At 46.4% G+C, this 57,671-nt stretch carries 54 protein-coding genes (2 of these 54 running past the window's edge); 27 read left to right on the top strand and 27 right to left on the bottom strand.

Annotated elements, in window-relative coordinates:
• Positions 1-1,553: the 3' portion of a CHASE domain-containing protein gene (locus tag ICL80_RS12375; protein WP_194212732.1), read on the top strand. It extends 1,084 nt beyond the left edge of the window; the window shows 1,553 of its 2,637 coding nt (coding positions 1,085-2,637); its start codon lies off the left edge, out of view; it ends in the stop codon at positions 1,551-1,553.
• A 107-nt stretch (positions 1,554-1,660) separates the two neighbouring features.
• On the opposite strand, the gene rpmG is transcribed toward ICL80_RS12375, so the two are convergent.
• Positions 1,661-1,828, bottom strand: coding sequence for a 50S ribosomal protein L33 (rpmG, locus tag ICL80_RS12370; protein WP_194212730.1), 168 nt, complete (start codon positions 1,826-1,828; stop codon positions 1,661-1,663).
• Between the two features lie 198 nt (positions 1,829-2,026).
• Here rpmG and ICL80_RS12365 point away from each other — a divergent pair, with 198 nt between their 5' ends.
• Positions 2,027-2,794, top strand: a complete 768-nt coding sequence (locus ICL80_RS12365; RefSeq protein WP_194212729.1) for an Hpt domain-containing protein — start codon at positions 2,027-2,029, stop codon at positions 2,792-2,794.
• An 11-nt stretch (positions 2,795-2,805) separates the two neighbouring features.
• On the opposite strand, the gene rnr is transcribed toward ICL80_RS12365, so the two are convergent.
• From rnr to ICL80_RS12320, 9 genes are all read right to left on the bottom strand, one after another.
• A complete protein-coding gene (gene rnr, locus ICL80_RS12360; protein ID WP_194212727.1) occupies positions 2,806-5,052 on the bottom strand; it encodes a ribonuclease R in 2,247 nt (748 codons plus the stop codon).
• Between the two features lie 44 nt (positions 5,053-5,096).
• Positions 5,097-7,628, bottom strand: a complete 2,532-nt coding sequence (topA, locus tag ICL80_RS12355; RefSeq protein WP_194212725.1) for a type I DNA topoisomerase — start codon at positions 7,626-7,628, stop codon at positions 5,097-5,099.
• A 94-nt stretch (positions 7,629-7,722) separates the two neighbouring features.
• Positions 7,723-8,877: a DNA-processing protein DprA gene (gene dprA, locus ICL80_RS12350; RefSeq protein ID WP_194212722.1), complete on the bottom strand. Its 1,155-nt coding sequence runs from the start codon at positions 8,875-8,877 to the stop codon at positions 7,723-7,725.
• A 69-nt stretch (positions 8,878-8,946) separates the two neighbouring features.
• Positions 8,947-9,546, bottom strand: coding sequence for a glycerol-3-phosphate 1-O-acyltransferase PlsY (gene plsY / locus ICL80_RS12345; RefSeq protein ID WP_194212705.1), 600 nt, complete (start codon positions 9,544-9,546; stop codon positions 8,947-8,949).
• Positions 9,543-10,793, bottom strand: coding sequence for a dihydroorotase (locus ICL80_RS12340; RefSeq protein ID WP_194212703.1), 1,251 nt, complete (start codon positions 10,791-10,793; stop codon positions 9,543-9,545). Before ICL80_RS12340 ends, plsY begins: the two co-directional genes overlap by 4 nt.
• Position 10,794: 1 nt before the next feature.
• The gene (locus ICL80_RS12335; protein WP_194212700.1) at positions 10,795-11,793 is read right to left on the bottom strand and encodes an aspartate carbamoyltransferase catalytic subunit; all 999 of its coding nucleotides are present in this window, start codon (positions 11,791-11,793) and stop codon (positions 10,795-10,797) included.
• Positions 11,794-11,859: 66 nt separating this feature from the next.
• Positions 11,860-12,315: a Holliday junction resolvase RuvX gene (gene ruvX, locus ICL80_RS12330; RefSeq protein WP_228073485.1), complete on the bottom strand. Its 456-nt coding sequence runs from the start codon at positions 12,313-12,315 to the stop codon at positions 11,860-11,862.
• Between the two features lie 3 nt (positions 12,316-12,318).
• Entirely contained in the window at positions 12,319-13,479 is a 1,161-nt protein-coding gene (locus ICL80_RS12325) for a DUF3089 domain-containing protein (protein ID WP_194212699.1), read from the bottom strand.
• Positions 13,480-13,495: 16 nt separating this feature from the next.
• Positions 13,496-14,071, bottom strand: a complete 576-nt coding sequence (locus ICL80_RS12320; RefSeq protein WP_194212698.1) for a GNAT family N-acetyltransferase — start codon at positions 14,069-14,071, stop codon at positions 13,496-13,498.
• A 32-nt stretch (positions 14,072-14,103) separates the two neighbouring features.
• On the opposite strand from ICL80_RS12320, the gene gatC reads away from it, so the two are divergent.
• The 5 genes from gatC to ICL80_RS12295 all read left to right on the top strand — a co-directional run bounded on the left by gatC (position 14,104) and on the right by ICL80_RS12295 (position 19,402).
• Positions 14,104-14,394 carry an Asp-tRNA(Asn)/Glu-tRNA(Gln) amidotransferase subunit GatC gene (gene gatC / locus ICL80_RS12315; protein ID WP_194212696.1) on the top strand — a complete coding sequence of 97 codons (291 nt, stop codon included), beginning with the start codon at positions 14,104-14,106 and terminating at the stop codon, positions 14,392-14,394.
• A 10-nt stretch (positions 14,395-14,404) separates the two neighbouring features.
• Positions 14,405-15,880 (top strand): Asp-tRNA(Asn)/Glu-tRNA(Gln) amidotransferase subunit GatA, encoded by a 1,476-nt coding sequence (gene gatA / locus ICL80_RS12310; RefSeq protein WP_194212695.1) that lies wholly within the window; start codon positions 14,405-14,407, stop codon positions 15,878-15,880.
• 4 nt (positions 15,881-15,884) lie between these two features.
• Positions 15,885-17,372 carry an Asp-tRNA(Asn)/Glu-tRNA(Gln) amidotransferase subunit GatB gene (gene gatB, locus ICL80_RS12305; protein WP_194212694.1) on the top strand — a complete coding sequence of 496 codons (1,488 nt, stop codon included), beginning with the start codon at positions 15,885-15,887 and terminating at the stop codon, positions 17,370-17,372.
• A 107-nt stretch (positions 17,373-17,479) separates the two neighbouring features.
• Positions 17,480-17,947 carry a hypothetical protein gene (locus tag ICL80_RS12300; protein ID WP_194212692.1) on the top strand — a complete coding sequence of 156 codons (468 nt, stop codon included), beginning with the start codon at positions 17,480-17,482 and terminating at the stop codon, positions 17,945-17,947.
• A gap of 78 nt (positions 17,948-18,025) precedes the next feature.
• On the top strand, positions 18,026-19,402 hold the full coding sequence (locus ICL80_RS12295) for a glycine zipper 2TM domain-containing protein (RefSeq protein ID WP_228073484.1): 1,377 nt from the start codon (positions 18,026-18,028) through the stop codon (positions 19,400-19,402).
• A gap of 122 nt (positions 19,403-19,524) precedes the next feature.
• Here the strand turns inward: ICL80_RS12295 and ICL80_RS12290 are convergent, their stop codons facing one another.
• The gene (locus tag ICL80_RS12290) at positions 19,525-20,019 is read right to left on the bottom strand and encodes a glycine zipper 2TM domain-containing protein (protein ID WP_194212691.1); all 495 of its coding nucleotides are present in this window, start codon (positions 20,017-20,019) and stop codon (positions 19,525-19,527) included.
• A 254-nt stretch (positions 20,020-20,273) separates the two neighbouring features.
• On the opposite strand from ICL80_RS12290, the gene ICL80_RS12285 reads away from it, so the two are divergent.
• Positions 20,274-21,449 carry an ATP-binding protein gene (locus ICL80_RS12285; RefSeq protein WP_194212690.1) on the top strand — a complete coding sequence of 392 codons (1,176 nt, stop codon included), beginning with the start codon at positions 20,274-20,276 and terminating at the stop codon, positions 21,447-21,449.
• Between the two features lie 198 nt (positions 21,450-21,647).
• Complete coding sequence (locus tag ICL80_RS12280) at positions 21,648-21,929, top strand: SEL1-like repeat protein (RefSeq protein WP_194212689.1); 282 nt, start codon at positions 21,648-21,650, stop codon at positions 21,927-21,929.
• 54 nt (positions 21,930-21,983) lie between these two features.
• Here ICL80_RS12280 and ICL80_RS12275 read toward each other — a convergent pair whose 3' ends face one another.
• The 5 genes from ICL80_RS12275 to ICL80_RS12255 form a co-directional block, all read right to left on the bottom strand.
• Positions 21,984-24,650 carry a zinc-dependent metalloprotease gene (locus ICL80_RS12275; RefSeq protein ID WP_228073475.1) on the bottom strand — a complete coding sequence of 889 codons (2,667 nt, stop codon included), beginning with the start codon at positions 24,648-24,650 and terminating at the stop codon, positions 21,984-21,986.
• A gap of 74 nt (positions 24,651-24,724) precedes the next feature.
• Positions 24,725-25,090, bottom strand: coding sequence for a hypothetical protein (locus ICL80_RS12270; protein ID WP_194212687.1), 366 nt, complete (start codon positions 25,088-25,090; stop codon positions 24,725-24,727).
• A 99-nt stretch (positions 25,091-25,189) separates the two neighbouring features.
• Positions 25,190-25,705 (bottom strand): DUF6702 family protein, encoded by a 516-nt coding sequence (locus tag ICL80_RS12265; protein ID WP_194212685.1) that lies wholly within the window; start codon positions 25,703-25,705, stop codon positions 25,190-25,192.
• Positions 25,706-26,851 carry a GGDEF domain-containing protein gene (locus ICL80_RS12260; RefSeq protein WP_194212683.1) on the bottom strand — a complete coding sequence of 382 codons (1,146 nt, stop codon included), beginning with the start codon at positions 26,849-26,851 and terminating at the stop codon, positions 25,706-25,708.
• Between the two features lie 165 nt (positions 26,852-27,016).
• Complete coding sequence (locus ICL80_RS12255) at positions 27,017-29,383, bottom strand: M1 family metallopeptidase (RefSeq protein WP_194212681.1); 2,367 nt, start codon at positions 29,381-29,383, stop codon at positions 27,017-27,019.
• A gap of 178 nt (positions 29,384-29,561) precedes the next feature.
• On the opposite strand from ICL80_RS12255, the gene ICL80_RS12250 reads away from it, so the two are divergent.
• The 5 genes from ICL80_RS12250 to ICL80_RS12230 all read left to right on the top strand — a co-directional run bounded on the left by ICL80_RS12250 (position 29,562) and on the right by ICL80_RS12230 (position 33,557).
• Entirely contained in the window at positions 29,562-30,140 is a 579-nt protein-coding gene (locus ICL80_RS12250; protein WP_194212680.1) for an EF-hand domain-containing protein, read from the top strand.
• A 248-nt stretch (positions 30,141-30,388) separates the two neighbouring features.
• Entirely contained in the window at positions 30,389-31,279 is an 891-nt protein-coding gene (gene dapA / locus ICL80_RS12245; RefSeq protein WP_194212679.1) for a 4-hydroxy-tetrahydrodipicolinate synthase, read from the top strand.
• A 7-nt stretch (positions 31,280-31,286) separates the two neighbouring features.
• A complete protein-coding gene (smpB, locus tag ICL80_RS12240; protein ID WP_194212678.1) occupies positions 31,287-31,772 on the top strand; it encodes an SsrA-binding protein SmpB in 486 nt (161 codons plus the stop codon).
• 293 nt (positions 31,773-32,065) lie between these two features.
• Positions 32,066-32,677, top strand: a complete 612-nt coding sequence (locus ICL80_RS12235) for a hypothetical protein (protein ID WP_194212673.1) — start codon at positions 32,066-32,068, stop codon at positions 32,675-32,677.
• 322 nt (positions 32,678-32,999) lie between these two features.
• Complete coding sequence (locus ICL80_RS12230) at positions 33,000-33,557, top strand: hypothetical protein (protein WP_194212671.1); 558 nt, start codon at positions 33,000-33,002, stop codon at positions 33,555-33,557.
• Positions 33,558-33,608: 51 nt separating this feature from the next.
• Here ICL80_RS12230 and ICL80_RS12225 read toward each other — a convergent pair whose 3' ends face one another.
• The 3 genes from ICL80_RS12225 to ICL80_RS12215 form a co-directional block, all read right to left on the bottom strand.
• A complete protein-coding gene (locus ICL80_RS12225; protein WP_194212669.1) occupies positions 33,609-34,397 on the bottom strand; it encodes a cyclic nucleotide-binding domain-containing protein in 789 nt (262 codons plus the stop codon).
• A gap of 122 nt (positions 34,398-34,519) precedes the next feature.
• Positions 34,520-35,158: a uracil-DNA glycosylase gene (locus ICL80_RS12220; RefSeq protein ID WP_194212667.1), complete on the bottom strand. Its 639-nt coding sequence runs from the start codon at positions 35,156-35,158 to the stop codon at positions 34,520-34,522.
• Positions 35,159-35,171: 13 nt separating this feature from the next.
• A complete protein-coding gene (locus tag ICL80_RS12215; RefSeq protein ID WP_194212665.1) occupies positions 35,172-35,759 on the bottom strand; it encodes a LabA-like NYN domain-containing protein in 588 nt (195 codons plus the stop codon).
• A 146-nt stretch (positions 35,760-35,905) separates the two neighbouring features.
• Here ICL80_RS12215 and folK point away from each other — a divergent pair, with 146 nt between their 5' ends.
• The 10 genes from folK (at position 35,906) to parC (ending at position 45,941) form a co-directional block, all read left to right on the top strand.
• Positions 35,906-36,463, top strand: coding sequence for a 2-amino-4-hydroxy-6-hydroxymethyldihydropteridine diphosphokinase (folK, locus tag ICL80_RS12210; protein WP_194212663.1), 558 nt, complete (start codon positions 35,906-35,908; stop codon positions 36,461-36,463).
• A 102-nt stretch (positions 36,464-36,565) separates the two neighbouring features.
• Positions 36,566-36,862, top strand: a complete 297-nt coding sequence (rpoZ, locus tag ICL80_RS12205) for a DNA-directed RNA polymerase subunit omega (RefSeq protein ID WP_194212661.1) — start codon at positions 36,566-36,568, stop codon at positions 36,860-36,862.
• 221 nt (positions 36,863-37,083) lie between these two features.
• Complete coding sequence (locus tag ICL80_RS12200) at positions 37,084-39,225, top strand: RelA/SpoT family protein (protein WP_194212659.1); 2,142 nt, start codon at positions 37,084-37,086, stop codon at positions 39,223-39,225.
• A 91-nt stretch (positions 39,226-39,316) separates the two neighbouring features.
• On the top strand, positions 39,317-39,901 hold the full coding sequence (gene pyrE, locus ICL80_RS12195; protein WP_194212657.1) for an orotate phosphoribosyltransferase: 585 nt from the start codon (positions 39,317-39,319) through the stop codon (positions 39,899-39,901).
• 2 nt (positions 39,902-39,903) lie between these two features.
• A complete protein-coding gene (locus ICL80_RS12190; RefSeq protein WP_228073473.1) occupies positions 39,904-40,488 on the top strand; it encodes a DUF2062 domain-containing protein in 585 nt (194 codons plus the stop codon).
• On the top strand, positions 40,485-41,219 hold the full coding sequence (locus ICL80_RS12185) for a pyridoxine 5'-phosphate synthase (protein ID WP_194212653.1): 735 nt from the start codon (positions 40,485-40,487) through the stop codon (positions 41,217-41,219). The genes ICL80_RS12190 and ICL80_RS12185 overlap by 4 nt, the downstream gene beginning before the upstream one ends.
• A gap of 20 nt (positions 41,220-41,239) precedes the next feature.
• Positions 41,240-41,905: a ribonuclease III gene (rnc, locus tag ICL80_RS12180; RefSeq protein ID WP_194212651.1), complete on the top strand. Its 666-nt coding sequence runs from the start codon at positions 41,240-41,242 to the stop codon at positions 41,903-41,905.
• Positions 41,906-41,925: 20 nt separating this feature from the next.
• A complete protein-coding gene (era, locus tag ICL80_RS12175; protein ID WP_194215850.1) occupies positions 41,926-42,816 on the top strand; it encodes a GTPase Era in 891 nt (296 codons plus the stop codon).
• Positions 42,817-42,833: 17 nt separating this feature from the next.
• Positions 42,834-43,577, top strand: a complete 744-nt coding sequence (gene recO / locus ICL80_RS12170; protein WP_194212649.1) for a DNA repair protein RecO — start codon at positions 42,834-42,836, stop codon at positions 43,575-43,577.
• Positions 43,578-43,661: 84 nt separating this feature from the next.
• Entirely contained in the window at positions 43,662-45,941 is a 2,280-nt protein-coding gene (gene parC / locus ICL80_RS12165; protein WP_194212647.1) for a DNA topoisomerase IV subunit A, read from the top strand.
• Positions 45,942-46,034: 93 nt separating this feature from the next.
• Here parC and ICL80_RS12160 read toward each other — a convergent pair whose 3' ends face one another.
• The 8 genes from ICL80_RS12160 to ICL80_RS12125 all read right to left on the bottom strand — a co-directional run bounded on the left by ICL80_RS12160 (position 46,035) and on the right by ICL80_RS12125 (position 56,092).
• The gene (locus ICL80_RS12160; protein ID WP_194212646.1) at positions 46,035-46,418 is read right to left on the bottom strand and encodes a VOC family protein; all 384 of its coding nucleotides are present in this window, start codon (positions 46,416-46,418) and stop codon (positions 46,035-46,037) included.
• Positions 46,419-46,537: 119 nt separating this feature from the next.
• On the bottom strand, positions 46,538-48,112 hold the full coding sequence (locus ICL80_RS12155; RefSeq protein WP_194212644.1) for a TRAP transporter large permease: 1,575 nt from the start codon (positions 48,110-48,112) through the stop codon (positions 46,538-46,540).
• A gap of 5 nt (positions 48,113-48,117) precedes the next feature.
• Complete coding sequence (locus ICL80_RS12150) at positions 48,118-48,624, bottom strand: TRAP transporter small permease subunit (RefSeq protein WP_194212642.1); 507 nt, start codon at positions 48,622-48,624, stop codon at positions 48,118-48,120.
• A gap of 1 nt (position 48,625) precedes the next feature.
• On the bottom strand, positions 48,626-49,786 hold the full coding sequence (locus tag ICL80_RS12145) for a TRAP transporter substrate-binding protein (RefSeq protein WP_228073469.1): 1,161 nt from the start codon (positions 49,784-49,786) through the stop codon (positions 48,626-48,628).
• Positions 49,787-49,895: 109 nt separating this feature from the next.
• Positions 49,896-50,621, bottom strand: a complete 726-nt coding sequence (locus tag ICL80_RS12140) for an arginyltransferase (RefSeq protein ID WP_194212639.1) — start codon at positions 50,619-50,621, stop codon at positions 49,896-49,898.
• 19 nt (positions 50,622-50,640) lie between these two features.
• Complete coding sequence (locus ICL80_RS12135; protein WP_194212637.1) at positions 50,641-52,482, bottom strand: SLC13 family permease; 1,842 nt, start codon at positions 52,480-52,482, stop codon at positions 50,641-50,643.
• Between the two features lie 143 nt (positions 52,483-52,625).
• Complete coding sequence (locus ICL80_RS12130) at positions 52,626-53,537, bottom strand: flagellar motor protein MotB (protein ID WP_194212635.1); 912 nt, start codon at positions 53,535-53,537, stop codon at positions 52,626-52,628.
• 110 nt (positions 53,538-53,647) lie between these two features.
• Positions 53,648-56,092, bottom strand: coding sequence for a penicillin acylase family protein (locus tag ICL80_RS12125; RefSeq protein WP_194212633.1), 2,445 nt, complete (start codon positions 56,090-56,092; stop codon positions 53,648-53,650).
• Between the two features lie 140 nt (positions 56,093-56,232).
• Here ICL80_RS12125 and ICL80_RS12120 point away from each other — a divergent pair, with 140 nt between their 5' ends.
• The 3 genes from ICL80_RS12120 to ICL80_RS12110 all read left to right on the top strand — a co-directional run.
• Positions 56,233-57,117 (top strand): NAD(P)-dependent oxidoreductase, encoded by an 885-nt coding sequence (locus tag ICL80_RS12120; protein WP_194215848.1) that lies wholly within the window; start codon positions 56,233-56,235, stop codon positions 57,115-57,117.
• A 120-nt stretch (positions 57,118-57,237) separates the two neighbouring features.
• Positions 57,238-57,492: a metal-sensing transcriptional repressor gene (locus tag ICL80_RS12115; RefSeq protein WP_194212631.1), complete on the top strand. Its 255-nt coding sequence runs from the start codon at positions 57,238-57,240 to the stop codon at positions 57,490-57,492.
• 9 nt (positions 57,493-57,501) lie between these two features.
• A protein-coding gene (locus tag ICL80_RS12110) for a rhodanese-like domain-containing protein (protein ID WP_194212620.1) crosses the window boundary here: on the top strand, positions 57,502-57,671 show its 5' end (the start). 373 nt of this gene lie beyond the right edge of the window; the window shows 170 of its 543 coding nt (coding positions 1-170); it begins with the start codon at positions 57,502-57,504; its stop codon lies beyond the right edge, outside the window.

The raw sequence follows: 57,671 nt of genomic DNA, 5'->3' as shown, positions 1-57,671 counted from the left end.
CAGAAGAGGCAAGCCAGGCAAAGTCTCGTTTTTTGTCCTCAATGAGTCATGAACTACGGTCACCGTTAAATTCTATTTTGGGGTACTCACAGTTAGCATTAACAGAAAAAACGACGGCCCCAATTCCTCAAACTACTGTGCAACATATAAAGACGATCTCACGGTCGGGTAAGCATTTGCTAGCTCTAATTGGTGATATTCTAGACTTGTCTAAAGTTGAGGCGGGGCAACTTGTTGTTGAAAGTACTATCTTTAACTTAAACCAGCTGGTGCAAGAAATTGTAAGTATGATGACTGTTCCCGCTAGCGAGCAAAAAACAGTACTTGACCTTAAAATCCCTCAGAATATGCCAGAATGGTTTATCGGAGATTCTGTTAAAATAAAGCAGATTATTTTAAACTTGATGGCGAATGCTGTGAAGTTTACCGAGGAAGGCGTTGTAACCCTTCAAGTAGATATAATTAGGGATGATTCTGATAATACTCAGTTCAAGTTTTCTGTCGTTGATACAGGTATTGGCATCAAACCGGACCGGCAGTTTAACCTGTTTGATGCTTTTACGCAGGCAGATATGTCGACCACACGTCGTTACGGTGGAACAGGCCTTGGACTGGCTATCAGCAAAAGCCTTGTAGAGGCTATGGATGGAAAGATAGGGTTCAGCAGTGAAGAAGGAAGCGGCAGTACATTCTGGTTTGAACTCCAGTTAGATAAAACAGAGGAAGTGCCTGAAAATAATGTGATTGATATAGAAAATATCAAGTCGCTATCAATTCTGTTGGTTGAAGACATTAAGGTTAACCAGATTGTTGCCAAAAAACTGTTGGAAAACCAAGGCCATTTGGTTGAGTGTGTATCCAATGGTGTCGAAGCTATTCAAGCGGTTAAAAATCAGGATTTTGATATAGTATTGATGGATATTCATATGCCAGAAATGGATGGAATAGATGCGACAAAGGCGATTAGGGAAATGGTGGATGAAAAGAAAAAGAATGTCCCTATTATTGCTTTGACTGCAGACATCAACACAGAAAATTTGACTGTTTATAGAGAAGTGGGCATGGACGGGCACTGTGCAAAACCACTGAAAATGGAATCGTTAATTCGTATTATTGTTGATCTGGTGCCTGATGTGGTGGCTGAAAGTGCGACTATCGTCGAAAATGAAGAAACCGATGTGCAGAAAGTATTGTTAAAGCCCATGCCAATGGAAAAAAAACCAATAAACTATCAGGTTGATATGGATCAGTTTAAAATATGCCTCGAATTGGCCCCTGAGTTTTTGGCGGCCTTTGAAGCAGAATCAAGGCTAGCATGCCAAAAGGCGCATGAGTTTTTAGCGAATAATGATATTGAAGCGGTAGAGAGTGAGGTTCATAGTCTGAAAGGAATGTCTCTAAACCTAGGGCTTATATCGCTTGCAAATGCTTGCTCTGAGATATGCACTCTTTGCCGTTCAGGTGGCGTGGACCTTGGGGTGCTTAGAGATAAGCTAAAGGATTTGGATGTAATGGTTGTCGCACAAAATGAACTGGCGAGATCTTTAGCCTAAGTGATTTAGATTATATATGGATGACGGTATTGAATGACAGATGCAAAAAAACACCGTGCCCCATAACGGGACCGGTGCTTTTTGCAGATCAAAAAAGAAAATCAAAATTACTTAATTTTGGCTTCTTTAAATTCTACGTGCTTGCGAACCACAGGGTCATACTTACGCTTAACCATTTTTTCAGTCAGCGTGCGTGGGTTTTTCTTGGTCACATAAAAGTAACCAGTGTCCGCTGTGCTCAGCAGTTTGATCTTGATGCTGGACGGCTTTGCCATCGTGTTAACTCCAAGAAAATAATTCTATCAGACTGCGGTATGCAATCAGTGTGAGCGCGCAAGATACTCACCGCGACTAATAAGTCAAGGATTGAATGTATGGGAAACAAACATTTTTTATCTATACCCTTAAATAGCTTTGCAATAGTAACATATTGACGCATGTATCTCGCAGTTAAAAGTGCGGAAAAGTATGAAGTGGATATAAGAACAATGGAAACTAATCTGGCAGAAGAATTGCGCATCGAAGCAATTGATACAATTGAGGATAGGCTTGCTAACCTGCAGGATGCAATACGTCGTTTCTCGGAAGGTTCCTTATCCAGCAAGGATGCTTTGATCGCAATTAGGTTGGAGGCGCACTCTTTAAAATCTGTAGCAGCTAGTTTTGATATGAAAGCATTAAAGGCCCTTTGCCACAGATTTGAAGATTATTTCTTCAATGTGAATGAGATAAGTAAAGACAATATTACGGACATACAGTTTTATGCCGATAGAATGGCTGAATGTCTCGATGCTTTTGTGCAAAAGAAAGATATTGATATTTCAGGGATGGTGCGTAGCCTGCCAAATAAAGCAGGATTTGATGTTAAAGACATTAGTGTTTCAGAAATTGAAGTTATGTTGGTGATGGAACCTGGAACCGCAACTAAAATTGTAACGCGTGAGCTTTTGGAGTGTGGGTACCGCATGGTGAATGTGGGCTCAACTATGGATGCTTTTCAGCTTATACCAACGATGAAACCTGATGCAGTGATTGTGTCACGTGTGATGCCTGAACTGTCAGGGGTTGACCTTGCTTGTGCGCTTAAAGCGATGCCTTCAACACGGCATATCCCCGTTGCACTCATTGCTACTGACAATGAAAAGCTTAAAGATTTACCAAAAGAAGTACCGGTCTTGCGAAAGGGTATTCGCTTTGCTGATGATGTTGCTGAAGTTTTTGTCAAACTTGGTATTTTATAGTTATCAGCGTTCTATGTACGTTTTCTACTGTGACGGCGTTTCTTTTGCTTAAGGCGTTCTTGGCTGTTTTTTGGGCCAGTTTTAAGACCGCCTTCCGTCACAAGGTCAAGTTTCAAGCCTCCAGTAAAGCGGTTTGCTTCTGTAAGGCAGACATCAATTTTATCACCTAGCCTGAATTCCTGACCGTATCGTTCACCAACAAGACGGTGATGTTCGGCGTCCAATACATAATAGTCGTTTCCAATTTGAGAAATGGGAATAAGACCATCACCGCCTGAGGGCTCAAGAGATACAAAAAGGCCAAAACGCGTAACACCAGATATCCGCCCAATAAATTGGCTGCCCACATGGTCAGCAAGGTATGATGCCATATACCTGTCAGTTGAATCACGTTCTGCTGTCATAGCGCGGCGCTCAGTGCCAGATATTTGCTCGCCGATGTCAGCCATGTCATTCATTTCACTATCTGTTAGGCCGTCATCCCCTAAATTAAGAGCACGAATAAGCCCCCGGTGTACCAATAGGTCTGAATAACGGCGAATAGGGGATGTGAAATGTGCATAGCGAGCGAGGGCCAGCCCAAAGTGCCCCATGTTGTCAGGGCTGTAATAGGCTTGGGTCTGGCTACGTAAGACTACTTCATTAACCATGTGCTCATGGGGCCCATCTTTTACGCGCCCTAAAATGCCGTTAAATAGGGAAGGGCGCATTACAGTGCCTTTGGAAAGGCTTAAATCAAGTGTACGCAAGAAGTCTCGCAGGCTATCAAGCTTTTCCATCGAAGGCTCTTCATGGACCCTGTACATAGCTGTTACGCGGTGTTTTTCTAGTTCTTCCGCAGCACAAACGTTTGCTGAAATCATAAATTCTTCAACAAGTTTATGGGTGTCGAGCCTTTCTCGAACGACAATGCCTTTTACAAAGCCTTCGTCAGATAACTCAATTTTACGCTCTGGTAGATCAAGTTCGAGCGGCTCTCGTTTGTTTCGTGCTTCTGTTAATGCTTTATAGGCGCCGTAAAGCGGCTTTAGGACGTCATCAAGTAAGGGAGCCGTGGTTTCGTCTATGTCACCGTCTAGTGCTCGCTGTGCTTGCTCATAGTTGATGTTTGCATGGCTTTTCATGAGGCCGCGCACAAATTGGTGTCGTAATTTTGTACCATTTTTGTCAAACCACATGTGCAGTGCCATACACGCGCGTTCTTCATTGGGTTTGAGACTACATAAATCTGCGGATAGTGCTTCGGGCAGCATAGGAACAACGCGGTCCGGGAAATAGCAGCTGTTACCGCGCTTTAATGCTTCTTTGTCGAGCGGGCTACCGGGTTGCACATAGTGTGCAACATCGGCTATGGCAACAATGGCGTGCCACCCATCTTTGTTCTTTGGGTCTGGGTCTTTTTCTGCCCATATCGCATCATCGTGATCTCTGGCATCCGCTGGATCAATGGTGATAAGGGCTATGTCTCGCAGGTCTGTTCTTTTTCCTAAATCGACAGGTTTAGCTCGCTCTGCCGCACGGAGTACATGTTCGGGAAATATATAAGGAATGTCATGGGTATGAATAGCAATAAGGCTAATTGATTTTGCTGCACTGACGTCCCCCAAACATTCTTTAACTCTTGCGCGCCTTGGCCCCATACGGCGTTTGCTTGAATTGACAAATTCGGCGGTTACCAATTCACCCTCTTTTGCGCCGTTCACGTCGTCGCGGTCAACCCAGAACTCATCGCTTTTCTTTTTATCGGTAGATACAATACGACCGCCTTCAGCCGTACCGTGAAAAACGCCCATAATTGATGTTGGTGCAGCACGTAGCATACGTATAATTTCGGCCCTATATAAGGGTGGATGATCCTTGATAGGAATAAGCCGTGCTAAGGCGCGGTCGCCTTTCCCTAATGCGGGTCCTTTATGGCGCTTTTTGTCGGAAATATAAATTGTGGGTGGCGGTGAATCTGCAACCCAGTCAACCGGGCGCACAAGAGCATCGCCGTTTTTATCAGTACCTGCGTATTCAACAATCTGCACACTAGGAAGCCGGTCTGCAGGCCGCAATGTTCTGCGGCTGTTATCTTTTGCAATAAAGCCTTCTTCTGTAAGCTCACGCAGCATTTTTTTCAGGAGAACTTTATCGGGTCCTTTAATGCCAAAAGCACGGGATATATCCCGTTTTGTGATTTTTCCCTTAAAGTTTTTGATAAAGTCTAAAAGCTGTTCTTTATCAGGGAATTGCCCAACCCGGTCTTTAGGTGCCAATGGCAGTCCTTTATATAAATATACAGATAAGAAACCTCACTCTATCAGGAGGCTTTCTTTTTTGCTGCTGTTTTTTTACGAGGCACTTTTTTTGTTGTGGCTTTTGCGGCAAGCCATTCAAGCGCCTGTTCCAGAGTAACGGAGGTTGGCTCTGTACCTTTAGGTAACGTAGCATTTGTCTTTTTATGATTAACATAAGGGCCATAACGTCCGTCCAAAACCCTTATCGGGTCTTTATCATCTGGGTGTTCACCCAGTTCCTTTAAGACTGTTTTGGCACCACCCTTTTTCGCGGCCTGATCTGCGAGCAGTGCAACTGCACGGTTGAGCCCTACGGTAAATACTTCTTCGCTTGAAGCGAGTTTGGCATAAACACCGTCATGGGCAAGATAAGGCCCATATCGGCCAATAGCACTGGTAATTGTTTTTCCTGTTTCCGGGTGTGTACCAAGTTCGCGAGGGAGCGACAGCAGGGCCAGTGCTTTTTCTAGGTCGATAGTGCTGCTATCCATGTCTTTAGGAATACTTGCGCGCTTTGGTTTTTCGCCTTTAACAGCTTCGCCAACCTGAATATAAGGGCCAAACCGACCAACTTTCACGTTGATCTCTTCGCCTGTTTCAGGATCAATGCCCAGTGCAGGCTGTTCTTCCATGCCTTCTTCCGGATCATTATCGTTAGAGCCAAACTTGCGCGTATAGCCGCATTCAGGATAATTAGAACATCCGACAAAAGCACCATAGCGACTTGTTTTGAGGCCCAAACGCCCATCTGCACAGCTAGGGCATTTTCTGGCTTCATCGTTTGAAAACAGCATAGGCCCAAGATAATCATCAAGTGCATCAATAACTTCTGCATTACGTACACCGAGAATTTCCTCTGTCTTTGGTTTAAAGGCAGACCAGAAATTACTTAAGACCTTCTTCCAGTCTTCTTGACCGGCTGAGATATCATCAAGTTGTTCTTCTAGGTTTGCTGTAAAGTCATATTCAACATACCGGTGGAAGAATTTTTCTAGAAAAGCGGTTACAAGTCGTCCTTTGTCATCTGGCACAAAGCGGTTGCGCTCCATATGAACATAAGTACGATCACGCAGTACAGTAAGAATTGATGCATAGGTCGATGGCCTGCCGATACCCAGTTCTTCCATGCGTTTCACAAGGCTCGCTTCACTGTAGCGTGGGAGTGGCTCTGTGAAGTGCTGTTTAGGTAGAACAGATATAAGGTTTACTTCTTCGCCGCTTTTAAGCGCTGGGAGAAGAGCTTCTTGTTCGTCTTGCTCGTCATCCTTACCTTCTTGATATACAGACAAGAAACCATCAAACTGAATAACAGAACCGGTTGCTCTTAGTTCCGCGGTGTTATCTGTATTCATGATGGTAATGGTTGTGCGCTCTAATGCAGCGCTTTCCATTTGGCTCGCCAGTGTTCTACGCCAAATCAGTTCGTAGAGCTTCTGTTCGTCGCTATCAAGTGCATGAGATACATCAGCAGGGCTACGCATTGGATCAGTTGGGCGGATAGCTTCGTGTGCTTCCTGCGCATTTTTCGCTTTGGTTTTGTATACTCGTGGTGACGAGGGTAAATATTTGGCACCGTACCGGTTTTCGATAACATGCCGCGTTGCATTTAACGCTTCCTGCGCAATGGTAACACCGTCCGTCCGCATATAGGTAATTAGGCCAGTAACCTCACCTTTGATGGGTTTGCCTTCATAAAGGCTTTGTGCTACCCGCATGGTTTTATTCGCGGGGAAACCCAGTTTCCTCGATGCTTCCTGTTGCAGGGTAGAGGTCGTAAACGGCGGTTGCGGGTTTCGTTTTGCAGGTTTACGTTCGACGCTTTGTACGGTTAGAGGTGTCCGCTTTACAAGATCTGTGGCTTCGTTTGCCTGCAATTCAGTAGCTAGAGAAAACTTGTCAAGCTTTTCACCATTTGCTGCAAAAAGCCGTGCAGTAAAATTTTTGGAGCCAGTGGACTTCAGATCAGCTTCTACAGACCAATATTCGCGGGCTGTGAATTGCTCTATTTCTGATTCACGTTCACAAACAAGCCGCAGCGCAACAGATTGAACCCGCCCAGCAGAGCGTGCGCCGGGTAGCTTGCGCCATAAAACTGGGGAAAGCGTGAAGCCAACAAGGTAATCAAGTGCCCGGCGTGCCAAATAGGCATTCACCAGTTCCTGATCCAGATCGCGTGGGTCTGCCATGGCTTTTAAAATGGCTGATTTGGTAATCTCGTTAAAGACAACGCGCTTAACCTCGACCCCTTTAAGAGCCTTTTTCTTTGCTAGCACTTCAAGAACATGCCAACTGATTGCTTCCCCTTCACGGTCGGGGTCGGTTGCGAGAAACAATTTATCGCTGCCTTTAAGCGCTTTGGCAATTTCAGTCAGGCGTTTGTTAGAATCAGAATCAACTATCCAGTCCATAGCAAAATCTTCGTCGGGTTTTACCGATCCATCTTTCGCGGGGAGATCCCGAACGTGCCCAAAACTGGCCAAAACTGTATAGTCTTTGCCCAGATATTTGTTAATTGTTTTTGCCTTCGAGGGCGATTCCACAATTACAACATTCATGTGTTGTTCTGTCCTAAATTGCCTGTTTACCATACATTATATGCGATTAGTCTTGCTTACCACCTAGTTCGAAGGCGGCAGGAATGCAATGAGATTATTCATTTTTCGTGTAAATTCGACTAAATCGATTGCCGCTATGTCGTTCAATTTTGCCTTCAATCTCTAGCGGTAAGAATTCTGATAATATTTTTTCGGGTGAAATATTGGCAACGCGGGCGATGTCATCAATATGCAAAGGGTTGCTTGTTAAAAAGGTGAGAAGCGTATCAATTTGTGCTGCAGCCTTAGAGGTGATGTTTGCGGTTAAATATGTGGGGTGTTTTTCGGCAGGTTGGCTTATACTCTTTACTACGGGAAGGTGAAATTGTCTCTGTGTATCGATTTCACATAGAATATCTTCTGCAGTGCGCACTAGAATTGCGCCGTCTTTCAGTAACTGGTTTGTGCCTGCTGATCGTGGGTCAAGCGGAGAACCGGGGACCGCATATACATCGCGGCCCTGATCAGCGGCATAACGTGCTGTAATAAGGGAACCTGATTTTTGTGCGGCTTCAATGACAAGTAAGCCTGAGGATAAGCCGGATATTATCCTGTTTCGACGTGGAAAATGTCTAGCCTGTGGCTTTGTACCCATTGGCATTTCGCTGATTAATAAACCGGTTTCGGCAATTTTCTGGTGTAGAACAGCATTTTCTGGTGGGTAGATTACATCCAAGCCGCCAGCTAGGCAGGCAATGGTTCCTGTAGTAAGCGATGCTGAGTGTGAGGCGGTGTCAATCCCGCGTGCAAGGCCGGAGACAATGCCAACTTTTTCGGTTGCAAGGGCAGCACAAATTTGATGGGTTAATTTCATGCCAGATGCGCTTGCGTTCCGGGCCCCTACAACGCCAATCAATACATATTGAAGAATTTCCATGCGCCCTTTCACCAATAGGGCGGGCGGGGCATCGCTTATTTCAGCTAAAAGTTCAGGATAGTGTGCTTCATCCTTGAAAATTAAGTGAGCGCCATAATGCTCAATTTTATCTAATTCCTGTTTGATAACCTCGTGGCTGGCCAACAGGAAAGATTTTGGTTGATTTTGGGGATTGTTTTCAAGGTGTTTTATTGCAGCTAATGCAGTTGTGTGTTTTGCGAGCAACCGGCTAAATAAAACAGGTCCTATCCCTTCGCTGCGAATAAGGCGTAGCCGCGCTATTTTTTCAGCATCGGTTAGCATCATGGCTTTCTTTGTTTCATGCTCTGTCATCCTAATAGATGAACAGTCAGTGCCTTATTTGTCAATTGGAAGAAAGCCACGACTGAAAGCAAGCGAGTGCTAAATCTTTTTCTTTTGGCCAATTTTGCTTTCTTCCCCGCGAATGATACGCCCTATATTATCTTTGTGTCGTATGAAAATAACAATAACCATCAGGCTTATAGCGATCCAGTCTGAGCCGCCATAACATATATAACTGATCGCAGGTGCAATAAGGGCGGCAACCAGTGCTGCAAATGAGGACATTCTGAACATTAGGGCTATTGCAAGCCATGCGACAGCAGATGCAAAACCAACATCAGGGTTGATAGCAAAGATGGTACCAAAAAAAGTAGCCACACCTTTGCCGCCGTGAAACTTGAGATAAACAGGGAAGCAATGTCCAATAAATGCGGCAGTGCCTGCCATTAGGGCAGCGTTTTCACCCCATAAGGCGAGGGCAATAAGGGCTGCAATTGCACCTTTCCCTGCATCTAGCAACAATGTGAGGGCGGCAAGGTCTTTTCTACCTGTACGCAGAACGTTGGTGGCACCAATGTTACCAGAGCCTACGGTGCGAATATCACCAAGCCCTGCAAGTCTGGTTAAAACCAAACCGAAAGGGATAGAACCTAATAAATATCCGCCAATTATGGCTATGATTAAGTCGGTAGATATCATGAAGGGGTATCCACATTAAAGAGAGTTTTACCACCAATTATGGTGCGCCACACTTGGCCTTGTACGGGAAGCGTATCAAAAGGTGTGTTTTTTGCGCTTGATTGGAAGGCTGCTTCGTCAATGCGCCAAGGCTTGTCTGGGTCGAAAATAGTTAAGTCAGCGTATCGCCCAATTTCAAGGCGACCGGTGTCAAGCTCCAGTAATTCTGCTGGCGCTTGTGTTAACGTGCGAATTAACGTCATCATATTTATTTTGCCGGAATGTACATGTGATAGCGATAACGGCAATAATGTTTCAAGGCCAACAATGCCGGTTGCGGCTTGCCCAAAAGGTAAGCGTTTTACATCTTCACTACGGGGGTCATGGTCACTTACCAGCGTATCAATAGTGCCATCTGCCACGCCTTCAATCAGGGCAAGGCGGTCAGATTCCGACCTAAGGGGTGGGCTCACTTTGGCAAATGTGCGGTAGCCTTCAACGGCATTTTCATTGAGATGCAAATAGTGCGGCGCTGTAGAGCAGGTTACTTTTGCGCCGCGTTTTTTTGCTGTGCGTATTGCTTCCAATCCATCACGTGATGATAAAAGCGAAAAATGAATCCGGGCCCCCGTCATTTCTGCAAGGCGAATATCGCGTTCTATCTGTATTACTTCTGCTTCAGATGGAATGCCTATAAGGCCCATGCGCGATGCAACCTCGCCCTCATGGGCAAGACCATCTTCTGCAAGTTCTGGGTCTTCAGGAAATTGTACAATGAGGGCATCAAAATGTTCCGCATATTCCAAGAGCCTGCGCATAACCTGCGTTTTTTCTGTTGCTTTGCGGCAATCAGTAAAGGCTACGGCTCCGGATTGCTTCATTTGGCCAATCTCAGCTAGTTGATCGCCCTGCAGACCGCGTGTTGCTGCTCCCATTGGATAAACACTTACAGAATTACTGCCAACAGACCGGCTTCTTATCCGTTCTACCACGGGATCTGTGTCTATCACTGTTGTTTGGTCAGGCTGAAGAATTACGGTTGTTACACCGCCTGCAAGTGCAGACGCTACATCAACCGAATGCACACGCATATCTATAAGGCCAGGGCATAAAATGCGGCCACCACAATCAACAATCTCTGCATCAGAAGGAATTTCTATATCAACACCTACGGCACCAATCCTGTCACCGTTTGTAACAAGGGAGCCAATAGCATCAAGCTCTGTGGCAGGGTCCATAAGGCGGGCGTTTATAAAAGCAATGCTCATGCTATTTTTCCTCCCGTAGGTGCCGGGTTAGAACATCAAGGCAGGCCATACGGACAGCAACGCCCATCTCTACCTGCTCTCTAATGGCTGATCTGTCGATATCGTCTGCAATATCTGATGCAATCTCAACACCGCGGTTCATGGGGCCGGGATGCATGACAAGTACATCATCCTTTGCATATTTTAGCTTTTCTGCTGTCAGCCCCCAAAAACGGTAATATTCCCGCAGGGATGGTAGGTAGGCGCCTTGCATGCGCTCTTGCTGCAGGCGTAGCATCATAACTACATCGGCACCTTCAAGACCTTTGTCCATATGCTGGAATACTTCAACACCCAAGCGGTCAATATCTTTAGGAATAAGCGTTGGCGGCGCAACAAGCCGCACTCGTGCACCCATAGCATTTAAAAGATAAATGTTTGAGCGTGCAACGCGGCTGTGGGCAATGTCGCCTGATATAACGATTGTCTGGCCGTGGATGCGGCCCTTCCTGCGGCGTATTGTTAGGGCGTCAAGCAAAGCTTGCGTTGGGTGCTCTGATCTGCCATCGCCTGCATTGATAACCGCGCAATCCATTTTTTCTGATAAAAGCTGTACAGCGCCGCTGTCTGCATGCCTTACAACCAATACATCTGGGTGCATGGCGTTTAACGTGTCTGCTGTATCGAGCAGGGTTTCGCCTTTTTTGATAGAAGATGAAGCGGTAGACATGGAGATTGTATCCATCCCCAGTCTTTTACCGGCAATCTCAAAACTCATCAGTGTTCTGGTCGAGTTTTCAAAAAACAGGTTTATCTGGGTCAAGCCAGCGCAAATTGGCGTTGTTTTCATCGCCTTTCTGTTTTGTTCAACATATTTTTCGGCTTTATCCAGCAGGAACTTGATGGACGTTGGGTCCATTTTCCATGTTCCTAGCAGATGTTTATGCGGAAAAAGCGAACCCGAGGGCGGATCAACGTCCGCGCGCGGGTAGGAAGGCGTTTCGATCAGGTTCTTGCTCATTAAAATGGCCTTATAAGTACAAATTCGATGTGCTGCAAGCAGGTAAATTGACTTTGGCAGACTTTATCAAAGAGCATGCAATGCTCCTTGTAAAATATAGGCTGCAGCAAGTTTGTCTATGACATCTTTTCTACGAGCACGACTACTGTCTGCTTCCAGTAGTGTACGTTCAACAGCTGCGGTAGAAAGCCGTTCATCCCACAGTATTTGTGGCAGGTTGCTTATTTGTGCAAGATTGTCTGAAAAAGCTCGTACCGACTGACACCGTGGGCCTTGTGACCCATCCATATTAATAGGCCAGCCAATAACAAAACCGCCAACATTATGTTCTGTGACAATTTCAAGGATTCGCGCTGCATCATTTTTAAACTTTGTGCGACGAATAATTTCAAACGGTGTTGCAACGGTAAGGGTGATGTCTGAAAGGGCGAGGCCAATGGTTTTTGTACCCGGATCCATACCTAAAAGCCGCTGACGGGGCAGTAGCATAGCCTTCAATTCATTCGGTGCTAACACAGGCACAGTTTAGCGTCCTGTGCCATGGGTTTGTAACCATGTGCTGGCTCGTAGCGAAGCGTTGGCGCGAATGTTCATGTAAAACATATTATAATCATAGACATGATAGTTTTCACCAACCATTTTAAATTCTTGCCAAGCTTTGCCAGGTTCCTGCTGCAAATACAGTATGCCATCCGGCCCACATTTGGCACCAAATAAGTGCTTTATTGGGGCAGATATAGGGTCTAGCGTATTATTACTACGTGCAATAGCGCCGAGATTGGCTGTAGCGCCTGCTGTACCGCCAACTTCCCATGTAAGTGGATTGGTACATAACATTGTTGTGCCTGTTCGAGGCTGGCCGTTTAGGCCTGCAGTATTGTTCATATACTGGTAAATAGCGTCTGGGTTACCATTCATGCCAAAAGTCTGGTACGAGACAACGCACTGGGTATCGTCTGGCGTATTACAAGCACTGATATCAGCCATCGCCCCAAGATCAGCCTCCAAGCTCACTGGCCAGCCAATGATGTAAGCGGCAATCATCCTTTTTGCTAAGGGTGTACCACTTACGCGGTGCTGCAATAAATACAATAAATGTAAGGAACCTTGACTGTGCCCGGCAAGAATGAACGGACGACCATTACTGCGGGTTTGAATGAAATTGTCAAACGCGGCAAGAACATCTGTGTAAGCAACGCCGAGTGCTTTCAGGCCTGAGCCTGTATCATCAAGAAAAGCTCCGAAAGTCGCTTGCCTGTATCGTGGGGCATATATGTTACCAGCAAGGTTAAAGCTGCTGGTTTGCGATTTCATGACGTTATTTTCGACTCGGTTATCCGAGTCGTTATCACCGATTGGCGCATTCCAATGAGCTCTACTCAAGTATGTCGTTGGGTGTATAAAAAAAATGTCAGCTTCAGGGACTTGGGTAATGCTCATAACCCCTTGAGGCAATGATAATGCTTCAGACTGCATACCTGGAAGTGCTACCCAACTCGCATCTTGCGTATAGTCTCTGGGGGCATCTGGTGTATCTTCTGCAAAGCTGTGTTTAGGAACAAAGGCAATTTTAAGTGCCGTGCCTGTATTGGCATTAAGCCACACACCGGCGATTAAAATCAAAATAACAATAACCGCTATGACAATTAGAAAAATTGCTGCGGGTTTCATTTTCACTTTTGCCATTATCTTCCCCTAATGATTACGGCCAGAGAGCCATAATATGATCGTCTACTACACGGCCATCTTCATATTTTACAACTCTTTTACGGGTGCCTTCCACTTGAAAATCAAAATTCTTATAAAGTGTTATGGCATGGCTATTGTCACTGTGTACATGCAATTCAATTCTTTCAAGTACAGGGTGTGCTTTTACCCATTCAATGAAATGCCGCAATAGGAGAGAACCAACCCCTTTACAGCGCCAGCCTGATTTTACTGACATGGCAAAACAGGTGCTGTGAGTTACGCGTTTTCTTCGGTCTGTCCAGCAATCAATCATGCCAACAATGTCACCATTGTTCACCGCGAGTAGGCATATTTCTTCCGAGTTAACAAGTTTTCTGGCAATCCAGCGCCTGCGTCGCCACGGCCCCATGCGATATTCACTAGCGTGTGTAATTAGGTGGTTTGAAGTCGCAAAAATTTCATGAATATAAGCGTTTAATTGCTTTGCCTGTGCTGGTTTTGCGACAGTAATTTGTGTTTTTGTGTTCAACTGCGCTATTCCCTGCTTGCCCCAATGAATATCTGGCGTTAAGTTCCGCGCTAATTTCAACAGCTTTTCCTGATGAATCATAGGGAATTTTCATGTCGAATATCGATAAGGCCACTGTCGCGAAGATCGCACGTCTTGCGCGTATTAAAATTGAAGACCAAAAACTTGCCCCTCTTGCTGGTGAATTAAACCAGATTTTAAACTGGGTCGAGCAATTAGATGAAGTCAACACCGATAATGTTGCGCCAATGGCCAGCGTTGTTGATGCCAAGTTGCGTTGGCGCAGTGATGAAATCACAGACGGCGATAAACAGGAAAGTGTCCTGAAAAATGCGCCTAAGGCTGAGTATGGCTTTTTTGCTGTACCAAAAGTGATTGAATAGGGACAGGCATATGAGTGATCTAACAAAACTTAAAATTGCTGAAGCCCGTAATTTATTGGGTAAAGGCGAACTGAGTGCGCGTGAGCTTACGGAGGCACATGTAAAAGCGGTTGAGGCATCAACGCCGCTCAATGCCTATGTTGCTGTTACTGCCGATCAGGCAATTACAATGGCAGATGCTGCAGACGCTAAAATTAAAGCAGGTAACATAAATGGCATGACGGGTATTCCCGTAGGGATTAAAGATTTGTTTGCCACCAAAGGTGTGCATACACAGGCGTGTTCACACATTCTTGATGGCTTCAAGCCTGAGTATGAAAGCACTGTCACACAAAAATTGTGGGATGACGGGGCCATTATGCTTGGTAAGCTTAATATGGATGAGTTCGCGATGGGTTCTTCTAATGAGACAAGCTATTACGGGCCGGTTAAAAACCCGTGGCGGCGTGGTACAACAGATACTGTACCGGGTGGTTCGTCAGGTGGGTCTGTGGCGGCTGTTGCCGGTTTTGCGGCGATGGGGGCGACAGCGTCTGATACCGGTGGGTCTATTCGCCAGCCTGCATCATTCACGGGTACTTTTGGCATTAAACCAACATATGGCCGTTGTAGTCGTTACGGCATGGTGGCATTTGCCAGTTCGCTTGATCAGGCGGGTGTTATTACCCGAGATGTACGCGACGGTGCAATTATGCTGGCGAGTATTTCTGGGTTTGACCCAAAAGACAGTACAAGTGTTGATTTGGCAGTACCAAATTTCGAAGCAGCTATCACGGGTGATATTCGTGGTATGAAAATTGGTATCCCGGCTGAATACCGTCAGGATGGTATGCCATCTGAGATTGAGGCCTTATGGCAAAAAGGTATTGGCTGGTTAAAGGATGCCGGTGCTGAGATTGTTGACATCAGTTTGCCTCACACAAAGTATGCACTGGCAACGTATTATATTGTAGCACCAGCTGAGGCTTCGTCTAACCTTGCGCGCTATGACGGTGTACGTTATGGGCTGCGTGTAACACCTGAAAATGGCAGCTTAGACGCTATGTACGATGCCACACGGGCTGCTGGTTTTGGCGATGAAGTAAAGCGACGTATAATGATTGGTACCTATGTACTGTCTGCGGGCTACTATGATGCGTATTATCTGAAGGCACAGAAAGTGCGGCAATTAATTTCAAATGATTTTAAATCTGCCTTTGAAAAGGTTGATGCTATTCTCACACCTACAGCGCCCTCTGCGGCTTTTGCACCGGGCGAGAAAACAGATGACCCACTTTCTATGTATCTAAATGACGTATTCACGGTTCCTGCCTCGCTTGCAGGGCTTCCAGGGTCCAGTGTTCCTGCGGGCTTGGATGCAAACGGATTGCCGCTTGGCTTACAAATTCTTGGTAAACCGTGGGATGAAGAAACTGTCTTTAAAGTATCGGGTGTTATAGAGGAGGCCGCAGGCTTCACCGCAACACCATCTGTGTGGTGGAGGTAGGCGCATGTCAAAATATATCATTCAGGGCGCTAAAGATGATTTCGAGGTTGTAATTGGCCTTGAGGTGCATGCGCAAGTTATCTCTAACTCCAAGCTGTTTTCTGGTGCCTCGACTGAGTTCGGCGCAGAACCAAACTCGCAGGTTTCCCTTGTCGATGCTGCGATGCCCGGCATGCTGCCAACAATTAATGCTGAGTGTGTGCGCCAAGCTGTGCGTACCGGCCTTGCTATCGGCGCAGAGATTAATAAATACTCTGTATTTGACCGGAAGAACTATTTTTATGCGGATTTACCGCAAGGCTACCAAATATCGCAGTTTAAGCACCCGATTGTGGGCGAGGGCACTGTTGTGCTGGATATGGGCGACAATAAAACCAAAGATGTAGGGGTTGAGCGTATTCACCTTGAGCAAGATGCCGGTAAATCTATGCATGATCAGCACCCACAGTATACCTATGTGGATTTAAACCGCTCTGGCGTTGCGCTGATGGAGATTGTATCGAAGCCTGATATGACAAGCCCGGAAGAGGCTGGTGCATACCTGACCAAGCTTCGCACGATCTTGCGCTATATTGGCACGTGTGACGGCAACATGGAGCAGGGCAGTATGCGCGCAGATGTGAATGTTTCTGTGCGCCGTGCTGGCGAACCGCTTGGTACACGCTGCGAGATTAAAAACGTAAATTCCATTCGTTTTGTCCGGCAGGCCGTTGAAGTTGAAGCCCGCCGGCAGGTTGATATCATTGAAGCAGGCGGGAAGATTGACCAAGAAACACGGCTGTTTGACCCGGTTAAAGGGGAAACACGGTCGATGCGCAGCAAGGAAGAAGCACATGATTACCGCTATTTCCCGGACCCAGACTTATTGCCGCTTGAATTTGATGATGCGTTTGTTGAAGCTGCACGCGCCAGTTTGCCTGAATTGCCTGATGAAAAGAAGGCACGGCTTGTTAAGGCGCTTGGCCTGAATGATTATACAGCTAGTGTTTTGGTCGCCGAAAAGGAAACTGCAGTTTATTTTGAAAATATCCTTGAGGCGCTTACATCTAAAACTGGCAAGGATGCAGCGGCTCTTGCAGTGAAAGCGTCAAACTGGGTAACGGGTGATTTGTTTGGTGCGCTGAATAAAGCGGGTAAAACTATTGAAGATAGCCCTGTTTCTGCTGAGCAAGGTGCTGAATTGCTGGCACTGATTGAAGACGGCACCATTTCTGGTCGCATTGCCAAAGACGTGTTCGAAATTATGTTCGAAACAGGTAAGGGCGCTGGCGTTATTGTGGAGGAAAAAGGCCTTAAGCAGGTTTCTGATACTGGCGAGATCGAGAAAATTATTGATGCTGTCATTGCAGCAAACCCGGAACAGCTTGCCCAGTACCGTGCAGGCCGCGACAAGCTAATCGGTTTCTTTGTTGGCCAAGTAATGAAAGAAACGGGCGGTAAAGCCAACCCAGGAATGGTGAACCAACTGTTGAAACCAAAACTTGACGGTTAGTCATTGCAAATAAGAATACCTTAAGAAGCCACCTGAAATTGGTGGCTTTTTTTGTGCCCTAATTCTGCCTAAAGTTTTATGTATTCTTCTATTATGAGGAGAAGGCTATGAATATGCGGGCACCCATTTTTTGCATTTTTGCACTGCTTAGCGGCTTAGTGCCGCTTGCTGCGCAAGATTTACACTTTGTTGGGCCAAGTACTGTAGGTAAAATCCCTATTTACTGCGAAGGCGATGGCTGTGATGCTTATTTGCCTGTGCAGGGCGCTTATGTTGGCAATCAAGATAATACAGGCGAAAAGCGCTTAAACAGTGCGCTAGGCGGCCTTGCTGGTGGTCTTATAGGCGAAGAAATTGCAGGCGCACCGGGTGCTATTGCCTTTGGTGCACTGGGGGCAGCGCTTGGCTGGCATGAAAACAATGCGAAGCGCTGGGAAAAAAGAGCACAGGAATATGATGCCGCATGGCAGCGCGGGGATGATACTTATTATAACCCAGCGAACCGTTTGCCAAATGATGCCCACTGGATGTATGCTGGACCCAGCATTGAGCTTGAGGATATAAAAGCAAAATAACTGAATGCCGGATGGCAGGTTCATGATTGGTTCAGGTTATACCTTTTATGGTTGTGTTATAAGGAAACGGAGGTTGCTATGTTTAAAATACCCCTGATGTTACTTGCAACGACAGCTATATTACTGCCTGCAGAATATGCAGCTGCAGGTGATACCCGTGAACGCCACCCACGCGCTGTGCGTGAACGGCCTGCACGTGAGCCAGCGCAAAGGCAGCAACAAGCACGGCAGCAGCAAGCTCCGCAAAAGGTTGAAGCGCCTCGAGCGGCAGTGCAGCCACGGCAAGCAGCTCGGCAAGCACCACAGAGAGTGGAAGCGCCGCGTGCGGCAGTGCAACAGCAGCACCCCCGTGCAGTATCTGCACGTGCACCTGCTTATTCACAAAGGCCTGCATCAGTGCCGCAGTCTGTGTCTAAGTCTGTGCCTGTACAAAATACACGACAGGTCCGTTCAAGCGGCAAACCGGCGCTTGTGACACCTGCCTCACGGGAAAATACACGCAGTGTGACAAGAACAAATGCGCGCACAGAAACAAGAGTGTCTGAGCCTGTAAGGCAACGGCCTAATAACCAAAATCGTACTGTAACAAGCACCCGTACACGAGAAGTAACGCACACCAACAGGGTGCCAGTAAAGGCACAGCCTGTGCATCCGCGTTCTGTTCATGCAAGCAGCAATGGTGGTTATAGTTATACAAGTGGGTATAATAGAGCCCCTGATCGCAGCCATGATGGTAACCGTTATGATGATCATAACCATAACCGTCAGCCAACGCGCCATGCGCAGCCCTATTATAATGGTAATGGAAAATACCACGGTCACCGTCGTTATCGGTCTGATATTGATATCTATTTTGGCTTTGGTAACTACTATGGATGGCCGTCATCCAGTTTTGCTTATCATCGTGGATACTGGGACGGATATTATTATAGTAATTGGTATGATTATTATGGCCATTGGCCATACCGGTCTGGGTATTACGGTGTAAGGTCTGCATGGTTGTGGAGCCACTATCATCACCATTATCACTACGGTGATTACTGCCCAAATGATTATAACCAGACTACCGTATACTATGAAGGTAGCCCTAGCAGTTATTCCTCATCATCTGGTGGGGCACAAATTGCTGGCCTTATTCTTGGTGGTGTTATCGGTGGTGTTATTGGTGCTGAGATAGACGGTGGCCACAATAAAACAGCAGGAACCGTTATTGGTGCGGCTTTAGGTGCGGCTGTTGGTGTAGCTGCAACCACGCCAGATACAGTGACCTACAGGGAGCCTGAGGGCGTAACATATAAGCAACCGGCTGGTGTTGCGTACGAAGGTAATGGACAGCACCCTTATGAGGCTGAAACGTATCAGCCGCCGGAGGAAGTGCGTACATGTATCCGCTATGAAAATAGGGACGGCACCTATGTGTGCAATAAATGGACGGTGGAATATTACAGCGAATAAACAGCACCTGTAAAAAAATGAGTAAAGGCCTAGCATGTATACGTATGCTGGCCTTTTTTTATATCAAAGCGTTATGAAAAAAGCGGCTTGAAAAGCCGCTTTTAGAGTTATATGCACCGATTTTATTGAGGTGGCTGGTTTTGACGCAAAGCGTTATGATCAAAAACCAGACGGCTCTGTGCCCCACTAAAGAGAATAAGCACTGGCGCGCCTTCGGGCAAAGGCTGCTGATCGGCTTGTACCATGGTTACAAGCGATCCGCTTTCTGTACGAATAATATATTCAAAGCCACTTTTCTTAGAGGCTGATTTATCGATGCTTTTACCAATAAGGCCACCAATGATAGCGCCGCCTATGGCCCCTATCACGCCTTCTGCACCGTGCCCGACAGTTGACCCTGCGGCTGCGCCCACACCAGCACCAGCAAGCGTGCCTATTTCATCGCCACCTTGGATGTTTACCCAGCGGTAGCTTTCAATTGTGCCACGTTCTACTCTGCGTACTTCACCAACAGATTGCGCATTATAGCTGTTAGGCGACTTGTTTGCGTCGCATGCTCCGATCACAAAAGCGAGAGGGAGAGCGAGTGCTATACGAGTGTATTTATATTTTGTCATAATATCCTGCCTTTTAACCTAGTCTCTTTTATGCTTTAGAAAAACGGCAGCATAATGGCCATACTGCAAATTTATATGCCGCACTATGAATGCTAAATGAATGGTGTTTTCTCCCGCGTATTTTATGGACTGTGTGTCTGAAGTTTCTTAGCTATGCCATAATGATAAAGGCATTTTGAACTATAAACTTAAGAGCTTGTCATTATGTGGTAACAAATCTTGATACAATAGTCAGCTAGGTGAGGTGTTTTGCAATGAAACCTGTGGCTATTGTATCAAATCCTGTACGTCCAGTTGGCCCTGAGGCTACCTGTGGGATGGTGTATGAGCGTTTTACAGAGGATACAAGCCTTGTTGCTATTGCTGTTGTAGAAAGAGGCCGCCCGATTGGCTTGTTGAAGCGGTTAGATTTTCTTACAAAGCTTGCTGACAGGTATGGGCGCCCGCTTTATGAAGCGAAACCTGTAACATATTTGATGGACAGTAACCCTGCGATGGTGGAGGAAACTGACTGTCTTGATAATATTAATAGCATTTTGGTTTCGGCTGAAGGTGAGGCGATGCAGCACGGGTTTATTGTGCTGGATAATGGTTTTTACAAAGGTATAGGCACGGCGACAACAGTACTGAAAAACAACATGGCGCTGATGGAACAGCGCTTGCAAGACCTTGAAAATGCACAGGTCGCCGCCGAAGCCGCTAATCGTGCAAAAACACAGTTTCTTGCAAATATGAGTCATGAGCTGCGTACACCACTGAATGCTGTTATCGGGTTTTCAGAATTTTTACTGTCTGAAGCCAGTAGGGGGCGAACTGTTAACGACCTGAAAAGCTATATAGAAGATATCAGATTAAGCGGTGTACACCTGCTGCAGGTTATCAATTCTATCCTTGATATGTCCAAAATTGAAGCAGGCGCCTTTGAACTAAAAGAAGGCTATATTTATGTGGATGAGCTTCTTGATCAGGTAACGCGTCTGATGGAAGGGATGGCTTTGACCAAGGGTATACAGATCAAAGCTTATGATATACCGAGCGATTCTGAACTGTGTGTGGATGTTCAAGTGATTAAACAGGCTCTCATGAACCTGCTTTCAAATGCCATCAAGTTTTCAACTGATGGCTCTCAGGTATGTATAATGTTTAGCCAACCAAGCGCAGAGGAAATACAGTTTTGCGTGTGCGATACTGGCCCAGGGTTAAGTGAAGCTGATATTGCACAAGTGATGAAACCTTTTGTGCAGATTGAAGCTGAGCATAATCGTCGCTATGAGGGGAGCGGGTTGGGATTGCCACTCGTGAAGGCATTTGCTGAAGCGCATGGCGGCAGGCTACATTTGGAAAGTTCTAGGGGAAAAGGTGTGCAAGCCAGCATATTTTTGCCTTCAACGAGGCTTCAGCATAGCAAAGCGTTGCTTTTTGCTATTTAGGATCAAGGGCATACTGCTCGCTGGTCGTATGTGATAAAAAATCATTGTCAGTAACCCTATTTTGGTACACAATTCTGAGGTGCCCAGTTTTCATTTTGGCACTTTTTAGTCCGTTCATGCCCCTATATTTTTACTGCGCCACAATGCCTTGTTGAGGGTTTTTGCGTTAAAATGGTGCATTTTTGCCGGAGAAAGGCAATGGGACAGAAAGATCGTGATTTATATCGCTATATACAGGACCGGTTAGCGAAAGCAGAAGCTGGTATGCCAGAAGCTCTTTATGATTTGGGCTTGTTATATTCCACAGGTCAAGGTGTCGAACGAGACTATGTTCAGGCTCACAAGTGGTTTAACCTTGCTGCCATTAGGGGGGTGCGGCGTGCGCAAGTAGACAGGCATGAAGTGGCAAGAGAGCTTGATCTTGCTAGTATTGCTGAAGCGCAGCGCCAAGCACGGCACTGGCTTACCCTGCATCACTAAGTTGACGGAACTGGATAAGAGTTTTACCTCAGCTTTAACTGGCAAATAGTGATATTAGCCATGGTATACCTCAAGTGCTTTATCAATCAGAAATGAAATATGATCCCTGTGTGCTCGTGTTGCAGCATCGCCACGCCAACGAGCCATATTCTTCCTAATATCATTCAGGTTTTCAAAAGCATTTGATCTGGCAATATAATCATGATCATTGCCTTTTAAAATGCCCACAAGGCCGTTTACATACATAATCTGAAGCTCTTGACGGAAGCTATTAACAATGCCTCGTGCATCATCGTCAAAAACAGCACTTGTCAAATCTCTCATAACATCTGTGATACTGTAGTTATTACCGTATAGGCTAGAGTCTACAATTCTCATTAAAGTTCTAGGGTGTAGAATTTGGTTTAAAATATCAGCTTGAATTTGCCCTGCGCGAGAATGAATTTTTGGGTCTTCAGTGCCGGAATAATGAAAAAAGCCACGTCTTTGAATAGCAATATGCTGCAGTAGCTTAGGGTCCGTCATAAAGGCATCTGGGGCAAATATATACTGTCGAAGAACGCGCATCGCCTGTCGTTGCTTTACTATTTCTACGGGGGTGTAGGGTGCGGTTGCGCCTTCTTGCCCCGCGACTGCACGGTCAACATATATGCCCCCTATATAGCGGGATATAACGCGGCCTTGCCATGCAATATCGTTTGTGACGATAAGGTAGGCATTTCTAAGTTCTTGGTAGCCTTCCCCGTTCTTTATAAGTTTTTCACGCATGGTGCTAAGTGCGATAGCATCCAGTTTCAACCTGTCTTCAGCGTACTGTATGGCATTATCAGTCATGTCATAAATGTTTACGCGTGGATCAATCCCTTTGCCGGGTGCGCGCATGTCATCAGCATCATTGCCAAAGGCTAAAGCCTTATCTGTTGACTTGGCCAAATGCTTTTCACGCGCAACAGGATCATTTAGGTCAGGGTCGTAGCCAAACTGAATGGCCCATATGTCATAGTCGCCAGGGCGTACACTGTAGTAATGGGATTGCTTTTTGCCTCTTGGTGCAAAGTTAACGGCAGGGTAGTCCATTACAGATCCGGCAAGGCCGTTCGACTGTGCTTCTATATCATGCGCTGTACTGTAGGATCGTGCCTGTGTTGCCTTCATATTATGGTTTAGCCCTAGAGTGTGGCCAAGTTCATGCAAAATCAGGTAATAAATGGACTCCTTAACAAGTTCATTTTTTGCGTCAATGTCGCCGCCTTGGTCAATCACCATAGCAAGTGTGTGCGCTAGCATATTATTCAGCTGTAAATGGTTTGCCATTTGGCACGATTGTTCGTGGTTTTTAAAGGTTGCCAGAGCCTCCTCTGAGAGAGTGTTATTATGCGCCGTACTGGTTTCTAGCAGCGTATCTTCAAAAACGTTACTTTGAGTTAAGTGCCGCGTGAGGAATGAATATTCCAGCATAATATCGGCACCAAGTATTTGTCCTGTTCTCGGGTTTGTAAAACTTGGACCATAGCCGCCAAATGGCGGGCGCGGACTTGATGTCCAACGGAGCACATTGTAGCGTATATCGCCTGCGTCCCAACCCGCATCATCAGGCTGAATTTTTACCTGTAAGGCATTTTTGAACCCTGCGGCCTCGAAGGCTATATTCCATGCCTCGGCTGCATCCTTAATGATTGGGCGAATTTCTTCAGGTGTTGTGTTTTCTATCCACCAAACGATAGGCTCAACAGGTTCAGAGAGTTTGGCAGATGGGTTTTTCTTTACTAAATTCCACCTGTGAATCATATCGCGCCATGGGGTAGCTGATGGGCTGGTCATATCATTAACATAGTCAATAAAATAGCCAACTCTGGGATCATCATACCGGGGCTTATAATCGTTTTCTGGCATGGCGATCAGCGTGTGTTGCATCTTGACTGTCACATTACGTGCGTCAGTAATGTCAAACCAACTCCCGGCATTTAGCGGGGCAGGGTTGGAATAGACATAATTAACCAAGACAGAAAGGTTTTTCGGGTAGTTGTGAATTTCTGATATTTTTGATTTACCGGATGACAGCTTCCCTAGTTGAAAGTTTTGCCCGGGTTTATCTTTTGGGTCCGGTGTAGGCTTAACCTGATCAAGTGCTTCTGATTTAAACAGGTCATCTACGTTTATCAGGTATATTTTTTGCTCAGAATCTGAGGCTAAAATAGGGTGAGCTGACAATGTAGCAGTGCTTATATTAGCGTCTTTTGCTTTCGAAAGGTTGCTTGCTGGGTCAAAGTAAAAATAGGGATTCTGCTGAATGAACTCTATGCGATTATAGTATTTTACAAGTTTGATCACTTTTTGGCTCATGTATTGTCCGCGAAAATGACCGCCTTCCGTTACGCCGTCGGCAATATGGGAAAAATAGATATAGTCTTTATCTAGCTGGTCTTCCCTAATAGCCATAGTTAAGGCGCCACTCTTAGGGTCACGGTAGAGCTTGAAAATACCATCAAGAACTTCGTGATCTTTCACCAAGTCCTTAATCTTTTTATCTTTTTTTACTTCTTCTTTTACCTTTTCTTTGTCTTCCTTGTCCGAAGCATCACTCTCTGATACTTCATCCTGCTTTGTTTCAGCGGCCGGAGGCTCTGGCTGATCTTCTTGTGCATAAAGTGCGCTACTACTAAAGCTGCCAAGAGCAATCAAAAATATTATCTGTTTCAAACCCAGTTGAATAGTTTCCACAGTCGATTCTCCTAAAGGCATTTTATGGTTATAGGCCTTACATGGCACCAGTGCGTATTGACGGAACAAGGGGCTTACTGAATGTCCTTGATGATAGAGCTAAAGGCTCTCATATGTTGCTCACAGCCGCTAGAAGGTTCTGTGGCGCTTGAAACTGCAAAAGTATTTTTAAATTCTAGCCTGCCAAAAATTTTCTCGTAGTCATCTTTTGCAAGCAGTGCAATACGCGCTTCGACGGCCCCAATGTACTCTTCAAGAGTATCTTCTTCTGCCATACAGAACTGTGCACCGCCTGCCATTGTGCCGCTTTGGTGTGCAAAATCAACAAGGGCATTGTTTGTTGTGTTATTCTCTTGTGCTTCGGCGAGCATGGCCGGTGTGGCAACAAGGCCCGCTATAAAACAACAAGTCAACAATGTACGGCGTGGGGTGTTAAACATATGCTTCTCGCAATTATTAAGATTTAAGGGAAAAGATTACTTCCCATGAAAATGACAGGCAAGCGAAGAAATTGTCTGAAGCCAAGTTTGATGTGAAATTCAGTCAAATGATAAGATAAGGGGGCCTGTATCCGCTGTTATGTCGCCGCCTTTACGAACACCCTTAATGGTAACGATAACTGAGTTCGTTTGGCCGGGAAGGGCGTCAAGCAGGATATCGTTGTGTATAGCTATGTTGTTTGGTGCAGAAGGCAGGGAGGCTTCCATATAAATGGTTACCAGTTGCCCCTTAGTTTCCATGCCTACATAGGTTAGCGGTATTTTGTTACCATTCGTGTCAATATGGAAGTTTTGACTGACATAATCTTTTGTTGCCGCGGCAAGTTTATCGTAGTCTTCGTCGTTTAAAAATGACAGGCGTTCATTTTTATCAAAAGAAAGTTTTGCTTCCAGCTCATGGCCATGAAGTTCTAATATGGCCTCAATGGAATTATCACTTTCGTTCCATTCGATTGTCGTGATTGAGGCAAAGACATTGTGTGCGGTAGCAGGGCAGGTAATCGTCACCCACAATATGCAGCAGAATATAAGGCCTTTGAGTGTTTTTTGGATCATTTAAGTATCGCTTACTTCATAGCCAACAACGCGATTGCGCCCAAAGCTTTTGGCACTATAGAGTGCCTGATCGGCGCGGTCTAGCACCGCTTCAATCGTGATTTCGTCTTTTTGCCACTGCGCAACGCCAATGCTACAGGTGAACCTGAATTTTTCAACGCCGCTTACAGTTTGGTGTTTAGCCGTTTCTTTGCGAATTTGTTCTGCAATGATAATAGCTTTATCTCGGTCACAGTCCTCCAGTATTGCAGCAAACTCTTCCCCGCCCATGCGCCCAACAAACCCGCTTTTGCCAATTTTTGTGGTTACAATGGCGGCGAATTCTCTAATAGCTATATCACCTGCTGCATGACCGAATGTATCATTGATGCGTTTGAAGTAATCAATATCCAGCATCAATATCCAGATATTCTCGTTGAGGCTACTTTTTAGTACTTGCTCGCCCAAGACAGTAAACCTACGGCGGTTTAGAAGACCGGTTAAAGAATCTGTATTGGCAAGACGGGTGAGCTCGGCCTGCTTTGCTTCCAGTTCCGTTTTGGCATGAAACAGTTGCTCTGCAAGTTCAACTGCCCTTGCTGCATCGGCCTCCAGCAGGGTTGCGTGCATATTACTGTCAGAGTGCGCAGACTGAAGGTGGCTGATATCGCGTAGTAGCCATATGCGGATTGCTTTATTGGGAATAGCGCGTGTAATACGTTCATATACACGACCATTCTCAAGATAAAGCAATTCAGAAAACTGCATGTCAGGAGCAGATAATACTGCTTGGATCACTTCATCCGCTTGCTGCCTGTTAACGAGCTCGCTGTGCCAAATATTGAAAAGTTCGGAAATGGAGTTGTTTTCAATGCATTCAGGAACCAGCTTGTGTGCCAAACTATTATAATAGGTAATATTGCCGTTTAAATCAGTGATAATAACGCCTTCAGGCAACATCTCGGGGTCGAGTGTCCAGTCATTGCTCGGTATATCAATATGTGTGAGAACATCGCGCAGAGAAAACGTTACTAAAAGAACAACCAGTATAACTCCGAATATGAGTGCGAGCTGCTCGTATGGTGAAGGTGGGCAAAAAAAAGCAAACACCATCAAAAATACTACAACAGCGCCGAGTATCAGATTTATTCTATTACTGCCTTGCACTATTTAAAGTCTTCATTGTGGTTCCAGATAGCGAAAGGACAGTAAGTAGGAATAATTGTCAATAAAAACATGAACAGTTTCATATTTTAAACTGGCACATTCTAATAGCTTAATATGCCAGTTTTTTAACAAGTTACTCTATACACAGTGAAAAATGAATGGTTGCTACTGAGTTGCCCCTTCACTTTTTTTAACCCCATCCAATACTTCTTTCATCAGGTTGCGTTGTTCTTTTCGTTTAAAGAGCTCCAGTCGGCTTTCGACTACCTCTGCAGGCCAGCTATTATTGTTACTATCGGCATCGGCAAGCTCGTTCCATGGGTCAAGCTTGATGTGTTTTATTTCTTTGTCGCGGACTAGAAGTTTGGTCACCTTGTGGCTATTTGATCGCCAGATTTCAGCACCAACTCTAACTTCTTCTGTGCTGCCATCAACATAGTCGATCTGAAGCACAAGAGGCATGACAAGGCCGCCAATATTTTTAAAATCAACAAAATACAGTTCATGCCCAAATTTCAGTAGTTCTTTCTCCCATCCCTTGAGCCCATCCAGCATGGTTGTATAGGTTTCTTTTTGCTGTTCTGTTACAATGAAGTCATCATTTTCATTGTAAAAGTCTAACAGTTCTGGGTGCTCTTTTACGCGGAGCGCCATATTGGCTTCTCTATTGCGCATTTCCCCAATGTAACGATCAGAATCCGTTTCCTTCTTGCGGTTGATTTCGTTTTCAACGGCGGGGTCTTGTGAGTTTATCGTGGCATGACTTACGCCTGTAAGTGCTATATCGACATGATCTGTAGTATAGAACCAGCCACGCCAGAACCAGTCTAGGTCTTTGGCTGAGGCATCTTCCATGGTTCTAAAAAAATCCGCAGGGTACGGGCGTTTAAAAGCCCACCGGCGCGCATATTCTTTAAAGGCATAATCAAAAAGTTCGCGCCCCATCACTGTCTCGCGCAAAATATTAAGGGCAACTGCAGGCTTGGTATAAGCATTAGGCCCATACCCAATTATGCTGTCTGACTGTGTCATAATCGGTGTTTGCTCAGGGTTAAGCATGTAAGGCACAGCCTCTTTAGGGCGGCCATATCTTGATGGATAATTTTCTTCCCATTCCCTTTCAGCAAGCGATTGCAGGAAGCTATTGAGGCCTTCGTCCATCCATGCCCAGTTGCGCTCGTCCGAGTTTACGATCATGGGGAAGAAATTATGCCCTACCTCGTGTATAATAACTGAAATAAGGCCATATTTTGCGCGCTTTGTGTAGGTGCGGACTTCTTCTCCGTCTTTTGTTTCTATAACGGGGCGCGGACCATTTGACGTAATCATGGGATATTCCATGCCGCCACTAATGGGGCCGTTAACAGACCATGAAGTAGGGTAGGGGTATTCAAGCGCAAAGCGGCTATATACCGAAAGGGAATGTGCAATAGCATGTGTGGAGTATTTATCCCATAAGGGCATGCCTTCTTCAGGGTAAAGAGACATGGCCATCACGGTGCGGCCACTTTCAGGCATTTTCACGCCCATGGCATCCCACACAAATTTACGCGAGCTGGCAAAGGCAAAATCACGCACATTTTGTGCGGAAAAGTGCCATGTTTTTGTTTTGTCTGTGCCTTCCTTTTCGTTTTCAAGGGCTTCGTCTTTGGTGACAATAAAAACAGGTTTCTTAGAGGTTTTAGCTTTGTCCAGCCGGTCACGCTGGTCTTTTGTTAGCATGTCACGGGCATTTTGCAGTTCGCCTGTTGCGCCTACAATATGGTCCGCTGGCACGGTAATGCTGACATCATAATCGCCAAACTCTAGCGTAAATTCACCCGTTCCAAGGAACTGCTTATGTTCCCAGCCTTTAAGGTCGGTGTAGGCAGCAAGCCGGGGGAACCACTGTGCAATGAAATAGACATCGTTACCGTCACGCTCATAAGTTTCATAACCACCTCTGGCGCCGCCCATCATTTTTGCTTCTGGAATATTGTACCACCATTTGATGGTGAAATCGAACTCTTGACCAGCTTTAAGGGGTTCAGGCAGCTCAAGGCGCATCATTGTATCGTTGATAGTATATGTCAGATCTGCACCTGCAGATTTAACTTCGGTTAGATTCAGGCCCCAGTCTTTTTCATGCGTAAGCCGCATAAACTGTAATGTGCTAAACCCCATTTTTTGGGCAGCTTCTGATCCCTGTTCTATTGTGGCATAGGCATCAGAATGTTTTGAAAACCGGTTTTGGTCTAGCTGAAGCCAGATATACCGCAGTGTATCAGGGCTGTTGTTAATATATTTAACAGTTTCACTGCCTGTTATTTGTCGTTTTTTTTCGTCCAGCGTAACGGCTATTTTGTAATCTACCTTTTGTTGCCAGTACTGGTGTCCGGGTGCCCCAGAGCCTGTACGATACACATTCGGTGTTGGCAGGTGTTCTTCAAGCTCTCTGAACTTGTCCTGAAATGAGCCTTTGGTTTGTTGTACGACCTCTGCATGTACAGAAAAGCTCAAGAAAATAGCAGTAAGTACGCTGAAAATACGCATAAGAAAAAGCCCTGAGTGTTGTTCGATTAAGCAAATGTCTAAGGCAAATTTTACAAATGTACAAGCCACAGGCAGTGCTGGTTCACATTTATGTGTTCAACAAAGTGCGAAGGTAAAAGCATTTTCAGCCCGTAGCAGGGGTACATAACCAGTCACAATAGTGAGAGAAGAGGACATTATGAAAAAAACGACAGTATATACTTTGGTATCAGTGCTTGCAGTTCTGGCAACTGGCGCGGCAAGCGCAGACGGCGGCGGCGACAAAATGGAAATGTTCACCAAGGCTGACAAAAATGCTGATGGTGTAGTAACCCACGCTGAAATGATGGCAAGTGTTCAGATGAAATTTGCTGAATTTGACAAAAACAAAGACGGCAGCATTGTATTAAGTGAGCTTCCCGAAAAAATGCCTGTCCCAGAAGGTATGGAAAAACGGCTGGCTGAAAAGAAGGCAAAGCTGGAAAAAGAAGGCAAAGAGATTTCTGAGGAGAAGCTGAAAAAATGGGAAGAGCGCAGGCCAACACGGGTTCAGTTTTTGGCCCGTATGGATGATAATAAAGACGAAAAAATATCCCTGACTGAGTTTGCAGAGCCACTGGTGCGTCACTTTAAACGCGCAGACATTAACGGTGATGGCAGTATTACTAAAGCTGAAGCTGAAGAAGCTGGTAAGCACAGAGGCAAGGACCATCACGGTAAAAAAGGCGACATGCGGAAAGGCGATATGGAGCATTCTATGAAAGGTTCCCGCCGTTAAGATACTTACTGTATTGACGCTATGGTCATAAGGTAAAACTCAATACTCCGGCTAACAGGATTGGCCGGAGTATTTTAGTATATGAAGTCACGCTCCAATGAAAAATCATATTAATGCCATAGTGATATTACATTTTAAGGTGTTATATTATTGAAATTATTCTCCGTCCGGTGTACCTGACGCTTGCCCTTTTTTTAGGCGGGGGCTAGTGTGCGCCAACTTTATTTTTAACTTTTGAGGCTACTGCCATGTTTCAAGGCTCTATTCCTGCTCTGATTACTCCAATGACGGCTGACGGTGCGGTTGATTATAAACGCTTTCAGAAGTTTGTGGACTGGCAGATAAAGGAAGGCTCGACTGGCTTGGTACCTGTGGGGACCACAGGTGAAAGCCCAACGTTGTCTCATGTTGAACATAAAAAAGTTGTCGAAGCCTGTATTGAGGCGGCTGATGGTCGTGTACCAGTTATTGCGGGCGCGGGGTCCAATAGCACTATGGAGGCCATTGAGTTCACTCAGCATGCTGAGGCTGCTGGCGCTAATGCTGTTCTGATCGTGACACCTTATTATAACAAGCCAAGCCAGAAGGGCATGTACGCGCACTTTAAAGCCGTTCATGATGCTTCTGATCTACCCATTATCATTTATAATATTCCCGGGCGCTCTGTTGTGGATATGGATGTTCAGACCATGAGTGCGTTATTTGAGCTGCCTCGTATTATCGGCGTTAAAGATGCAACGGGTGATCTGGACCGCTGTGCCAGCCAGCGCGCTGCCATGGGGCCAGATTTTCTTCAGCTGTCTGGGGAAGATGCAACCGCGCTTGGTTTTAATGCTATGGGGGGGACAGGCTGCATAAGTGTATCAGCAAATATTGCCCCCAAATTATGCGCTGAATTTCAGGCGGCTACTGCTGTGGGCGATTATAAAAAAGCTTTGAGTTTGCATGACAAATTATTGCCGCTTCACCGCGCCATGTTTATGGAGCCAAGCCCAGGTCCTGCAAAATATGCAGGATCGCTTTTAGGTCTGTGTGAAGATGTGCTGCGTATGCCGCTTTTGCCGGTAAGTGAAGGTACTCGTGCCATTCTTGCCTCTGTCATTTATGAGCTTGGCCTTTCACCGGTAGATTTTGGGTAAATGCTCAATGGCAGGCAAAAACAAGAAAAAAGACAAAGCACCATCACGGATTGCTGCGGATAATAGAAAAGCCCGCCATCTCTATCATATTGAAGAAGAATATGAGGCCGGTATCGTCTTGTCTGGAACAGAGATTAAGTCCCTGCGCGGGGGGCAGGCGAATATCCGTGAAAGCTACGCTGAGGAAAAGAACGGCGAGCTTTGGTTGGTGAATGCCTATATCCCTGAGTTCTCGCATGGTAACCGGTTTAACCATGAACCAAGGCGCCCACGTAAGCTTTTAATGCACCGACGCGAAATTAACCGCCTTGCAGGGTCTGTTCAGAAAGATGGCATGACACTTGTGCCGCTGCGCATTACGTTTACTGAGCGGGGCAGGGCAAAAGTGCAAATTGGCATTGGGCGTGGTAAAAAGCTACATGACAAGCGCGAAACCGAAAAGCAGCGTGATTGGAATAGGCAGAAATCTAGGCTTATGAAAGATATGGGCTAATAGCCTTGGGCTATGCAGGCTTAATAGTGTGATGGCCTGTAAAATAGCATGTGTTAAATCGCGTTGATAATGGCTTGATTTGAGCAAACCTTAATGCCCCACATGAGCAAATTACAATTAAACTGTACCTCTAACTTGCCTGTTAAGCGCGTTAAACTTTCCCGGGTGATAGATACTTCCCTGAGCTGTAGGGAAGCATCTTATTCATTTTGACTTTAGGGCTAAATTGTGCGATTTTATATGCCTGATTTATGCCCGTTGAGGGTGGGCGGTTTATTTATTGGAGCATAACCATGCGTTTTGCAATTTTGATCGCGGCTTTTGGTGTTATGGCGACTGTGCCAGCCTTTGTGCCTGCTCTTAGTCCTGCCGTTTATGCACAGTCTGTATCTCAGCAGCAGGCTGTGCAGGCCCAGCTTATCGCGCTGGCGCAGTCTGGTGACTGGGCCGATTTCGAGGCTATTGTCAATACCCAGCTTGCTGCGGGCAGGGCCGGGATGCTGGCCACTATCGCGGGTAATATTTCCAGCATGGGTCTCGCGGTTGCAGACAATGACAGCAACAGTGCGGTTGCGCTGTCGTTGGCCGCCATGGCACTGGTCGATAACTCCAGCATTAATAGCGCCGATACCAGTTTAGCAACGACGGTGGGCAACAATGCCGGGGCGGTCAAGGCTAAAGTGGCGCGCAGAAACCCGGCGGGCGCCGCAGCGCTTGCCTCTGCCGCTGCGCGCAACAGCGCGCCTGGCTTGATGGTGGCTTATAACGCGGGTCAATCGGGGGGGCAGCAGACAGGGTCTACCAACTCGGTGGTGGTTGTGCGGCAGACCCCACCACGGCCAGGCGCCTCTGAAATCCCGGTGGTCGTTGAGCCTAACCCGGCACAGTCGGGCAGCCCAACCTAAGGGTGAGGCGACATTGAAGTTTCGAAAGGCCGGGCCAAGTGCTCGGCTCTTTTACGCATAGCGGTTTTTACCGCAACCCTTTAGGTCAACTTTATTAGCTTTCTTGGGTATCCGCGCTAGATAAGGTGGGGCTTTAGGGTAAGGTTATATTGGTAGCTGATAGCTTCGATTGTTGTTTAACACCCACAGAAAACGCGGGTATTATAGTGGCAACATATTTGAAGTATCTTATTTTTTTTGACATTTAAGCAGTAGATGTGCGATACCTAAACTTATGTATGCGCCCTTTGGGGGTGATAACTTTTAATAATGGAGCATAACCATGCGTTTTGTAATTTTGATCGCGGCTTTTGGCATTATGACGGGGGCACCTGCATTGGTGCCAGCTTTGGTCCCTGCTGCCCATGCGCTACAGAGCAGCTATCTGCCTGCGGCTGAAGAGGCGGCTGTGGATGCCGCCATTGATGCGGTGTTTGCAAATTCGACCCTGACCCCGGCTGAAATTCAGGCGCAGATTGCAGCTATTGTTGGGGGGTCATCCAACCCTGGCGCCGCAGCACGGCGTGTTGCATCCAAAGTGGTGAACCAGCCGCAGGCAACACAAAGTGCAGCAGGTGCCGGCCTGATGCAGGTTGTCAGTAACCTTCAATCTTCTGACCCTGCCATGGCCAGTGACATTCAGATTGTTGTTGCTATGTCATCATCGACAGATTTCCAGACGGGCTATGTCAATGGCCCACAGACACCGCAGACTCAAACCAACACGCCGCAACATCAGACGACGCTGATAATTGTGCGGCGCCCGCCATCGCTATTTCTGGAACCTGTTATTCCCGAGATCATTGAACCTAACCCGTTGCAGTCAGGCAGCCCATTCTAAGGGTGAGGCGACATTGACGTTTCGAAAGGCCGGGCTTTGTGCCCGGCTTTTTTACGCCCTATAGGCTGCCGGAATGTTTAGTGTAAACCGCACCGGACTATCGGTCTTGCCCGCGACAATCTCATTTTTACCATCGTGTAGCTTTGCTGTTGCAGTTATGCCGTATTTGCTAAGGGCCTCGCCGTTTACAAGTGTGCCGTGTGGGCTGCCTAGGTCGCGGACATACAAATGGCTATCGCGGCGTATAATTTCAAAGTGATTATCAGCAAGTTCCGGCACACCTTTCAAGGGGATCCTGAGGCTATTGATAGTTACAAGGCTATGCTTTGAGGTGCTGGCGATATTGCCAACCAAAAAGGGAAATTCTTTAATCTCAACAAATGTGAGCAATTTATCCGCGACAATACGAGAGGACCCTTCGAGTGTTGGTCCTGTGTTCTTGGTAATGCTTGCTTTTGGGGTGTGGCCGGGCGCGGGCGCTGATTTTTGTTCAGTATAGCTGCTCCGCAGTCTTGACGCGAGCGTTGTAACCACATGACGGACAAGGGGGTCAGAGAAACTGCGACGAAAAGCTGTTGCTGCTATGAACAGTGCTGTTGTTGGGGTGGAGGCTTTTGCCGTAACCGAATGGGGCCTGTCTTCAATAACGCTCACTTCGCCTAGCAGGTCACCTTGGCTGATTGTGGCTATGTGGCTTGCGTCATCGCCTTGATAGTGCCAAATGTCAACGCGGCCCTCAAGCAGGAGGTAAACGCCAGTGCTTTCGCTATCTTGATCATAGATAATGTCACCTACTTCAAAATGAAGCTTTTCCCCGAATGTGTCAGTATTGTCTGTCATTCACACAATATCCTTTAACCACATTATCCTGCTAATCTCTTAATAATGCCTTATAAAAGGGTTTGGTATCAAGGGGGAGATTATGTAGGCATACACAGATAGGTACCACGGAAGGTATATATTTAGGGAATGTGTTTTTTTATCTGCTCAAGAACACCCAAAAACATGGGTTCGGTTAAAACGCCAGTGTTTACGTTATACCGCGAGCAGTGATAGCTGCTTATCAGTTGAATGCCATTCGGTAGCGGTTGGCACTTTCCGTGTACGAATTTATAATGTGCCTGTTTTTCCCCTTGTGCCTTCACCGTTGCCGTATGGGCAAGATGACCAAGGCTTAGGATTACTTTTAAATTTGGCATGCTTTTTATTAAGGCGGCCAAATAAGGTGCGCAGTTGTTGATCTCGGTGTTTATTGGCTTGTTCTGCGGGGGAACGCAGCGAACTGCATTGGTTATAAGAGTGTTCTTCAGCCTTAGGCCATCATGAGCATGATTGCCGAAAGTGCCTTCTGCAAAGCCAGCTTGAAGTAGGCTGGAATATAGCAAGTTGCCTGCAAAATCACCGGTGAAAGGCCTGCCTGTTTGGTTGGCACCCTTAAGGCCGGGTGCCATGCCAACTATCAGAATCTCGCTTGTTATTGGCCCAAAGTTTGATACTGCACCATTGTGAAAAGTTGGGTAATTTTCAATATTTTCGCGGCGATATGCTGCAAGCCTTGGGCACAAGGTACAGTGCTTTTTGGGTTCAGTTTCGTTTATCATCAGACATTTAAGGCTAAATTAGGTGGTCTTCATAGACAGCATCAAGAGGGGCTTCATCGTCTCGCTTTTTACTGGAAGGGCGGCCAATAGCACTGCGTAGATCGTCAAGATCAACAAACTGGTCTGCTTGCCGCCGTAGTTCGTCGGCTATCATGCTGGGCTGTGTTGAATTTGAGCTAACAACAGTGACCCGTACACCGCGCCTTTGGATAGCTTCAATCAGCCGCCTGAAATCACCGTCACCGGAAAATAGAATCATATGATCAAGTGAATCGGAGATGTTGAGCATATCAACAGCAATCTCAATATCCATATTGCCTTTGATTTTGCGCCGACCATGTTCGTCAGTGAATTCTTTCACGGGCTTTGTAACAAGTGTAAAACCATTATAGTCCAGCCAATCAATAAGTGGGCGCAGGGGCGAGTATTCCTGATCTTCAAGTATGGCTGTATAATAAAAGGCCCTTATCATACGGCTGTTTTCAGAAAAATAGGCGCGCAGTTTTTTATAGTCAATTTCCATGCCCAAGGCACATGCTGTTGCGTAAAGGTTGGCACCGTCGATAAAAAGAGCAAGGCGCTCTTCAGGGTAAATTATCATAATAACTCCAGAATACGGACAGTATGAATTATAAATTCGTAAAATAACCAGTAAGTATTACATTTAAATCTTAGACTATACAGCGTGGAAGAAGCCGGTTAAATTTCCGTTAATTTAACACTGTAGTATTTAAGAATAGATTTATTGTGCAAAAAATCCACATTGGACTTGGCGGTAACCTTAATTCTTCATATGGAACGCCAGAAAAAACCCTCCGTGCTGCAATTAACCAGCTTTCAGGCCTTGCGATTGATATACAGGCCATTTCAAAATTTTATTGCACCAGCCCGGTACCTGCTTCTGATCAGCCTGATTTTATCAATGCAGTAATTTTTGCTCAATCGTCCTTGAGTGCAGAGCTGCTTTTGTCCCATTTTAAAGGTATTGAAAGCTTTCTGGGGCGTGAACCTTCAGAGCGTTGGAGCGCGAGAACCATTGATATTGATTTGCTATCATATGGTGCAGAGGTTTTGCCGTCTGTGGAGGACTGGTGGTCTGTTGTGAATAGTTCTGACCCCGCAGCCATCCTTCAGCAACCCGTTGTGCCACACCCACGTATGCACAAGCGGGCTTTTGTTCTGGTGCCCATGCTTGATATTGCCTCTGACTGGGTTCACCCAGTTACAGGCAAGAGTGTAGCGGATATGGCTATCGAGCCAGAAATTATGGCTGATAGAATAGGTGTTAGGCCATTTTCAGGCTAAAATTGCGATTCCAGACTTTACACAGCCAAGGTGCGCTTGTATAAGCAGGCGCTTGTATGGCAGGCATGTTTAATATGCTGCAAAAGAATTTGGAGAATATGAATGGCACGCGTCACCGTTGAAGATTGCGTTGATAAAGTAACAAACCGCTTTGACTTGGTTTTGGCCGCAGCACAGCGTTCGCGCCAAATATCATCAGGCGCACCTCTTCTGGTTGACCGCGATAACGACAAAAACCCAGTGGTTTCACTTCGCGAGATTGCAGAAGAAAAAGTTATTGCTGATGATCTGACAGAAGCGGTTATTCATAGCATGCGCAAGGTTGTAGAATCTGACGAGCCAGAAGAAGTAGATATGTCAATTCTTATGGCGGGCATGGAAGAAACCACAAAGGCATAAAGCGGCGCTTTGTGGTGCTCGTGATTGATTTAAAGCTCGGTTTTGCCGGGCTTTTTATTTTGCTTGAGCCTTATTGTAATCTCCTAAATCCGTTGTTTTACGGGAACACTTCGTTTTTTTTTTCGATAAGTCATACAGAAGCCTATAAAGGGGCTGAAATTCTCATATGGAATCGCTATCTGTAAAGGTACGATAAGTTTTGGAAAGAGTGCAGGTATATAGTGATCCGTCAGTTTGAACTTGTTGAAAAAGTTAAAGCGTATGATCCGAAAGTGGATGAGGCGCTTTTGAACCGTGCGTATGTTTTTGCCATGAAGGCGCACGGCACACAAACCCGCGCTTCGGGCGATCCATATTTTTCGCATCCGCTTGAGGTTGCAGGCATTCTTACGGACATGAAACTCGACGGTGATACAATCGCTACAGCGCTTTTGCATGACGTGGTTGAAGATACTGTTGCTACAATTCCTGAAATTGAAGAGCTTTTTGGTCCAAAGGTTTCTGAACTGGTTGACGGTGTTACCAAGCTGTCAAAAATTGAATTACAGGCTGAAAGTGTTCGCCAAGCCGAGAATTTCCGTAAATTTCTTTTAGCAATGTCAAATGATATCAGGGTGTTGCTGGTTAAGCTTGCTGACCGCTGTCATAACATGCGGACACTGGATTACATCAAAAATCCTGAAAAACGCCGCCGCATAGCGCTTGAGACGATGGATATTTACGCGCCGCTTGCCGAACGTATAGGCATGCATGAGCTGAAAGACGAGCTTGAGCATTTGGCCTTTACGCATCTCGACCCAGAGGCGCTAGAATCAATCAATGCGCGCTTGCATTATCTTGTAGAGCAAAGCCCTAATCTTGAAAAAGATATGATTGCTGCTCTCAATAAGCTGATGGAGCAAAATGAGGTAACAGCACTGATAAGTGGCAGAATTAAACGGCCGTATTCGATTTGGCGCAAAATGGAGCGCCAAAATATAACATTTGAACAACTATCCGACGTTATGGCCTTTCGGATAAAGGTGGACGATATTGCAACCTGCTATAAAGTGCTGGGTGTTATCCACCAGAAATATCCAATGGTGCCAGGAAGGTTTAAAGACTATGTCTCTATTCCGAAACGGAATTTTTATCGCTCTATTCACACTACGGTTATAGGGCCGCATAAAAACCGACTTGAAATACAAATTCGGACGCATGAAATGCACCAAGAGGCAGAAATCGGTGTTGCTGCCCACTGGCAATATAAGCAAAAGTCTGAAAAAGCAGAAGGGTCGCAGTATCGCTGGGTGCGGGAACTTCTGGAAATTTTAGATCACACACAGGACCCTGAAGAGTTTCTTGAGCATACAAAGCTTGCAATGTTTCAGGATAAGGTTTTTTGTTTCACTCCAAAGGGAGAACTGATTTCTCTGCCGCGTGGGTCTACCACTGTTGATTTTGCTTATACGGTGCATACTGAAGTGGGCGACCACTGCGTAGGGGCTAAGGTGAATGGCCGCATGGTTCCGCTTAGGCATCAGCTTGAAAACGGTGATCAGGTACAAATTCTAACATCAAAAGGCCAAAGCCCGTCACCAAGGTGGGATAATTTTGTGATTACTGGTAAGGCCCGGTCCGCTATCAGGCGCCATATCAGGCAGCAAAAACAGTCTGAATATAGCAGTTTGGGTAAAACCTTACTGGAAGAAGCATGTGGACGTTTTGGGTTGGAGTTTTCTGTGAAAGCCATGACAGAGGCTGCGGAAATCCTCAACTGTGAAGATATCGCTGAATTATATGCACAGGTTGGCTCCGGCATTATTAGGAAAGATGATGTGCTACGAGCAGCGTATGCTGGCTTCCGCGAAGATGCCAGTTCAGAGCGCTTGCCTGCCGTTCACCATGACTGGGAGGATATTGTATCGTCTTCAGTACCGATCTCCGGTCTTCGGATGGGGTCTGCGGTTCACTTTGCTGAGTGCTGCCATCCTGTAAGGGGTGACCGCATTGTTGGTATTCATATACCGGAGCAGGGAGCCGAGGTTCATACAATTGATTGCTCAAAACTGACGGAATATGATGACAAGCCAGAGCTTTGGATTGATTTGCGGTGGCAGGACGAGGATGAAGCTGAAGCTTCTTTTTATACAGGGCGCTTACGCCTTGAGGTGGTTAATGAGAAAGGCGCTTTAGCCACTATTGCGACGATCGTTTCAAAACATGGCGGTAATGTTTCCAATCTGGTGATCCCTGAACGTGACCCAGAGTTTTGTATTATGATTACCGATGTTGAAGTCCGTGATGTAAAACATTTGAATAATATTAGTCGAGCTCTTCGTGTTAGCAGGGTAATTGCCCGTGTTGACCGGGTTCTGGGCTAACATTTATGAGTGTCTGTTTATTTAACTTGACGCAGCGCGCTCAGGCAACTATCCGCCACAGACAAGTATATACTAAATGACTGGAGCCATCATGGATCAGGACGCGGTTTTAAACGAATTTCGTGCAGCAGGTGCTTTGCTTGAAGGGCATTTTAAATTGTCATCAGGCCTCCATAGCCCGGTTTATTTACAGTGCGCGCGTGTTTTAATGGACCCAGAGCGCGCAGGCCGTTTGTGCGCAGCCTTTGCAGATAAGCTAAGGCTTACTGGTGTTGATATTGATTTGGTTGTAAGCCCTGCTATGGGCGGTGTTATTGTTGGCTATGAAGTAGCGCGCCAGCTTGGTGTGCCGGGTGTTTTTACGGAACGGGTTGACGGAGCATTTACCCTGAGGCGCGGCTTTGATATTCCGAAAGGGGCACGTATTTTGATGATGGAAGATGTTATCACAACGGGCCTTTCGTCGCGTGAATGTATTAAAACCATAACGGAATGGGGTGGTGATGTTGTGGCTGCTGGATGTTTGATTAACCGCTCTGGCGGACAGGCAGATGTGGGGGCACCGGTTACCGCACTCGTAACGATTGATGCTCCAACTTATAGCCCTGATAATTTGCCTGATGCCCTGAAAGCCATTCCTGCGATTAAGCCGGGCAGTCGTGATTTGAAATCCTGATTATGCTATTTGGGCGCCGCAATAAACAAAATATATTTCAGAAGCTTCGCTCGTGGTTGTGGCCGCGATCTGGTTTTAAAAGAGCTGTACTATATTTGTGGCACCGGATAATCCGATTGCCGGGCTCTGATTATAGCATTGCTGCGGGTTTCGCATCGGGTGCAGCTGTTTCTGTTACGCCGTTTATCGGCCTCCATTTCTTGATGGGCTTTGCATTAGCATGGCTTGTGCGGGCTAATTTACTGGCGTCTGCAATTGGCACTATTGTTGGCAACCCATGGACATTTCCCCTTATTTTTGCTCTTACAGCAAGATTGGGAAGATGGATTTTAGGACATGATGTTATTCATGTTTTACCTTCATGGAGCTGGAGCGGGTTTTTGCACGCACCATCTGAGTATATTATGGCCTTTGTGCCTATAATCTGGCCTATGCTCGTGGGGAGCATTCCTTTGGCGATTGTGATATGGATTGGCTTTTATATTGCTCTTCGCATAATGGTCTCTGCAAACCGTGCAAGGAAACAAGCCCGTATAAGAGCGCGTCAGCGCCAGCAGCTCTTAAAGAATGAGGATATACTTGAATGACGCTAGCTAAATTACGACTAGGTGTAAATATTGATCATGTGGCAACCATAAGAAATGCCAGAGGTATTAGACACCCTGATCCTGTGCGGGCAGCGGGCCTCGCTGTACTTGCTGGAGCTGACGGTATAACGGCGCATTTACGCGAGGATAGGCGCCATATATCTGACGAAGATATCGCCTCTCTTTCAGATGTTCTTTCGGTGCCACTTAATCTGGAAATGGCAGCGACCGATGAAATGCTGGAAATTGCACTGAGGCACAAACCTCATGCCTGTTGTTTGGTGCCTGAAAAGCGCCAGGAACTGACAACAGAAGGGGGGCTTGATGTCGCAGGACAGCATGATCGCTTGCTGCCTTATGTAAACCGCCTGAACGCTGCAGGGAGCCGAGTTAGTCTTTTTATCGATGCCGAGAAAAGCCAGCTTGATGCGGCAATTTCTCTTGGCGCCCCTGTATGTGAAATTCATACAGGGAAATACTGCGAGCTTTCTGGCAAGCAGCAAGAGGAAGAGCTAGAGCGTATTCGAAGCGCTGTTGCATACGGTGCTTCGCATGGTATTGAAATGCATGCTGGGCACGGTTTGAGTTATGAAACAGTGGCTGCAATTGCCGCCATCCCTGAAATCAGGGAATTAAATATAGGCCATTTTCTGGTTGGGGAAGCAATCTTTCATGGCTTAGAAGCATCTATTAAGGAAATGAGAAGGCTCATGGATGAAGCCAGAGGTTAAAAAAGCTCGGGGAGGAGCATTTGACTGAATTAAAAGAACTAGCCGGTTACAGGTTTGCAAAAACAAGCCTGCTGGATGAGGCGCTGACACACCCATCACTGTCTGGCTCCTATAATTATCAGCGTCTTGAGTTTTTGGGTGATCGTGTACTGGGGCTTACGATCTCAACATGGCTTTTAGAGGCTTATCCGTCGGAAGCGGAAGGGTTACTAAATAGGCGCTTTACGTCTCTTGTGCGCAGGGAAACTCTCGCCGGAATGGCTGTAAAGCTTGGTATTGCTGCAGCCTTAAAGGTAACTCCAGGTGCGGAAACTGAAGGCGCGAGAGACAAAGAGGCCATACAGGCTGATGTGTGTGAAGCCTTTATTGGTGCTATGTATCTTGACGGTGGCTTCGCGGTTACTGACAAATTTATTCGGCAACACTGGATTCCGTTAATGGATACTGAACTGGATGCTGTTAAAGACCACAAAACAAAATTACAAGAATGGTGTCAGGCAAGATCATTGGATTTACCACACTATTCAGTGTTAGACAGAACAGGGCCAGATCACGACCCTGTTTTTACAATTGAAGCGACCATTGACGGCAAAGGCTCTGCATCGGCGCAGGGTGGAACAAAAAAAACGGCTGAACAAGATGCAGCAGCTGCATTGTTACGGCACCTTTTAGGAGAAACAGGTTGAACCATTCGGATGAAGCAGACATGGAACGTTGCGGTTTTGTGGCTTTGATAGGGGCACCAAACGCAGGTAAGTCTACGCTTCTTAATTCGCTTGTTGGTGCCAAGGTGGCTATTGTTACCCATAAAGTGCAAACCACACGTACGCGTATTACTGGCATTGCCATGCACGGAAAAACGCAGCTTATTTTTATTGATACCCCTGGTATTTTTGAACCAAAGCGCCGGTTGGACCGGGCGATGGTAAGTGCGGCTTGGAAGGGTTCAGAAGACGCAGAAACAACCGTTTTTCTGGTGGATAGCAAACGCGGTGTTACAGACGAGGTTGAGCATATTATTGATGGGCTGAAGAATGCAAAGCGTAAAGCTATTCTTGCCTTGAACAAAATTGACGGACTAAGACGTGATACGTTGCTCGCACTAACGCAAAAGTTAAACGAAACGGGCGTGTTCACCGATATATTCATGATATCAGCGCTGAACGGGGATGGTGTGACAGACCTAAAGGCGTTTCTGTCGGCGAAAGCTCCATCTGGGCCGTGGATGTACCCTGATGACCAGATATCAGATATAACCATGCGTGTTTTGGCGGCTGAAATCACCCGTGAAAAGGTGTATTTGCGCCTTCACGATGAGCTTCCATACGCCACAACTGTTGAAACTGAAAAATGGGAAGAACGTGCTGATGGTTCGGTTCGTATTGAGCAGGTTATCCATGTTGAGCGTGAAACTCAAAAAGGTATAGTTATTGGTAAAGCTGGCAGCATGCTGAAAACCTTGGGTAAAATGGCCCGCGAGGAAATGGAGCAGGAATTTGATCGCAGGGTGCATCTTTTCTTGCATGTGCGTACAACAGAGCGCTGGGCTGATGACAGAACCATGTATAAGGACATGGGCCTCGATTTTGTAGACTAGTAAAACAGGGTAACGCGATGGAATGGCAGGATGAAGGTATTGTTCTTTCCATAGCGCGGCACGGCGAAAGCGACGCTGTTATAGAAGTGATGACAGAAAACCATGGTCGGGCGCGTGGTTTTGTAAAGGGTGGCCTTGGCAGGCGCAACCGTGCAAACCTGCAGGCAGGAAATCTCCTTTCTCTTACATGGCGGTCGCGGATTGAAGCAAACCTTGGCCGGTTTACTCTTGAATTACTCCACAGCCCACTGGGGCACATGATCGGGGATGGCGCACGGCTTTCGGCGCTTGCTGCCATAACGGCTGTTGTTGCCTCTACAATGCCAGAGCGTGCGCCTTTTCTTAAGGTTTACAAGGGTTTGTGTGCTCTTGTTAATTTGCTTGAAAACGAAGATGGTACACTATCTTTGTGGGGGGCTGCGCTCGCACGGCTTGAACTTGGTATTTTAACCGAGCTTGGCTACGGCCTTGATTTGAGCGAATGTGCAGCAAGCGGTGTTCGGGACAATCTCACCTATGTTTCCCCGAAGTCGGGTAGGGCGGTATGTGCTGATGCAGGGGCGCCGTACAGTGACAAACTATTGCCGTTACCTGCATTTTTGCTTTCACGAGATGGGCTTATGCCCAATATGACAGATGCGTATAACAGCCTGAAGTTAACAGGCTACTTTCTTGAGCGAAACATATGGATTGTGAGTGGAAAAGGCCAGCCTGCGGCTCGTGAAAGGCTGTTATCAGCACTTTATACGGCTTCTCGTTGACTTAGTTTTCTTCATACGGCAAAGAATCTGTGGATAACCACAACATCTTGTAGCCATCTGCTTTTGAATTGGTATAGTTACCTTATGACAACACAAGCTGATTTTAACGGTAATATTATCGAAACCCCTTTCGCTGATGCACTTAGCGAACGGTATTTGGCCTATGCACTCTCAACAATTATGTCCCGGTCACTACCGGATGTAAGGGATGGGTTAAAGCCTGTTCACAGGCGGCTGCTGTATGCTATGCGCCTTTTGAAGCTGGACCCAAAAACCGGCTATAAAAAATGCGCCCGTGTTGTGGGGGATGTGATTGGTAAATACCACCCACATGGTGATCAGTCGGTTTATGATGCGCTGGTGCGTTTGGCACAGGACTTTTCTGTTCGCTTCCCTCTGGTTGATGGACAAGGAAACTTTGGTAACGTTGACGGCGATAATGCCGCTGCGATGCGATATACTGAGGCTCGCCTTACCGAAGTTGCCATGGCCCTTATGGAAGGGCTGGAAGAAGATGCGGTAGATTACCGGGAAACATATGACGGTGAAGACCGTGAGCCTATTGTTTTCTCGGGGTCTTTCCCCAATCTCCTTGCAAATGGCTCCTCTGGTATTGCCGTTGGTATGGCGACCAATATTCCGCCCCATAATGTGGGGGAGCTTGCAGATGGGATGCAGTTGCTCATTGATGCGCGGCTTTCTGATCATAAACGCGGTGATAACCTGACCTTTAGCTATGATGCTATTACCACACATAAATTGATGGATTCTATTCAAGGGCCTGACTTCCCAACAGGTGGGCAGCTTGTTGAAGACCGCGAAACCATCATTGATGCTTACGATACAGGACGTGGTAGTTTCCGGGTGCGCGCGCGCTGGGAAAAAGAAGAGCTATCCCGGGGTATTTACCAGATTGTCATTACGGAAATTCCTTTTCAGGTTCAAAAATCTAAGCTGATTGAACGCATTGCGGACTTGATCAATGAAAAGAAACTGCCAATTTTGGCTGATGTTAGGGACGAGTCTGCAGAAGATATCAGAATTGTTCTTGAACCTAAAAACCGTACGGTTGACGAAAAAATACTGATGGAAAGCCTGTTCAGATTAACTGAACTAGAATCGCGCTTTTCCATGAATATGAATGTGATTGCCTCAGATAACAGGCCGCGCGTTCTGCCTCTAAAAGAAATGCTGAATAGCTTCCTTAATCATCAGGTTGAGGTTCTGATCCGTCGTAGCCAGTTCCGACTCGATAAAATTGAGCACCGGCTTGAAATATTGGCTGGCTATTTAATCGCATACCTTAATCTTGATGAAGTTATTCGCATAATCCGCGAGGAAGATGACGCAAAAGCAAGCCTTATAGCCACATTTAAGCTGAATGATGTGCAGGCGGAGGCCATCTTGAATATGCGCCTTCGTGCCCTTCGGAAACTTGAAGAAATGGAAATCAGAACCGAGCATGCCGGGCTTGAAAAAGAGGGTGCACAGCTTAAGTCACTCATCCGCTCACCTGAACTTCAGTGGATAGCGATTGGCGATAAGGTTTCTGTTATTAAAGAAAAGTTTGGCCAAGAAACTGTACTTGGAAAACGCCGTACCCGCTTTGGGGACGCCCCCACTGCCGAAGTAGTGCCGATTGAGGCAATGATTGAAAAAGAACCGCTGACAGTGCTTTGTTCGAAACGCGGCTGGATACGTGCCCTTAAGGGGCATGCCAAGCCGGAAGAAGATTTTAAATATAAAGACGGTGACGAAGAAAAGTTCAGGTTCCACGCTTATACTACGGATAAAATCTTCCTCTTTGCGACAAGCGGTAAGCTGTATACGATTGGTGCCGATAAACTGCCAAGCGCACGCGGCAACGGTGAGCCTGTTAGGCTGATGGTTGATATGGATGCTAATGATGAAATTGTCACACTGTTGCCCTTCCAGCCGGGAAGTAAGTTGGTGGTTGCTTCCTCCATTGGTAAAGGCTTTATTATTGAAGCAGCAAATGCTGTTGCCATGAAAAAAGGCGGTAAACAGATTCTAAACTTACCTAATGATGCCATTGCAACGCACTGTTTTGTTGCTGACGGTGACAGTGTTGCTGTTATTGGTAAAAACCGCAAACTGCTTGTGTTCTCAATTGATGAATTACCGGTTATGAACCGGGGGCAGGGCGTTACTTTGCAGCGTTACAAAGATGGCACCCTCTCAGACATTGTAACGTTCCACAAAAGTGAAGGCCTTACATGGCAAATGGGTGGTAACGGCGACAGGTGGCGCACAGAAACCGATTTGGTGCAATGGACAGGTAAACGTGGCAATGCTGGGCGTTTGCCGCCTATGGGCTTCCCCCGTAATAACAAGTTCAAATAGATTTTAAGTAATTGGTGACCTATTACGGATTGAATAAAAAAGGCCGGGGGGAAATCCGGCCTTTTTGGTTCCTGTTCGGGAAGGAACCGCTGCTTAGGCTGGGCCCATGCAGAATGCGTTAAGCTTGTTGCCTTCAATGTCACGGAAATAGGCTGCATAAAACCCCATATCTTCGCTACCACGAAGACCTGGTTTACCTTCGCAGCTACCACCGTTTGCAAGAGCTGTTTCGTATAGTTTGTCGACGGTCGCTCTGTCTGGGGCTTTGAGGGCAATCATAACGCCGTTGCCAACAGATGCCGCTTTGCCGTCATATGGCTTGGTTAATGCAAAGGCTGGTTTATCCGGGCCGGCAGCCCACATGACAAAGCTATCAAATTCCATTGCTCGTTTGGCACCAAGTATGGCTAAAAGCGTGTCATAAAATGCGCAGGCTTCAGAATGTTTGTTTGTCCCTATTGTTGTGTAGCCAATCATGGGTATTACCTTTTCTCAGGGTTAGTATTGCATTTATAATGTCAATTTATGGCAAGCTAAAAGCTATATTTTTGAATAACGCCAATACATCTTTGTAAGAGCAGTTTCTAAGGTATTGTTTAGAAAAGAAGCTTTGGTAGCCATGTAACAAGGGACGGGAAGAGCGCAATGAGCACAAGGCACAGAAGCTGAATGATAACAAACGGTATAACACCTTTATATATAGCAGATGTAGGTACGCTCTCAGGCACCACGCCGCGCAAGTAAAACAGGGCAAAGCCAAAAGGCGGCGTTAAAAAGCTTGTTTGCAAGTTCATAGCCATCAGCACACCCAGCCATATAGGGCCATATGTGCCATCCATAGCCAATAGGGCTGGGGCAACAACAGGCACAACAACAAAGGTGATCTCAATAAAATCGAGGAAAAAGCCCAATACAAACATCAACAGCATTATCAGGAGAATAGCTGTAAATTGGCCACCGGGCAGGCCATGTAACAGGTTTTCAATGATCTCGTCGCCGCCAAGGCCCCTAAAGACGAGCGAAAACAGGCTAGCACCGATCAGTATGGTGTAGATCATGGTTGAAATACGCACAGTAGAGCGCATAACTTCTGTTAACACCCCTGACTGGTAGGTTGACCAGAGTGACCACAAAAGCCCGGCCGAAAAAGTGACCGTTACAAGTATTGCTATAAAATATGCAATGTTATCTGCGGCTGATATAACATCCCGGTGCATGCGTAGGTCTGATGTGCTCGCAATAACAAGCAATACAAGCAATGAAACAAGCGTTGTATAAACGGCAATTCTGTTTTTGCCGCCGAGCCTTGCTGCACCAAGAAGAATAGCACCAATAGCACCTACAGAGGCGGCTTCTGTAGGTGTTGCGATACCCGTAAGAATAGAACCAAGAACGGCTATTATTAAAATAAGAGGCGGTAAGAGTGCGGTGAGTAAGGTTATGAAAATACCCGTGCCACTGTCGACGCATTCCTCTGGCGGGATTGCCGGGCTGGTTTCTGGCTTAAAAAATGCCATGCCTGCCTGATATAGAATATAGCAGGCAACGAGAATAAGCCCGGGGATAAGAGCGCCTGCAAAGAGTTCACCAGCACTCATGGGCGCAGGTGAAAATATATGGTTGTTAAGCTGTGCCTGTTGCCACGCTGACGATAGAACGTCAGCGAGTAAAATAAGCACGATAGAGGGCGGTATGATTTGCCCCAGTGTACCTGAAGCCGCAATCGAGCCAGTCGCTAGAGAAGGATCATAGCCACGCCGCAACATGGTTGGGAGTGAAAGCAGTCCCATCGTAACAACTGTTGCCCCGACAATGCCTGTAGAGGCAGCAAGCAAGGCGCCAACGACAGTAACAGAAATACCAAGCCCGCCGCGCAATTTGCCAAAAAGTCTGCCCATGCTCTCGAGCAAGTCTTCGGCAACGTTTGACTTTTCGAGCATCACCCCCATGCTGACAAAAAGCGGAATTGCGAACAGTAATTCGTTTCTAATAACGTTACCAAACAGGCGGTTTGGAAGGATTTCAAGAAAGCTGGAATCAAGCGTGCCTGTTGCCATGCCAATAAGGCCAAATAACAGGCCAGCACCACCCAACGTGAAAGCCACAGGGAAACCGGTTAAGAGAAGGCCAACAAGCACAGCAAACATGCTGAGTGTTAATATAACTGACATATCCACTATTGCTTATTCCCGTATAGAATGCGTGCGTTGCTGATGATAGCTGATAGGGCATGAAGGGTCATGGTGCCAGCAAAAAGCAGCAAGGTAGATTTTAAAATATAAATGAAAGGAAGGCCGCTTGCTTCTACGCTACCTTCTAAAATATGCCAGCTTTGAAACACATAAGGAACGCTGCTAATCCAAAAGAGTATTAAGAAGGGGCACAACAGTAAAAGTGTGCCGATCAAATTTACACAGGCTTTTTGGCGACCAGAAAATTTACTGTAAAAAAGATCAACCCTTACATGTTCATCTTTAAGGGCTGTGTATCCCGCGCCGCCCAGAAACATAATGGCATTAATATATTGCAGGCTTTCTTGTAATTGTATGTTTCCATTAGAGAAAACATAGACCATTAAGACTACAGAAAATTGCACCAAAATTAACAGAAGCGGCAAAATAGCGAGAAGCTTTCCGCTAATATCGAGAATTTGGTTTAAACCTGATACTATTTTAGAAAGCATTTTATTTCGCTACAAGGCTACGAGCATTCATAAAGGCCTGCTCGGCAATGGCACCCCATTTCATGCTAGAGGAGCGTGCGTCACTAAAGCTGTCAAAAACTTTTTTGCTGAACGGGTCGGCACTTGCGGTGTCCGCAAGAACTGTGGCTGATACTTCTGCAAGGGTTTTCAGAATATCATCGCTGAACCGCTTTAGCTGAACGCCGTGCTCATCGATTAGGCTTGTTAGGGCTCTGGCATTATGGGCATTAAAGTCTGCATAGGTCATGTCATTTTCAGACATGGTAGCTGCTGTGAAAATGCTTTTCTCATGGGAAGAAAAGTCTTCCCAAATGTCTTTATTCAAGCCAATAGACAAACCTGTTCCGGGTTCATGAATACCCGGATAATAATAGTTTTTAACGATTGTATGAAAACCAAACGCCAGATCATTCCAAGGGCCGATCCACTCGGTAGCATCAATATTACCTTGGCTAAGGGCCTGAAAAATCTCACCGCCCTGTTTAGTAACCGGTGTTGCCCCGACCCGCTTCATTACTTCACCGCCTAGGCCGGGCATACGAATACGCAAGCCTTGGAAGTCTTCAATGGTGTTGATATTCTTTTGGAACCAACCGCCCATCTGTGTGCCAGTGTTGCCGCCAAGAAAGGGCTTGATATTAAATTGGGCTGAAAGTTCATCCCACAGTTCTTGTCCGCCACCAAAACGGATCCATGAGGTTAATTCGCTTGCGGTCATTCCCATTGGAACAGCAGCAAAGAAATTGAAAGCCGATGATTTGCCTTGCCAATAATATTCAGCAGCATGATACATATCTGCTTTGCCTTGGCTCACGGCATCAAAGCACTCGAGTGCGCCGACCAATTCTCCGGCCGCGTAAACTTTGACAGTCACATTGCCGTCAAACAATTCTTCTATGCGTTTGGCAAAGCGTTCCGCGCCAGTGCCTGTGCCGGGAAAGTTCTTTGGCCAGCTGGTAACCATTTTAAGCTTGCGCTTTTTACCTATGATTGCAGGAGCGCCAGTCGCTGTGGTTTGGGAGCCATTGTCACAAGCTGTTATTAAGGCTGCAGTGCTTGCAAGCCCTGCATGCCGCAGAATATTCCTGCGGGTTAATCCAGCCTTTTTGGCGCCCGATATGGCATTTTTATTATTTTTCACTTTTTTCCCCTGATAACCCACAACAGCGACGTATGATTCGCTGGTTGCCAGTATAATGAGCAAATAGGGCCGGGCAAGCTTTGAACTGTATGTTTTGCATTAATATAGCTTATTGAGGGTCAACACTATACCAACCATTAGGTCCAAGTTTCTCTAAAGGCTTGTATTTGGCTTTATAGGCCATTTTCCTACTGCCTTCGACCCAGTACCCCAAATAGACATGGGGCATATTTGCGTAACTCGCGCGGGCGATATGATCTAAGATGATGTAGGAGCCAAGGCTGCGGCTTTCCATGGTCGTATCAAAAAAGCTGTATATCATGGATAGTCCGTCAGTGAGTTCGTCAGTTAAGCCTACACCAACCAGTTTGTGATCAATAACCCTGCGATATTCAATCATAATGGTGGCAACAGGGCTGGTTTCTACCATGTCTTGAAATTCATCAAGTGTCATACCTGCCATGGAACCATCTTGGTGGCGGGTAGCTAAATAGGCTTCTAAAACATCATATTGTTCTTGTGTAACAATGGGTGGGCGCACTTCGGATTTAATGTCATTATTACGTTTTACTATTCGGCGCTGAGAACGCGATAGCTGAAACTCGCCCGCCCGTACACGCACTGACACACATTTAGAGCAGTTTTCACAAGCCGGGCGATATACAACAGATTGGCTACGCCTAAAACCAACACGCCCCAGCGCTTCGTTAAGGGCTGCTGCATCTGGCCCACGAAGCTCGGTGAAAACCTTGCGTTCCGTATAGCCTTCAATATAGGGGCACGGTGACGGGGCCGTCACGTAAAACTTTGGAAATTGTAGCCCCTGATCGGTCATTTTTCTGAATCCCTAATACTTACAGAAGCCCATAATACCACGGAATGAAAAGAGTGAAAGTCACCCACATAAGAAAAATTAGTGGTGTGCCAACACGGACAAAATCCATAAACCTGTAATGGCCGGGGGCCATGACCAGCAGGTTGGTCTGGTAGCTCATAGGTGTTGCAAAGCTTGCATTCGCACCAAATATAACCGCCAGTAAAAAGGCCATGGGTTCTACATTTAATTCAGTCGCAAGTGACACTGCAATAGGCGTAAAGAGGACGGCTGTTGCATTGTTTGAGAGCACGTTTGTGAGTAAAGCCACCAATAAAAAGAAGCCAGATAGTAAAACCCATGCTGGTGCCCCAGATAAGGAGGCAATAACGCTGTGGGCAAGCCATTCAGCCGCGCCGGTGCCTTCCATTGCGGTGCCTAGGGCAAGTGCTGCCCCGACAATTGTAAACACACGTCTATCAATAGCACGGCTTGCTTGGCGTACATTCAGGCAGCGCGATACCATCATGAGGGCCGCGCCAATAAGAGATGAAACCACAATAGGTAAAATTTCAAAGGCTGCGGTGAAAACAATACCAGCAAATATCATGAGGGCACGAACAGCAAATTCCCGCATGGGTACATCTGATGCAGACGATTCCATGAGCATGACATCGCGGTTTTCACGCAGGGAAAGAATATTAGACCGGCTACCCATGACAAGTAGCACATCACCCGCTTCCAACCTAAGTTGAGAAAGCGCGGCTCTAATCATACGGCTACGGCGTTGTACACCCAGCACGGCACACCCGGTTTCTGACCTAAAGCCAGTTTGGGCAAGCGTGCGGCCATCCATGCGGGAGGCTGGGGCAATAACAGCTTCGGCAATAACCCGGCGTTGTCCCACGTCTGTGTCGTCGGCAACCTCTTCACCGCCTTCTGCATTTGCAACAAGGTCAGGCGATGCGTTCAGAAGGTCGGTCATAACGCTTCGTGTTGCAGCAACTAGCACAATATCACCTTCAGAGAGGGTAATATCGTCGTAGGGTGGCAACAGCTTTTCTCTGCCACGCTGTATCATACGCACAGTTACTTCTTTTAGGCCTGGAAACATGCCTGCAACGGCCGTTTGGCCAACCAGATTATTATCATCGGCAAGTTCCATCTGGAACAAAAACTGTTTGCCGCTTTTGCCGGCCAGTTTGCTGGCAAGGCCATCACGGTCAATAATCAGCTTGGGTGCAATTACAATGATATAGACCAAACCAACGGCGGCCATCACGGCGCCAGGTACAGTGAAATCGAAAAAGCCAATAACGTCGCCAGTTGTATGCTCAAAGGCTCCGGCAGCGAGCAGGTTTGTGCTGGATCCAATTTTGGTCATGTTACCACCAAGAATGGCAGCAAAACTAAGTGGCATCATAACAGCAGCTGCTTGCTTGCCAAGCTTTTCAGCGAGAGCCGCGAGAATGGGGATAAAGATAACAACAACAGGGGTGTTGTTCATAATAGCCGAGATCAGCATCACAATGACAAGGCACATAATGATAACAATGCCGGGTCTGTTTTTGCCAATATTTATAATGAACCGGGCAGGGCCGTTCATCGCTCCCGTTTGAACCAGACCTTGGCCAACAACAAGCAGTGCCATAATGGTGATTAAGGCGGGATCAGCAAAACCGCGCAGCAAATCAACCGGCTTGATAAGTTTGTCACCGCTTACATCGTAGATTGGGATGATTTCGAATAGCAGTAAAAGGAGGGCGACTGTTGCAATGCTTGATATTTCAAGCGGTATTTTATCATATGCATAGGCAACAATTGCACCTGCGACGATCGCAAAGGTAAACCACATTTGAAGGGTTGGTTCAACTAGTTCCATAAGCTCTTACTTTATCCCCGGTTGTTACACATCCACACCGGGTGCGGACGCTTTAGGAAGCTTGATTGTTAGCGTTTCGTATTTTGGCGAACAAGTATAAATCACAAAAACTGCAAGGGATGAAAAATATTAGGTATCCCGTTTTACAGGTTAGGCGGTACGACAGGAGCTTCTCGCAGTACTAAGATTGTAATACGTCTGTTTTCAGTTTTGGCAGGCTGATCTGGATAAAGTGGGTCTGTTCCTGCTTTACCCACAACTTCAAAAATACGGTCTTGGCTCACACCTGAATGATCAAGCACGCGGCGTGCACTGTTGGCGCGGTCTGCACTCAATTCCCAGTTAGTTGAGCCATCTGCGCCGGTAAAGCTGCCCCCGTCTGTGTGCCCTTGAATGGTTACACGGTTAGGCAGGCTTTGAATGGACGTGCCAATTTCTTCTATCATACGTTTGGCGTATTCATAGAGGTTAGCGGATCCTGAGTGAAACATGGCCCGCTGGTCTTTATCAATCAGCTGTATTTTCATGCCATCTTCTGTGATCTCAATTGTTAGGTGGTCTTTTAGATCATTCAGAGCAGGGGATTGCTGTATAGCAAGCTTGATCTGTTCTTCCATCTGCTTAAAGGCCATGTCTTCGCGTTCGCGTATCTTATTAGCAGCGGCTTGCGGGTCAGAATAACTGGGGTCGCCGCCCGCTTCACTATCAGCCCCGGTTTTTTTACCGGATGTAGGGCCGGACTGAGGGGGGCCCGGCCTGCTGATAGCCACAACCGGCGAAGGGTTTAAACCGGACGAATCTGATGTGGTTGGATTAACGGCATCTTGGCCGCTACGGCCTGAAACAGCAGCCGTTGTCGGCGAGAAGTAATCAGCAAGACCGGCTAAAGTTTCTGGCGGTGCAACGTTTAGCAGCCAAAGCAGCATGAAAAAGGCCATCATTGCTGTTGTAAAATCGGCATAGGCAACTTTCCATGCGCCACCATGGTGGCCGCCGCCTTCAACCTTGTTTATCTTCTTGATGATAATAGGTCTTTTGCCGTCATCATCTGCCACGAGAAACCCTCATTCACACATTAAAGATACACTTGTATCATGAAACTTATTAACCGCTTATTATTAAAGAATAATCCTCTAGGTATAAAATACACAAGGAGAAAGTGGTGTTACTCTTTTGGTATTAGCTGTAAAACCTCGGTGCTTCCTGCTGGAATTGGTGTGTTTGTTGGGATTTCAAAGGATTCCGTTTTGGCCCATTTTTTAAACATGTCTTTATAATGACGTGACAGTGGGTTGCCTGATTGACCTGTTGGTTGAATATACCGTGATCTATCCAAATCACTCAGATCAAATATACCCCGATAACTTGGTCCAAAAGTTGAAGTATTTCTTGCTCCATTCTTGGTGCTTACACCAGCCACATTCACGGTGTATGTACCTCCTGATACGGCTGCTGATATTTCAAAATATGGCTTTAGCATATCAATATTGCTAAAGGGTCTGTGTTCCTGATGCAAGATATGCTCTGTGCCCCATTTCCATGTGCTTAGCTGCGGACCATATTTGTCGCTGAGGTCTGCTATTGCTGACGACATGGCACTACGTGCATATTTGGTGCAAATTTCGCGTCTGTCAGGTGTTTCTTTGTTATTGCACCAGCTTAAGGCTGTAAGTTTATCAATAACGGGTAGGTTGAAGTATGTATTTTCTGCAGGCCTTTTTTCTTCGGATAGCGACCAGTATAAGCTGCTTTTTATCAGACGAGGGTTAATATAGGTGAAGCTGTCGTAAAGTTCGCCGAGCTCGTCAGCCATAAGCATATGCTGATAATAGGAAAGCCAGAGCTGGAAAATTAGTGGCTCAGGGCTGTCTTTGTTCATACGGCCGTCCCAGTTCTTTAAGATTGTGAAGGCAGGTGATTCTTGATCAAGTGCAGTAAGCAGAAGTGGCAGGATATCCCGTGCCATATCAGAAGTTATGTCGTTTTGTATGTGGCTAAAGCTTGCAACAGTGTGTTTTTCGGTGCTTTCAAGTAAGTGCCGTATTCTGTTGCCCCGGTAAGGGAGCGACCAATCACGTGTGATAAAATATGGATAGTCCTGCCCCACAATTTTTTCATTTGCGGTCGCTATAATACCGCCTTTCGGGTTGTATCTTGTCGGTAAGTCCTCGTACGGGATGTAGCCTTGCCAATCATAGAGGGCATCCCAGCCGGGGGAAGGGATTCGACCTGCTATTTTATTGTCAGGGTGCCGAATGGGTACCAAGGCTGGTGCATAGTATCCAACGTTACCTTCTATGTCGGCATAAATCATATTTTGCTCTGGCCCGAAGTAGAGTTTGCCAGCTTCTTTGAATTGCTCAAAATTCTGAGCTTTTCCAATTGCAATCATGGCGCCAATGGCAGTGTCTTTATCCTGAAGGGCGGTCCATTGCAGTGCAATAACATAGCCGTTATCAACAAACTCTGCTGTTTCCGGGTGGATGTCTGAAACTACAGGCCCGTGGCGTGTTGTACGGACTTGAATGGTTACTGGTTCAGCATCTTTGACGATGATTGTCTCTTCATGGCTGTCAAAACTCGAGAGGCCGTTGGGCGTATGGTATTTATCGCCGCCTTCGGCCAGTTTTTCAATAAACAGGTCTTGGCTATCAGGGGCTGTATTTGTAAACCCCCAAGCGATCGCATCGTTTCTGCCCAGTACAATAACGGGGGTTCCGGGAAAGCTAACACCAACAATGTTTTTGTGGGTAGTGGTGTTATATAACCGCATCAGATACCAGATTGACGGCGTTGTAAGCCCAAGATGTGGGTCGTTTGCCAGTAAGGGTTTACCAGACTGTGTCCTGGTCCCGTCTACCAGCCAGTTATTTGAGCCATACCCTTCAGGCTTTGGTTTTCCTAAGGCAAAGGCGGTTTCCTCAATCGGGCTACTTTTATATATCTCGGTCAGGTCAGGGAGTGCAGTTTCTGTATCGCCGGGGTATGTGGCATATATCGACATTACTTTTTCAGGGGGTAGCTTGGTCAAGAGACGCGCCCGTGCAATTTCCTGCCGCATATTGCCTGAAAGATCCAGCCACATCATTTTATGCCAAATCAGGGAATCAACCGGATGCCATAATTCTGGTTCGGTGCCGGTTAATATAAATTCTGGTGGCAAGGCGGATTTATTGTCTTTAATATAAGCGTTCACGCCGTCGGCATAAGCATGCAGGCTTTGCTTAAGGTCAGAGGGGAGGTTATCGTATGCCTTTTCCGCTTTGGCTTTAAATCCGAGTGTCCTAAAGAACTTGTCTACGCTAAGGGTGGAAGACCCTGCAAGCTCAGATAACCTGCCGCGACCTATGCGGCGGTTCATCATCATTTGCCAAAGGCGGTCTTGTGCATGAACATAACCGGCTGCAAAATACAGGTCATTATCGGTTTCAGCTGAAATATGAGGAACGCCGTGTTCATCGCGGGCGATTGTAATTTCGCCTGAAATCCCAGCCACAATTACTGTACCGTTTGTTTTTGGCAAACTGCTTTTCAACCAGCCAAACCCAAGCAATCCCGCTACAAAAAGAAAGCCGACAACCATCAGGCTTGTTATCTTTAGTTTATTCATGTGTTCCCCCGGTTATTCCTACTGGACAACTATTCAAAATCTTCCTATGCCCTGTTTGCGACCACTTGATGAAATAGTATGGTAGCACTGATAATCAACATTATAAAACTACAGCTTTGGCAAATGCGAGGAGGAAAATGATGGCACAGGTAGCTTTTATCGGACTGGGTGTTATGGGCTTTCGTATGGCGGGGCATTTGGCTTCAGCAGGCCATGGTGTAACTGTTTATAACCGTACTGCCTCTGTATCGGAAAAGTGGCTTGATACATACGGCGATATTGACGGGGCCGAGCTTTATAGTGCGCCCACGCCAGCAGGTGCTGCGGCAGACGCTGATTTTGTGTTTGCCTGTGTTGGTGCAGATAAAGATGTTGAGGCTGTGTGTACTGGTGAGGGCGGTGCCTTTTCTACTATGAAAAAAGGGGCAATCTTTGTTGATCATACAACGGCGTCGGCAACATGCGCGAAAAAAATGGCAAGTGCAGCAGAAGAGCAAGGCTTGTTTTTTATTGATGCACCCGTATCAGGTGGGGAAGCAGGGGCGATAAACGGTGCTCTTACGGTTATGTGCGGCGGCGATAAGGTGGCTTTTGAAAAAACTGCTCCTATTATGGCGGCGTACGGTAAGTCTGTGAAGCTTTTAGGCGCGGTTGGGGCTGGGCAGCTTACCAAAATGGCTAACCAGATTTGTATTGCCGGTACGGTGCAAGGGCTTGCTGAAGCTCTCCATTTTTCAATGGAGGCAGGCCTTGATGCCAAAGCAGTTGTTGACGTTATCAGCAAAGGTGCTGCGCAGAGCTGGCAGATGGACAACCGGGCAGGAACCATGATCGACGGTGAGTTTGATTTTGGCTTTGCAGTAGACTGGATGCGGAAAGACCTGTCGATTGTTTTGAACGAAGCCCGTGAAAAAGGCGTGTCACTGCCTGTTACCGCTCTTGTTGACCAGTTCTACAGTGATGTCCAAAAAATGGGCGGCAACAGGAACGATACATCTAGCCTGATACGTCGGTTTCGTAGTTAGTCTGTAACCTTCTAAATATAAATACTATTATCAATGCCTGCGGCTATTATGCCGCAGCCCATTGTGTTTTTTTGTTATATTATATACTATAGGGGGTATGGTATTTATAAGGAAAGCATTATGATTGCTGAAAAAGATAAAACGGCGATGTTGAACAGGCTCGCGAGAGTGGAAGGCCAGTTAAGGGGCATTCAAAAGTTAATCCTTGCAGGTGAAGAAGACTGCGAAAAGGTTGCGCAGCAAATGTCGGCAGCCCGTAAGGCGCTTGATAAAGCAGGTCACACCATGTTGGCGTGCATGATTGAGGAGCAGATTAGGGTGGGAAAAACAGATAATTTGTCAGAGCTTGGCCTGCTCATTGGAAAGTATGCATGAGGTAACATTATGTCTGATGTAAAATTTATTTCTGCGGATGCGTTTGCTGCTATTTTAAAAAATGATCCAAACTGCTGTATGATAGATGTTCGGACTGCTGCAGAGCACGCAGCATGCCATGTTGCGGGTGTTGAGCTTTTACCGTTACAAAATTTTGATGCAGAGAGTGTTGCCTCTTC

The sequence above is a fragment of the Kordiimonas pumila genome (assembly GCF_015240255.1).
Lineage (GTDB): Bacteria > Pseudomonadota > Alphaproteobacteria > Sphingomonadales > Kordiimonadaceae > Kordiimonas > Kordiimonas pumila.
This window is presented reverse-complemented; position numbering and strand designations above follow the sequence as displayed.

Bases quoted from the DNA above. Each gene is read 5' to 3' on its own strand.
- ICL80_RS12125 (WP_194212633.1), bottom strand. From the start codon at position 56,092: ATGAATAAACTAAAGATAACAAGCCTGATGGTTGTCGGCTTTCTTTTT.
- ICL80_RS12340 (WP_194212703.1), bottom strand. From the start codon at position 10,793: ATGAGCATTGCTTTTATAAACGCCCGCCTTATGGACCCTGCCACAGAG.
- ICL80_RS12265 (WP_194212685.1), bottom strand. From the start codon at position 25,705: ATGATCCAAAAAACACTCAAAGGCCTTATATTCTGCTGCATATTGTGG.
- gatB (WP_194212694.1), top strand. From the start codon at position 15,885: ATGTCAAAATATATCATTCAGGGCGCTAAAGATGATTTCGAGGTTGTA.
- ICL80_RS12230 (WP_194212671.1), top strand. From the start codon at position 33,000: ATGCGTTTTGTAATTTTGATCGCGGCTTTTGGCATTATGACGGGGGCA.
- dprA (WP_194212722.1), bottom strand. From the start codon at position 8,877: ATGACAGAGCATGAAACAAAGAAAGCCATGATGCTAACCGATGCTGAA.
- era (WP_194215850.1), top strand. From the start codon at position 41,926: ATGGAACGTTGCGGTTTTGTGGCTTTGATAGGGGCACCAAACGCAGGT.
- dapA (WP_194212679.1), top strand. From the start codon at position 30,389: ATGTTTCAAGGCTCTATTCCTGCTCTGATTACTCCAATGACGGCTGAC.
- ICL80_RS12140 (WP_194212639.1), bottom strand. From the start codon at position 50,621: ATGACCGATCAGGGGCTACAATTTCCAAAGTTTTACGTGACGGCCCCG.
- ICL80_RS12160 (WP_194212646.1), bottom strand. From the start codon at position 46,418: ATGATTGGCTACACAACAATAGGGACAAACAAACATTCTGAAGCCTGC.
- ICL80_RS12225 (WP_194212669.1), bottom strand. From the start codon at position 34,397: ATGACAGACAATACTGACACATTCGGGGAAAAGCTTCATTTTGAAGTA.
- ICL80_RS12135 (WP_194212637.1), bottom strand. From the start codon at position 52,482: ATGGAACTAGTTGAACCAACCCTTCAAATGTGGTTTACCTTTGCGATC.
- rpoZ (WP_194212661.1), top strand. From the start codon at position 36,566: ATGGCACGCGTCACCGTTGAAGATTGCGTTGATAAAGTAACAAACCGC.
- rpmG (WP_194212730.1), bottom strand. From the start codon at position 1,828: ATGGCAAAGCCGTCCAGCATCAAGATCAAACTGCTGAGCACAGCGGAC.
- topA (WP_194212725.1), bottom strand. From the start codon at position 7,628: ATGAATGTTGTAATTGTGGAATCGCCCTCGAAGGCAAAAACAATTAAC.
- ICL80_RS12215 (WP_194212665.1), bottom strand. From the start codon at position 35,759: ATGATAATTTACCCTGAAGAGCGCCTTGCTCTTTTTATCGACGGTGCC.
- parC (WP_194212647.1), top strand. From the start codon at position 43,662: ATGACAACACAAGCTGATTTTAACGGTAATATTATCGAAACCCCTTTC.
- ICL80_RS12190 (WP_228073473.1), top strand. From the start codon at position 39,904: ATGCTATTTGGGCGCCGCAATAAACAAAATATATTTCAGAAGCTTCGC.
- gatA (WP_194212695.1), top strand. From the start codon at position 14,405: ATGAGTGATCTAACAAAACTTAAAATTGCTGAAGCCCGTAATTTATTG.
- ICL80_RS12285 (WP_194212690.1), top strand. From the start codon at position 20,274: ATGAAACCTGTGGCTATTGTATCAAATCCTGTACGTCCAGTTGGCCCT.
- ICL80_RS12250 (WP_194212680.1), top strand. From the start codon at position 29,562: ATGAAAAAAACGACAGTATATACTTTGGTATCAGTGCTTGCAGTTCTG.
- smpB (WP_194212678.1), top strand. From the start codon at position 31,287: ATGGCAGGCAAAAACAAGAAAAAAGACAAAGCACCATCACGGATTGCT.
- pyrE (WP_194212657.1), top strand. From the start codon at position 39,317: ATGGATCAGGACGCGGTTTTAAACGAATTTCGTGCAGCAGGTGCTTTG.
- ICL80_RS12300 (WP_194212692.1), top strand. From the start codon at position 17,480: ATGAATATGCGGGCACCCATTTTTTGCATTTTTGCACTGCTTAGCGGC.
- plsY (WP_194212705.1), bottom strand. From the start codon at position 9,546: ATGATATCTACCGACTTAATCATAGCCATAATTGGCGGATATTTATTA.
- ICL80_RS12155 (WP_194212644.1), bottom strand. From the start codon at position 48,112: ATGTCAGTTATATTAACACTCAGCATGTTTGCTGTGCTTGTTGGCCTT.
- ICL80_RS12290 (WP_194212691.1), bottom strand. From the start codon at position 20,019: ATGACAAAATATAAATACACTCGTATAGCACTCGCTCTCCCTCTCGCT.
- ICL80_RS12220 (WP_194212667.1), bottom strand. From the start codon at position 35,158: ATGATAAACGAAACTGAACCCAAAAAGCACTGTACCTTGTGCCCAAGG.
- ICL80_RS12185 (WP_194212653.1), top strand. From the start codon at position 40,485: ATGACGCTAGCTAAATTACGACTAGGTGTAAATATTGATCATGTGGCA.
- recO (WP_194212649.1), top strand. From the start codon at position 42,834: ATGGAATGGCAGGATGAAGGTATTGTTCTTTCCATAGCGCGGCACGGC.
- ICL80_RS12270 (WP_194212687.1), bottom strand. From the start codon at position 25,090: ATGTTTAACACCCCACGCCGTACATTGTTGACTTGTTGTTTTATAGCG.
- gatC (WP_194212696.1), top strand. From the start codon at position 14,104: ATGTCGAATATCGATAAGGCCACTGTCGCGAAGATCGCACGTCTTGCG.
- ICL80_RS12295 (WP_228073484.1), top strand. From the start codon at position 18,026: ATGTTTAAAATACCCCTGATGTTACTTGCAACGACAGCTATATTACTG.
- ICL80_RS12280 (WP_194212689.1), top strand. From the start codon at position 21,648: ATGGGACAGAAAGATCGTGATTTATATCGCTATATACAGGACCGGTTA.
- ICL80_RS12120 (WP_194215848.1), top strand. From the start codon at position 56,233: ATGGCACAGGTAGCTTTTATCGGACTGGGTGTTATGGGCTTTCGTATG.
- ICL80_RS12115 (WP_194212631.1), top strand. From the start codon at position 57,238: ATGATTGCTGAAAAAGATAAAACGGCGATGTTGAACAGGCTCGCGAGA.
- ICL80_RS12335 (WP_194212700.1), bottom strand. From the start codon at position 11,793: ATGAGCAAGAACCTGATCGAAACGCCTTCCTACCCGCGCGCGGACGTT.
- ICL80_RS12150 (WP_194212642.1), bottom strand. From the start codon at position 48,624: ATGCTTTCTAAAATAGTATCAGGTTTAAACCAAATTCTCGATATTAGC.
- ICL80_RS12235 (WP_194212673.1), top strand. From the start codon at position 32,066: ATGCGTTTTGCAATTTTGATCGCGGCTTTTGGTGTTATGGCGACTGTG.
- ICL80_RS12255 (WP_194212681.1), bottom strand. From the start codon at position 29,383: ATGCGTATTTTCAGCGTACTTACTGCTATTTTCTTGAGCTTTTCTGTA.
- ICL80_RS12325 (WP_194212699.1), bottom strand. From the start codon at position 13,479: ATGGCAAAAGTGAAAATGAAACCCGCAGCAATTTTTCTAATTGTCATA.